Here is a 56,545-nt window from a genome sequence, read left to right on the forward strand (position 1 = left end):
GTGACGGAAGACCCGGGAGCGTGTCAGATCCGCCACGAGGCGTGTGCCGGATCCGCGCATCCCGCACGACAGCTCCGGCGCACGGCGCCCGACGGAACCCCCGGTGCGCGGCGGGTGACGGAAGACCCGGGAGCGTGTCAGATCCGCCACGAGGCGTGTGCCGGATCCGCGCATCCCGCACGACAGCTCCGGCGCACGGCGCCCGACGGAAGCCCGGGTGCGGGGCGGGGCCGACGGTATGCGCGGCTGTTCCGACCGCACGTGCGGTCGGTCCGACCACCCGAGGAGCGAGTGCGCGGCCGGGGCCGACGTTACGATGCCGGTCCGGCCGTACGAGGCCGGGCGCGCGTCCCTGAGGCGTGCGCGGGGGCGGATCGGCGGGCGCGCCGTCCTCCCCGCGGTGGTCACCCGGACGCCTCGCGGGCCCGCTCCTCGCTCTGGCGTGCTTCCTGGAGGTGGGCCTCGACCCGAGGTGCCCGCCGGGACAGCAGCGAGTCCGTGACACGCTGAAACGTCTTCGTCAGAGGGTGCTTGTCCTGTCCCGGCGCGGAGCCCCGTACAGCGGACGCCGCGTCGCGGTACTCGGCCATCTCGGCGAGTGCCGCGTGGGCGAGTTCGGTCGCCTCGCGGTACAGGTCGCGGGACTTGGTCATGGCGTCGAGGGCCTCGGAATACGAGGCCACCAGGGTCCGCGCGTGGGCGAGTTCCTCTTCGAGGGTCAGCAGACTCCAGTCCTCGCGGAGCGAGGTGACAGCCGCCGCGGCGTCGTCCGGCAGCGGCCAGGGCAGCGCGGCGAACTCCAGGACCTTGTCCAGGAGTTCGGTCGGCTCGGTACCGTCGAGGAAGACACTGCGCACCCGGAAGGCCTGCTCGTCGAACCCGACCCGGGAGGGTGTGCCGGACAGGATGACGGCCCCGCCACGCGGCACGGACGTCCCGAGGTCCCCCAGCGCCCAGTTGACCGCGTGGAACTGCTCGGGCGTGGCGCGGTGTTCGACGACCCGGTGCCGCAGGGCCGGCGGCAGCAGCCGGGCCAGCGGGAGGCGGCCCTCGACGTCGGGCGTCATGGCCTCGTGCACGACGACGTTGATGCTCCAGCTGTGCCGGGCGGAGTCCTTGATCAGGCGGCGCAGTACCGCGTCGTCCTTCGGCAGCGGGTTGATGTCCTGGAGCCGCAGCCCGGCCGCGGCGTCACGATCCCAGGAGAAGTCGCTCCGCTCGGGCCAGAGCAGGGCGGCGGGCGAGGGCCACGCGGAATCCCAGGGCCGTTCCGCCTCGGCCGCCAGCGTCCAGTGGCGCTCGCCGTCCACATGCTCACGGCCGTCGGTGGCGAGCCGCGCCCGTACGGTGACGTCGTCGTCGACGAACCAGCGCGCCTCGAACACGTGGCCGTCCGGCGTCTCGGCGTTCTCCTTCTCCAGGAAGTCCTGGATCCTTTCGCTGTCTTTCAGTTCCCGCAGGTGCTCCCGGAGGGCCTGCTGCGGGGCGGGGCCGGTATGGCGCCCGGAGGCCAGCCAGACTGTTTCCGGGGCGGTGGGACGGTCTGTGGAGGACTTCGGCATGAGTCACTTTGCTGGTGGGGTGTGGTGTGCCCTCCCAGTATGGTCGCCTTTGGCCACGAGTCGGGAGCCGAGGCCCCTCCGGATCACGGACCTCCGCCATCGGGTGACTATGCGTATTTCGTTGACGATTGGCCGGATTGGGGTCATTTCGAGGAGGGTGAGTGGTGCCGCCGACCGCCGGGCCGGTTCGCCGGGACGGTTCCGGCGGCCGGGTGCCTGACGCGTGTGTCGCGAGCGGCGACCGCGAGCGTCCCGCCCGGTGAAGGGCGCGGACCTGCGAGGACGCGGAGTGGGTCACGCCCGGCCGGGACCTCCGGGACACGGAGGGCGCCGGTAGGGTGGCGGTCGGAGAAGGGGCGGACGCGGATGCGGCAGCGGGTGACCATGAGTGAGGTGGCGCGGGCCGCCGGAGTCTCGTCCGCGACCGTCTCGTATGTGCTGAGCGGAAAACGCCCGGTCACCGAGGAAACGCGCAAGGCGGTCGAATCCGCCATCGAGCGGCTCGGTTTCAGTCTCAACCCCGTCGCCCGCAGTCTTCGTACGGGCAAGTCCACGATGGTCGCCCTCGTCGTGCCCGACATCGCCAACCCGTTCTACGCGCTGCTCGCCCGCTCGATCCAGGACGAACTGCGCGGCCGCGGCTACCACGTCCTGGTGAGCAGTACGGGGGCGCGGCGGGACGAGGAGGAGGCGCTGCTGGACGAGGCGGTGCAGCAGCGGTTCGCCGGTGTGGTGATGACGCCGTTCCGGCTGGCCACCGACGCCTTCGACGTGCTGCGTGCCGCCGGGATTCCGGCGGTGGTCAGCGCGGACGTCTGCTTCGGCGATGTCGACCTGGTGACTCCCGATGCCGATGCCGCGGTCCGTGAGGCGCTCGCGCATGTGGCGGCCACCGGCCGGCGGCGCATCGGTGTGATCGCGGGGCCGCTGGACGCCGCGGGCGGCGATCCGCGCCTGGAGCGCGTCCGGGAGCACGCGGCCGAGGCGGGGCTGCGTATCGCGGAGGAGCACATCGTCCACGGCGAACACACGCGCGAGGCGGGAGCGGAGGGGTTCGAACGCCTGATGCGTGCCCGGCACCGGCCCGAAGCGGTGCTGTGCGGCAACGACATCACGGCTGTCGGCGCGATGGACACGGCCGAACGCCTCGGGCTCGACATCCCCGGCGATGTGTCTCTGATGGGGCACGACGACATCGAGTTCGCCTCGCTGGTCCGGCCGCGGCTGACGACCATCCGGTACCCGGCGCGTGAGGTCGGCCGGGTCGCCGCCGAGCTCCTCCTGGAGCAGATCGACGGCCGGACGCTGCGCAGGACCGTGCGGGTCGCAGCGGGCTTCGTGGCGCGCGCGTCGGTCTGACGGCCGCGGCCTTCTTGACCGCGCGCGGCCCTCCGACGGCCGCGAACCGCCGTCCCTGGCGCGCCTGTTGCCTTGCGCGCCTTTGCCGGATCGATAGTCGAAGGGCCGTGGCGTAATCGATTACGCTGCGCGAGACTGAGTGGCGGACGAACGCCGACCGGGGGTCCGTGGCCCCCCGACCCGTCATCAGTCTGCCGCATTTGGCAGGGAATGGTCCCCTCGCCGATTTGCGCTGCCTGTAAACAAATTCAACCAGTGACTGTTTGCTTTTGGGTGGCTGCGTCGCAAAAGCCAACATCTTTGATCTGGTCGATCAGTCCGCCGCGTGCGGGTTCGCGCACCGGGCGAGGCGATGGGCCCGACGGCCGCGCTGGTCGCACCCGCTCCTTTGCCGAGGCCCATGTGGGTAGTCCGTGACATGTCGGTCACGTTTCGGGTAAGGCGAGTGCGAGGTCTTGACGCGGTGACGACATACGGCTGTCATTACGCCCACGTTGTTCGGTCGAGTTGGTTTCTGATCGATTTCCGGCCTCCCCGCCGTCCAACTCGACCGAACCCTGCCCTCAGGAGCCGTCATGCACCTTCCCCTCTCGGGTCTGTCCGCCCCAACGCCCAGCCGTCGCACCCTCATCCGTGGAATCGGCGGCGCGGTCGCCCTCGGCGCGGGCGTGCCCCTGTTGAGCGCCTGCGGCGGCAGCGGCACCGCGTCGGACCCCAAGACGGTCACCGTCGGCTCCAACGCGTCCGACGCCGTGCCGAAGAAGGCCTTCGCCGACGTCTACGCGGACTTCAAGAAGCAGTCCGGCATCACGGTCGACGTCAACACGAAGGACCACAACACCTTCCAGGAGCAGATCAACTCGTATCTGCAGGGCACGCCGGACGACGTCTTCAACTGGTTCGCCGGGTACCGCATGCAGTTCTTCGCGGCCAAGAAGCTCGCCACGCCCATCGACGACGTGTGGGCGAAGATCGGGGACAACTTCCCCGAGGCGATGAAGAAGCTCAGCAAGGGCGAGGACGGCAAGTACTACTTCGTTCCGATGACGACGTACCCGTGGGCGGTCTTCTACCGCAAGAGCGTGTTCCAGCAGTACGGTTACAAGGTCCCCACCACATGGGACGAACTCGTCGCCCTGTGCAAGCAGATGAAGAAGGACAAGCTCGTCCCCATCGCCTTCGGCGACAAGGACGCCTGGCCCGCGATGGGCACCTTCGACCAGATCAACTTCCGCCTGAACGGCTACGACTTCCACGTCCAGCTCATGGCCGGCAAGGCCTCCTGGACCGACGCCAAGGTCAAGGCCGCCTTCGATCACTGGGCCGAACTCCTCCCGTACCACCAGGACGGCTTCATGGGCCGCACCTGGCAGGACGCCGCGCAGACGCTGGTGGCCAAGAAGGCCGGCATGTACCTCCTCGGCACCTTCGTGGCCCAGCAGTTCACCAACAAGGCCGACCTGGACGACCTCGACTTCTTCCCCTTCCCGGAGATCAACTCCGCGTACGGCCAGGACACCGTGGAGGCCCCCACCGACGGCCTCATGGTCAGCAAGGCCCCCAAGAACCACTCCGGCGTCCTCAAGCTCCTTGAGTACATGGGCAGCCCGGCCGCGGAGGAGCTCTACCTCAAGGGCGACCCGAGCGTGGTGGCCGCCTCCAGCAAGGCGGACACCTCCGCGTACTCGGCGCTCCAGAAGAAGGCGTTCGACATGATCGGCAACGCCAAGACCCTGACTCAGTTCATGGACCGCGACTCCCGGCCGGACTTCACCTCGACGGTGATGCAGCCCGGACTCCAGAAGTTCCTCCAGAACCCCAAGGGCGTGGACAGCTTGCTGTCCTCGATCGAGCGCCAGAAGAAGCAGATCTTCGCGACCGCGTGAACGAGATCATGACCACCGACACCACGACGAAGTCCCCGGAGGCGGCCAGTGTGCCGCCTCCGGGCGCTGCCTCCGCGCCGAAGCGGGCCGCACGCGGCCACCGCCGCCTGCTGACCCGCCGTGACCGGTTCACGCTCGCCCTCATGGCGGGCGTACCCACGGTCCTGCACGTGGCCCTGGTCTGGGTCACCGCCCTCGCCTCCATCGCCCTCGCCTTCACCACCTGGGACGGCATCGGGTTCGACTCGATCAAGTGGGTGGGCCTCCAGAACTTCCATCAACTCTTCTCCGACAACCCGCAGTTCTGGCCCGCCGTCCAGCACAACGTCATCTGGTTCGTCGTCCTCATCCTGATCCCGACACCGCTCGGCCTCTTCCTGGCCACCCAGCTCGACAAGAACATCCGCTTCAGCCGCTTCTACCAGACGGCGTTCTTCCTGCCGGTGGTCATCTCGATGGCCTGCATCGGTTTCGTCTGGCAGCTCGTCTACAACCCGGACACGGGCCTGATCAACAGCCTCATCGGCGCCAACAAGCCGGGCCACTACATCGACTGGATCGGCGATCCCCATCTCAACCTGTGGGCCGTTCTCGTCGCGGCCTCCTGGCGCCACACCGGCTACATGATGATCCTCTACCTGGCCGGCCTCAAGGGGATCGATCCCTCCCTCAGGGAGGCCTCCGCGCTGGACGGCGCCAGCGAGTGGCAGACGTTCAAGAACGTCATCTTCCCGACGCTGCGCCCCACCAACACGGTCGTGCTGGTCGTCACCATCATCGAGGCGCTGCGCGCCTTCGACCTGGTCTTCGTCTTCAACAAGGGAGCCCAGGGGACCGAGTTGCTCTCGATCCTTGTCACCAACAACATCATCGGCGAGTCCAGCCGCATCGGGTACGGCTCCGCGATCGCGGTGGTCCTGCTCGTCATCTCGCTCGTCGTGATCATCCCGTATCTGGTGGCCACCTTCCGGAAGGAGCGGCGATCGTGAGCGCCCCCACCCTCGCGGCCGGCGGGCGGGCTCGGCGCGCGCCCGTCCGTCCCGCCCGCGTGCTGCTGCACGTCTTCCTCGCCGGTACCGCCCTGGCCTGGCTCGCCCCGCTGCTGTGGGCGATGTTCTCGGCCCTGCGCCCGTACGGCGAGACCAGCGCCAAGGGCTATGTGTCCTGGCCGGACACACTGAACTTCGACAACTTCAAGAACGCGTTCGAACAGTCGGACATGACGCACTACTTCGTCAACACACTGCTGATCGCGGTGCCGGCCGTCCTGCTGACGCTGTTCCTGTCGTCGATGGTCGCCTTCTACGTCAGCCGCTTCGACTTCCGCCTCAATCTCGCGCTGCTGCTGGTCTTCACGGCGGGCAACCTGCTCCCGCAGCAGGTCATCATCACCCCGCTGTACCGGATGTACCTGCTCACCGATCTGCCGGGCATCACGGCGAGCGGCAAGCTGTACGACTCCGCACTCGGCCTGGTGCTGATCCACGTGGCGTTCCAGTCCGGGTTCTGCGCGTTCGTGCTGAGCAACTACATGCGCTCGCTGCCGCACGAGCTGACCGAGGCCGCCCTCGTGGACGGGGCGTCGGTGTGGCGGCTGTACTGGCAGATCACCCTGCCGCTGTGCAAGCCCGCGATGGCGGCCCTGGCGACCCTGCTGTCGATCTGGATCTACAACGACTTCTTCTGGGCCCTCGTCCTGATCTCGACCGGCGAGAACATGCCGATCACCTCCGCGCTGAACAACCTCTCCGGCCAGTACTTCACGGACCCCAACCTCGTCGCCTCCGGCGCCCTGCTCACCGCGATCCCCACGCTCGTCGTGTACTTCGTACTCCAGCGGCAGTTCGTCAGCGGTCTGACCCTCGGCGCCAACAAGGGCTGAGACGGCTCCACTTGAGAGACTCAGGCGGCTTCACGTGAAAGAGAACGACGTGCCTCAATCCTTCACCCCCGTAGGCTCCGTGCCCGTGGACCCGCGCACCGCACGGGTCCACGAGGAGGGCTGGCAGTCCTGGAGCCCCAGCGGCTCCTACGCCCTCGACGACACCCCGCACCGCCCGGCCGACGCCAACTGGGCGACGGTCTGCTACCGGCCCGGCCGCACCGTGCCGCCCGCCACCTTCCAGGGCGAGGGACTGCTCGCGCTGGACGCGGGCGACGGCTCCCCGGTCCGGCTGTGGGCGGCGACGGACCCGGCCACCTCGGTCCCCTCGATCCGGCTGACCGTCCGGGACGGCCGTGCCGAGGTCGGCGCCGACGGCCCCGTCACCGAATCGGCCCACCCCGGACCGGACGGAATCCAGGGAGCGCTCGCCGCCTGGGCCGACTCACTCGCACTGCCCGCCCCGCGGCCCGCACCGACCGTGTGGTGCTCCTGGTACGAGTACTTCACCGCCGTCACCGAGGACGACATCCACGAGAACCTCGGCGCGATGGACACCCTCGACCTGCCCGTCGACGTCGTCCAGATCGACGACGGCTACCAGAGCGCGCTCGGCGACTGGCTCACCCTGTCGGGCCGCTTCCGCTCCCGCGCCGCCCTCGCCGACGCCATCCGCGCGCGCGGCCGGCGGGCGGGCATCTGGACGGCGCCGTTCCTGGTGGCCCCGCACAGCGAACTCGCCGCCCGGCACCCGGACTGGCTGGTCCACGACTCCGAGGGCGCGCCCGTGCACGCGGGCCACAACTGGGACCACGACCTGTACACCCTCGATGCCACGCACCCCGACGCCGGGGCCTATCTGACCGACGTCTTCGCCACCCTGCGCGCCGAGGGATACGACTACTTCAAGACCGACTTCCTCTACGCGGGCGCCCTGGAGGGCGTACGGCACTCGGGCGCCGACGCGCTGACCGCCTACCGTGCCGGTATCGCCCTGATCCGTGAAGCCATCGGCGCCGACGCCTACCTGCTCGGCTGCGGCGCCCCGATCCTCCCGTCCACCGGCCTGTTCGACGCGATGCGGGTCAGCCCCGACACGGCACCGCACCGGCGCCCCGAGGCCGGTGACTACAGCCAACCCGGCCAGGACGCGGCCGAGTTCACCGGCACGGGCCGCCAATGGCAGCACCGGCGGCTATGGATCAACGACCCCGACTGCCTGATGGCCCGCCCCGCCGTGGAGACCCGCGAACGCTGGGCCGCCCATGTCGAGGCCACCGGCGGCCTGATGGCCTCCAGCGACCGCCTGCTGTCCCTCGACGGGTGGGGCGTGGCCACCACCCGCCGCCTGCTGTCCTCGGGAGGGACCGCATGACCCCCGAACGCACCCTCTCGATCCCCGGCATCCTCTACGGCGGCGACTACAACCCCGAGCAGTGGCCGGAGGAGATCTGGGCCGAGGACATGCGCCTCATGCGCGAGGCCGGCGTCACCATGGTCAGCGTCGGCATCTTCTCCTGGGCGCTCCTGGAGCCCTCGGAGGGGACCTACGACTTCACCCGCACGGACCGACTCCTGGACCTCCTCCACGAGAACGGCATCGCCGCGGACCTGGCCACTCCGACCGCCGCGCCGCCCGCGTGGTTCTTCCGGGCGCACCCCGAGGCGCTGCCGGTGGACCGGGACGGCCGCCCGCTGTCGTACGGCAGCCGGCAGACGTTCTGCCCGAGCAGCCCCGCCTACCGCGAGGCCGCGCTGCGCATCACGGGCGCCCTCGCCGAGCGGTACGCGACGCACCCGGCCGTGGTGATGTGGCACATCCACAACGAGTACGGCTGCCACAACGCGGCCTGCTACTGCGACACCAGCGCCCACTCCTTCCGGCGCTGGCTGCGCCAGCGCTACGAGGACCTGGCCGCCCTCAACCACGCCTGGGGCACCACCTTCTGGAGCCAGTGGTACTACGACTGGGACGAGATCCTGCCGCCCCGCGCCACCGGCGCCGTCCCCAACCCCACGCACCAGCTCGACTGGCGCCGCTTCTGCTCCGACGAACTCCTGTCGCTGTACACGGCGGAGCGTGACGTCCTGCGCACGGCCGCTCCGTCGACACCGGCCACCACCAACTTCATGGTGATGGACACCTTCGACGCGCTGGACTACTGGCGGTGGGCCCCGGAACTGGACGTCGTCTCCAACGACCACTACCTCATGTCCGCCGACCCGGCCTCGGAGATCGACGTCGCCCTGTGCGGCGACCTGACACGGTCGCTGGCGGGCGGACCGTGGCTGCTCATGGAGCACTCCACCGGCGCCGTGAACTGGCAGCCCGTCAACCGCGCCAAGCGTCCCGGGGAGATGCGCCGCAACGCCCTGTCCCATGTGGCCCACGGCGCCGACGGCATCGCCTACTTCCAGTGGCGGGCCGCCAAGGCGGGCGCCGAGCAGTGGCATTCGGCGATGCTCCCGCACGCGGGCACGGACAGCCGCATCTGGCAGGACGTGGTCCGCCTCGGCGCCGACCTGAGAGCCCTGGCCGAGGTGCGCGGCAGCACCGGCACGGCGGAAGTCGCCATCGTCTGGGACTGGAACGCCCGTTGGGCGCTGGAACTGCCCTCCCAGCCGAGCGGTGAACTCCGCTACCAGGACCTCGTCCGTGCCTGGTACGAGCCGCTGTGGCGCTCCGGCGTGGCCGTCGACTTCGTACGCCCCGACGCGGACCTCTCCGCCTACCGCCTGGTCCTCGCCCCGAGTCTCTACCTCGTCGACGAGGCGGGCGCGGCGAACCTGGCCGGCCACGTCCAGCGCGGCGGCACCCTCGCGATCGGCTTCCACAGCGGCGCCGTGGACGAGAACTGCCATATAAGACTGGGCGGTTACCCGGGAGCCTTCCGGGAGGTCCTCGGCATCCGCAGCGACGAGCTCTTCCCGCTCCTCCCCGGCGAGTCGGCCGGCCTGACCGGGCAGGTGCCCCCGGGCGCCACGTCCACCCTGTGGTCGGAACGGGTGCGTCTGAACGGCGCGGAGCCGGTCGCCACGTACACGGACGGACCCCTGGCCGGTGTCCCGGCCGTGACGAGAAACAGCCACGGGCCGGGCACCGCCTGGTACTTGGCGACCCTTCCCGACCCGGCCACCCTCACCGCCCTGCTGGCCCGCATCCGTGCGGACGCCGGAGTCACCGACGCCGGAGAGGTGCCCCCGGGCGTGGAAACCGTCCGCCGACGTGGCCGGGACGCCGACTACGTCTTCTGCATCGACCACGCGGGAGAGGGAGCGGAGATGCCCGTCCCGCCCGGATGCACCGAACTCCTCACGGGCAAGCCCCTGTCGGGCTCGGTCAGGGTGGAGCCCGGGGAGATCGCGGTGGTGAGGGAACCGCACGCGGCTGGGTCGTAGTCCGCCGGGCACGGGCCGGCGTCCCGCACCTGCCGGGGCGGGACGCCGGCGCCCGGATCAGTGGAGTATCCGGTAGCGGTGCTCGGGGCGGCCGGTCGCGCCGTAGCGGAGTTCCAGGCGGACCATGCCCTCCCGTACGAGGTACGAGAGGTACCGCTGGGCCGTGGCCCGGGACACGCCGGTGAGCTCGGCGGCCTGGGCCGCGGACAGGTCGTCGCGGGCGGTTCGCAGGATCTGGTGCAGGAGGGCGAGGGTCGGCGCCGAGTGCCCCTTGGCCGGTACCCGCGGGACGGCCGGTGGCCGGACGGCGCTGAACAGGGCGTCCACGTCGGCCTGATCGGTGCGGGGAGCCTGGCCGAGGGCGTCCACGCGGTGCTGGAGCTCCCGGTAGGCGGTGAGGCGTTCGGCCAGGTCGGCCGAGCCGAACGGCTTGACCAGGTAGCCCACGGCGCCGAGCTTCATGGCGGTCCGCACCGAGGTGATGTCCCGGTCGGCGGTGATCATGATGGCGTCGGGGCGGGCGCCGCCCTCGTCTCCGCTGAGCTGCCGCAGCACGTCGAGCCCGCTGCCGTCCGGCAGGAAGACGTCGAGCAGCAGCAGGTCGGGACGGAGGGTGCGCACCGCCTCCAGCGTCCCGGCCACGGTCGCCGCCCGTCCGACCACCTCGAAGTCCTCGACGCGGGACGCGTAGTCGCAGTGGATGTGGCTGACCCGGAAGTCGTCGTCCACCACCAGGATCCGGATCATCAGCGGTCACCTCCCGCCGGTGAGGCCGTCGTGAACTGTGCGTCCCGTGGCTCGGGGGTGACGTCCGGCAACGGCAGGACGACCGTGAAGACCGCGCCCGGCCCCTCGCTGACCGTGATCGTGCCGCCGTGACGCTGTGTCAGCCGGTGGACGAGGGGCAGCCCCAGCCCGCGCCGGGCGGTGCCACGGGCCGGCCGGGTCGACCAGCCGTCCTCGAAGATCGACTCGGCGGCGCCCGGCGGAATTCCCGGGCCGCTGTCCGCGACCCGCACCATCACCCGGTCGACCGCCTCGACCAGCGAGAGCAGCACCTTCCGGCCACCCGCCGGGGGCGGTCCGCCGGACGCCGCGTCGATCGCGTTGTCCAGCAGATTGCCGACGATGGTCAGCAGCCGGCGCAGATGCGGCGGATCCTCGCCGAGAGCGGAGTCGTCACTGAGCACGATCCGCACCCCGCGCTCCGCCGCCACCGTGGTCTTGGCGACGATCAGCCCCACGAGCAGTGTGTTGCCGATCAGTTCGCGTACGGACTCGGTCAGCGCCTGGTCGGCGCCGGCCGACTCGACGGCGTACTCGTAGGCGGCGTCGCGGTCGCCGATGTCCAGCAGACCGGCCACGGTGTGCATCCGGTTGGTGAACTCGTGCTGCTGGGCGCGCAGGGCGTCGGTCAGCCCGCGCACCGAGTCCAGTTCGCGCAGCAGCCCGATCAGCTCGGTGCGGTCGCGTACGGTCACCACCGCGCCCAGTTCACGGCCGTGCAGCGTCACCGGCATCCGGTTGACGACCAGGCAGTGGTCGTCGGTCAGCACACTGAGGTCGGTGCCGGTCAGGGTGCCGTCCAGGGCGCGGCGCAGCCGCCCTTCCGGCAACACCTCGTCGAGCCTGCTGCTGAGCGCCGTGCCGAGACCGAGCAGGGTGCGGGCCTCGTCGTTGACCACCGTGATCCGGTCGTCGGGATCGAAGGCGATCACGCCCTCCCGGATGCCGTGGAGCATGGCCTCGCGATCCTGGAGCAGTCCGGCGATCTCCTCCAGTTCCAGTCCGAAGGTCGACCGCTTCAGCCGCCTGGCCAGCAGGAACGCCGCCGCCGAGCCGAGCGCGAAGGCGATCGCGGCATAGAGGCCGAAGGTGGGCAGTTCCCGCCACAGCTCGCCCAGCACGTCGTGCTCGGGGAGGCCGGCCGAAACCTCGCCGACCAGCGCGCCCGTGGGCCCGTACAGCGGAACCTTGCCGTTGGCGGACCGCCCGGTGGCGCCCTGGTCGGAGCCCATGTGGGAACGGCCGTCCAGCACCACGATCGGGTCGCCCACCGGCTCGCCGATCAGCCCCGGGACGGGGTGCGAGTGGCGGATGCCCTTCAGGTCGATCACCACCACGTACGACGCCCCCGACGCCCCGCGGATCCGTTCGGCGACGGTCTGCACGACGTCGCCGCCACCGCCGTACTGCATGGCCCGCCGGATCTGCGGATCGGCGGCCGTGGTCCGAGCGATGGCCACGGCCCGTTGCTCGTAGGCACGGTCGATCTGGTCCCGCTGGGCGAACGCGAACAGGACGAAGCCGATGGCTCCGGTGAGGGTCAGGATGGCCAGCTGGTTGGCCAGAATCCGCGCGGAGAGCCTCCCCTTCCCGCCGCGACCGATCATCCGTATACGGATGGGCATCACAGGTGCCTCAGCCCTTGTCGTGCTGCCGGGCCCGGCCCCTTCGCCGTACCCGTGGTGGCGTGATTGTGACCCACCGAGGTCGTACTGCCTACCCCCGCCCCGCTGAGCAGAACGAGCAGAACCCCTGCTAACACGACTAACGCGGGATACGTCTGAAACCGCGACGTAACACCGGGCGATCTCTAGCGTCTGCCTTCCTCGACCACCGAGGTCAGGAAGGGAGACCGCATCAGATGGCTTCGCGACACGATGTCGCGCCGAGCCCCGACGCCGAGAAGACCGGCCGGGACAGTGCGCGCGTCGAGATCTCAGGACTCACCAAACGATTTCTGACTCCTGCCGGCGAGGTGTTCACAGCGCTGCAGGACGTGTCGTTCACCGTGGAGCCGGGCCAGTTCTGCGCGGTGGTGGGCCCGACCGGCTGCGGCAAGTCGACGACACTGAGCATGGTGTCCGGGCTCGACCGGCCCAGCGAGGGCTCGGTGAAAGTCGGCGGCCGCGAGGTGGACGGCGTCACCGACGGCGTCAGTTTCATGTTCCAGACCGACGCGCTGCTGCCCTGGAAGACGGTTCTCGGCAACGTCCTGATGGGCCCGGTCTTCCGCCGGGTGCCCAAGCAGAAGGCCCGGGCCTCGGCACGCGACTGGCTGCGCCGGGTGGGCCTGACGGGCTTCGAGGACCGCTACCCGCACCAGCTCTCGGGCGGGATGCGCAAGCGCGTGGCGATGGCCGCGGCACTGATCAACGAACCCGAGATCCTCATCATGGACGAACCGTTCGGCGCCCTGGACGTACAGACCAAGGCGATCATGTCGACCGAACTCCTGGGCCTGTGGGAGCAGATACGCCCGTCGGTCATCTTCATCACCCACGACCTCGACGAGGCCGTGGCACTCGCCGACCGGGTCGTCGTCATGACGTCCGGCCCCGGCTCGGTCAAGGCGGTCTTCGACATCGACCTGCCCCGGCCGCGCGGCGCGGTCCAGGAGATCCGCTTCCAGCCCCGCTTCATCGAACTCCAGCACCAGATCTGGGACTGCCTGCGCGAGGAGGTGGAGCGCGCCTACGCACGCACCGCAGGAGGTACGGCATGAGTACGACGTCCACCGTCTCCACCGCCCGGGTCGAGGACGGCCCACAGGCCTCCGCCAGGACCGCCGCCAAACGCGCCGTCCGGCGGCGCGCCCTGCTGGTGTGGGCCGGCCGCATCGGTCTCGCCGCCTTCGTCATCGGCGGCTGGCAGGCCTTCACCACCTGGGGGATCGTCGACAAGTTCTTCTTCGGGCAGCCGTCCGGGATCGCCCGACGGCTCGTCGAACTCTTCCGGAACGGCACCGAGTTCGGGTCCTTCTACGCCAACATCTGGACCACGATCCAGGAAGCGCTCGTCGGCTTCGCCCTCGGGGCCGTCACCGGAGTGATCGTCGGCGTCGCGCTCGGCCAGAGCCGCTTCCTCGCCGACGTGCTCGGCCCCTACATCAAGATGGTCAACGCGATCCCGCGGATCGTCCTCGGCTCGATCTTCATCGTCGCGTTCGGCATCGGCACGCTGCCGAAGATCCTGCTCGCCGCGGTGCTGGTGTTCTTCATCGTCTTCTTCAACGCCTTCCAGGGCGTCCGTGAGGTCGACCGCAACATCCTCGCCAACACGAAGGTCCTCGGCGCCTCGCAGTTGCAGATCATCCGGCACGTCACCGTGCCCTCGGCACTCACCTGGATCATCGCCAGCCTGCACAGCGCCTTCGGCTTCGCCATCGTCGGCGCGCTGGTGGGCGAGGTACTCGGCGCGCAGAGCGGTCTCGGCCTGGTCATCAAGACCGCGCAGAACAACTTCGACCCCGACGGCGTCTTCGCCACGATGCTCGTCATCTCGGTCATCGTGCTCGGCGCCGAGTGGCTGATCGGCAAGTTGGAGCACCGGCTGCTGTCCTGGCGCCCGCCGGCCCCGTCCGAGGCCGCCGGCACCATCTGACCGCCGTCGCCGCCTGTTCCACCCCTTCCCGCTCCACCCCGCCTGTTCCGCCCCTCGGCGCTCAAACCTGCCCGTCCCACCCCGCAGTCCGTACCTCCCTGCTCGTCCTCAGAAAAAGGAAAGTGACCAGCCATGTCCAGACGACCCGTCGCTGTCGCCGCGTCCCTGCTCACCGTTCTCGCCCTCGGTGCGGTCAGCGCCTGCTCCGGCAACTCCGCTAGCACCACCGCGGGCAGCGGCTCCGGCGGTACGCCGACCGTCAAGATGATGGTCGGCGGCATCGACAAGCAGATCTACCTGCCGTACCAGCTCGCCAAGAGCCTCGGCTACTACAAGAAGTACGGCGTCGACGTCCAGCTCAGCACCGAGCAGGACGGCGGTGTCGGCGCCGAGGCGGCCATGGCCTCGGGGCAGGTGGACATGGCCGGCGCCTGGTACAACCACACGATCGAGTTCCAGGCGAAGGGCAAGGCCGTCGAGGACGTCGTCCAGCTCTCCGGCGCGCCGGGCGAGCGCGAGATGTGCAGCGCGAAATCGGGGGTCCACTCGGCCGCCGACTTCAAGGGGAAGACCCTCGGCGTCACCGACCTGGGTTCCGGCACCGACACCCTGACCCAGTTCCTGGCCGCCAAGAAGGGCGTGAAGACCAGCCAGTACCACCGGATCGGGGTCGGCGCGGGCTCCACCGCCATCGCCGCGCTGCAGAACGGCAAGGTCGACTGCGTCATGACGACCCAGCCGACCGTGGCGGCGATCCAGAAGAAGGGTGTCGGTGCGTCCGCGGTGGACCTGGCCACCACCGACGGTGCCACGGCGGCGATGGGCGGGGCCTTTCCCGCCGCCGGCGTGCTCGCCCGTACCGAGTGGGTCGACGCGCACAAGGACACGGTGCAGAAGGTCGTCGACGCGCTCGTCGCCACGATGCACTGGATCAACACCCACAGCGCGGCCGACATCGCGGACAAGCTGCCGCAGACGTTCGTGTCGAACCAGTTGGTGACGAAGGCCGACTACATCGCGGCCCTCAACGAGGACAAGGGCCAGTTCCTTCCGGACGGTCTCATGCCCGCGGGCGGTCCGAGGACCTCTCTGGCGACGGAGAAGCTGGTCGGCAACGTGAAGGGTGCGGTGGACCTCGGCAAGACGTTCACCAACGAGTTCGCCGTCCAGGCCAACAGGACCGAGGGCTTCAAGACGACCACGACCCCGGCCGGCCCGAACGGCTGACCCCGCTCCGCGCACGAGGCCGCCCGGGTGACTGTCACCCGGGCGGCCCCCTGTCCGGCTGCGACCGTCGGTCAGCGGACGGGCAGTACGGCGGTGTGCTCCTCGCGCACGGCCTCCAGCGAGCGGGGGTCGAGACCGAGCAGGCTCAGGATCGTGGGCGCGATCTGCGTGGTCCGCACGCTCGCGGAGTCGCGCACGCCGTCCGGAACCGAGGCGCCGGACACGACCAGCGGGACGTCGAGGTCGTCGGAGTGGGAGCCGCCGTGCTCGGCGATCTTCTTGGTGCCGCCGGTGTACACGACGCCGTACTGCGCGAGGCCGAGGAGGTCCGGGACGCGGGCGTCGCCGGTCTCGACGTGGAAGTAACGCGCCGCGGCGCTCCCGGCGTAGACCTTGCTGAGCCCGCCGTGGGTGAAGGCCTTGGGCGCGGCGTTGATGTCGGTGCCGGTGCCGCTCTGTGCCAGCAGGTACGACTTGGCGAACTCCGCCGCGGCCTGGGAGCGGTCGGTCAGCCAGAGGAGCATCGCGTCGTCGTCCACGCTGTGCGCGACCAGGTCGCCGGCGGCCGGGTGGAGCTTCTTCCAGGCGGCGTTGAGGCCGTCGAGCAGCGGGCCGTCGCCGATCCGGGTGAGCGCGGCGGGGTCCGTGGGCGACTGGCCGTGCTTGGCGGACAGGACGATCGTGGTGCTGCCTGCCAGGTGGCGCTCGGCGATCTCCGAAGTCAGGGCGCCGATCTGGGCGTTGACGAAGTCCAGGTTCTTCGCCAGCAGCGGTCCGGGCACGTTCTTGGCGGTGTAACCGCCCTTCAGGCCGTCGGAGGTGGGCAGCTTCTGCGCGGTGGAGACCGACTGGAAGTTGAGACCGAAGACCGCCGGAGTGCCGACCTTGTGGGTGCGGCTGTGGTCGTAGCCGTCGATCTCGTTGAGGACGGCCTTCACCTTGTAGCCGTCGTACTGCTCGGTGGCCCGGTTGTCCGTGGTCCAGTCGTTGCCGGCCGCGTAGCCGAGGGCGGCGCTGTTGATCTCTGGCGTGAAGAGGTCCTGGATGCCGGTGCCCGAGGGCCCGTTGAGGATCTCGTACGCCGCGTGCTTGTCCGACCACGCGGTGCGCAGACCTGCCTTGCGGGCCACCTCGAAGATGGTGTTCACCTTGAGGTACGCGTGCGGGTAGACCGGCTCGCAGGTCCTGGGGCTGACCGGCAGCTTCGCGGAGTTGATCAGGCTCGCCGGGTTGCCGGTCATCGTCAGGACGCTGTCCGGCAGACCGGTGAGGCCCTGCCCGGCGTCGATGGAGGCCTGGTTCTTGTCCAGGTCCTCCGTGAGGTCCACCTCGACGCCGGGCTTGGCGCCCTTGCAGGTGGTGGTTCCGGCCGGGAGCAGCGCGGCGTTGTAGGTGTCGTCGTAGTAGACGCCGGTGGTGCCGGGGCCGCCGCCGGTCGCCTGGGCCACCATCCCGGGGAAGGAGTCGGACGGCGTGGTGGTCTTGGCGTGGGTGTACTCCACGCCACCGCCCACCAGTCGCGCCAGCGCGGACTCCGGGTGCCGGGCGACGTACCAGGCGAGATCCGACTGGTGCAGTCCGTCGACGGAGATCAGCAGCACGTGCCGGGTGTCGGACCGCCGGTGGGAGTCGGCGAAGGCGGCGGGCTGGGCGGCCGTCACGCCGGTCAGGACTCCGGTGGCGGTGAGAAGGGCTGCTGCTGACCTGACGTAGCGTCTGGACATGGACGTCTCCCGGGAGTTCAGGGTGAGGTGCGAGTGCCGGACTCATCACAGTCACACCGTGTGTACCGGAAACGGCGCATGTGTGAACGCACCCGGAATGGGCGGTCGGGTCTTCGTCAAGCGGGTCGGTTTCAGCCAGGGGCGGGCCGTCCTCCCCGGCACGGGAATCCCGTGCCGGGGAGGACGGCGGGTGAGGCAGCTAGCGGCGCGGGGGCGGATCACCGTCCTGGCCGGGGGACGTCGTACCCCGATCCGTCGGAGCGGCGGGGCCGTTGGCGCGGACCCAGGCCGTGAAGTCCTCGACCGCGTCGGTGACCGCGTGGAAGCGCAGCGAGGGAAAGAGGTCGAAGGCATGCTGGGTGCCCGGGAGTTCGGCATAGGCCACCGGCCGGGTGGAGACCCGTCCGAGCTCGGACGCGAACTGGCGGGCGTCCTCGACCAGGACGAGTGTGTCCAGCGTGCCGTGGACGATGAGGAACGGCGGGGCGTCGGGGCGCAGGTGTGCCAGCGGGGTGGAGTCGGCGCGGCTGTCGGCCTGCCCGTAGTAGCCGTAGAAACCGATCACCCCCGCCACCGCGGTGTCGCGCTCCTCGCCGTCCGGCGGATCCGGGACACTCGGCGCGGTGAGCGCGGTCATGGAGGCCAGATGAGCTCCGGCGGAGCCGCCTGCCAGGAACACCGCCGTCGGGTCGGCTCCGTAGGCGGCGGCGTTCTCGCGCACCCACCGCAGGACCTGCCGCGCGTCGGCGAGCCGGTCGGCGTGGTCGAGGCCGCGGCCGAGGCGGTAGTTGGCGCTCACGCACACCCAGCCGCGGCCGGCGAGCCGGTAGAACAGGGGGCGTGCGCCGATCATCTTGCTGCCGAAGCGGAATCCTCCGCCGTGCAGGTAGACCAGCACCGGCGCGCTCCGCGTTCCTGACCGGGGAAGGTACACGTCCAGCAGATGACCGCGGCCCCCGTCGCCGTAACGCACGTCGGCCGCACGCCGCACCGTGAACCGGTAGGAGATCAGCGGAAGCACCAGCAGACGCACCAGCCGCCGCAGGCCGTGTCGCCGACGCTGCGGCACGGCCTGCGGTCCGAGGGCCCGCCGCAGCGCGGCGGTCAGCCGAGGCCGGGCGGTGCGGGTCCGCACCGCGAGCCACAGCACTCCGGCCGCGGTGCCCGCGGCTACGCCCGCGCCCAGCCACCATGACCGCGTTCCCGTCTCTCCGGCCAGCAGAGGGGGCACCGCTCCGGCCGCCAGCACGTACAGGGCGAGGAACGGCTGCTCGTTGATCAGGAACGTCAGAAAGAAGCTCAGGGTGAAAGGGGTCGAGCGCCGCGGCCGCGGCGGACGCAGCGCCAGCAGGGTCATGAGCATGACCGCCCCGCAACCGCTGATCACCTGGGTGACCGGCACGGTGACTCCCCCCGTCGGCCCCACGGGACGCGCGACACCGGCCCGTCAGCCGGTGAACACAGCCGCTTCCTGTGTACAAGGCACGGGACAAACGTAGCACCGGGCCTCACCCGGGCCGGCGAATTCCTTTTCAGGCTGACGTTGCTCCGTCAACTGAAGGTGTACGCGGGGAGCGGACCGTCGAGCCGGAAGTCGAAGCCCTCGCCCATCTGGTGGGCGAGGCTCAACTCCGTTGCGAGGAACAGCTCGTCGTGCTCCTCGTCCACCAGGAAAGCGACGCTGAGGAAGTCCGTTCCGTCCGGCTGCGCGGAGTCGATCTCCCGGGCGAACGGGCGGAGCGCCTCGACCACTCCCGAGGCCAGGGCCTCCTGCCGTGCCCGTGTTTCCGCGGTGACCAGTTCGCCGAGACGCGGAGCCACGTCGGGGTCCGCCGTGCCGGCCCGGATCCGGTCGTCGAGCCGTCGGGCCGCCTCCGACTCCGACAGGATCTCCCGCATCAGCATCTCCTCGTCCTGCGACGCCTCGAGACGGTATTCGACGCAGCCCTCCAACCGGCCGAGCCGGTCGGCGTAGTCGTCCGCGCGCTCCTCCAGCGCGAGCCGGACCGCCTCGTCGTCCGGGGCGGTGTGACCGAACCTCACGGGGATGATGGTGCCGTCGGCCATCAGACGCTGCTGGACTCTTCTATGGGCGTCGATGTCCCGTTCTCCGAGGGGGAGTTCCCCGGGCGCGTCACTCACCACCGCGCAGAGGGGACCGGCGGTCACCGTACGCAGCCGGGCCGGCGACGGTCCGACGCCGTCGAGATCGTCGAGGCGCAGTGGATGGTCCTTGAAGCCGATCGCGTAGACGAACACGGTCATGATCAGTCCTCCGCGTGAGACACGCTTGTCTCCCGCTGGGACGAGCGCCGGGCCTCTCGCCGACCTCGCACGACCGTCTCCTCCCGCTCCCCGCCCAGCCTCTGGCCGGCCTTTCGCCGCACTCCCGGTCCGTCGCCCCGGGCTGGGCCGTCCCGCAACCCCGGTGCGAGACCGCTTCCAGACCGCGACACCACCGTCACGGTGTCTCCCTTCACCGGCTGTGATGGCTCAGTGCCGGTCGATCCGCTCCCACGGGGGAGCGAGGCCCGTCGTCACCGGTCTGATGATCGTTCGGCGGGCTCCGCTGTCGCAGAGCGCCACCGGTGTCGCACCGGACGCCGACTTCGGGCGAAAATGTCTCATACCATCATAGAGGCGCTATGTGTAGTACCAGGTAAGGCGGTCATCTCATGAGGCCGCCCGTCGGATCACACGGCCCGGGGGAGTCGCGGGCCGTGTGCTCCGACGGCAGCGGAATGCGAAGAAGGCCGGCGAGCCGGTGAACCTCGCCCCTGACTCGGCGAGCCCCTCGAACGGCCGCGTTGGCCGCCACCGCGGTCGCCCGTTCGCCGTCACCGCGGTCGGCGGGGATGCCGAAGAGCCGATCTCAGTGCTTGACCCACCCGCGCACGCGTGCCGTGGTCTTCTCCGTCATCTCCTGGGCCTTGCCGTGCAGTTGATCACGACGCCCCGCCCTCTGCACCGAGCTGTCGCCCAGCACCTTTCCCACGGACTCCTTCACCTTGCCCTTGATCTGTTTCGCCTTCGCGTTGCCCTTGAACATGATCGTCGCCGTCCTCTCGGGGTGTTCCGTACCGCGGCGCGGAGCGCCAGGTCACCCTTCCTCACCGTGTGGCCTGCCGGAGGCCTCCGCAAACCGGCCCGTCCGGCCGCGTACGACACCGGGTGCCCGCGGCCGGTTTCCCCGCGCGACCGAGGGGGACCCGATCCGGACAGCCCGGAGCCGCACCGGAGGCCGGGCCCGACGGGGCCCGAACGGAGCAGGAACCGGGACCGAGCGGAGAAGGAAGAGGAAGCGCCGTGACCGCGGACATCAGTACCAGGACCACAGCACGCCCCGAAACGGGATGGGCCATGGCGCGCCGTCGGCGCCGCAGCGGTCCGCGGACCTGCGTTCCGGCGACGGCCGACCGAACGGCCCGCACGGACCGTTCCGCGCCCGAGTGGAACATCGTCAGGGGCGAGGACTGACCGGCCGTCATCTCGGATCCGTACGGACGCGTCAGCGCCGTACGACCACTTCGATACCGTACGACCGCTCCGGCGCCGTACGGTCACTTCGGCGCCGTACGGCCATGTCGGCGCCGTGCGAAATCGGGGAACGCGCGTGCTCGCTGCCCGCGTCCCGACACGCGCCGCCGATCGGCCGCCCCTTCACCGGCACCTGACGCAGCACTACTGGGGCGCGATGTCCGTCTCGGAGCGCAGCCGGCGGATCTCGCCCTCCGGGACGCGGCGCCCGTCCTCGTCCGGCAGCCGCTCCGGCATGTCGTCGGCCAGCAGGTGGACGGCCGCCTCCTCGGCGGAGTCGGTGCCCTCGTCGCTGTCGGCATCCTCGGCGATCATGTCGTGCTCGGCATCCTGGTGGGCGCCCTCGTCCAGGGCCAGGATCCGTTCCGCGCGGTCCGCGCCCACCTCGTCGTCCGGGAGCCCGCCCTCCTCGTCCGCCAGGTCGCCCGACTCGTCGTCCTCGTCGGGCTCCTCCAGCGCCGGATCCTTCCGTTCCTCGGCCAGCTTCTCGTCCAGGCTCTCCCCCTCACGCTGCTCACGCGCGGTGGTGCCTCGATGCTCCACGGCGAGCGGGCGCTCGGGCGGCGACCACCCTTCGTCGAAGGGATCCGAGCCCCGGTCCTCAAGGGTGTCCTCAGGGTCGAGGATGCCTTCGTCCTCGCGGACATCGGGGCCTCCCGGCTGGTAGACCTCATCACCCATGACGTCGTCCTCGCTCTGGCTGCCCAGGACGGGCGTGATCCTCCGGACGGATCGAAGGATCATCTGCCCATGTATCCAGGCTGGCCCAGCCCGCCCATTCCGGCACGCCGGAGCCGTCCGTGACCACGGAGGGTCACCGACTGGCCGGGTACTGATCCTCGATCAGTGCGTTTGACGCGGCCGACGCGGGTCACCCGTTGCTTCGACACCCGAAGTCGATCGTGATGGGGAAGTGAGACATCGTGGGTGGCGAGCAGAAGGCCAAGGCCAAGATGGAGCAGGCCAAGGGCAAGACCAAGGAAGCGGCCGGGCGTGCCGTGGGCAACGAGCGGATGACCGCCGAGGGCCGGGCCGAGAAGGCGAAGGGCGACGCGCGGCAGGCCAAGGAGAAGACGAAGGACGTCTTCAAGGGCTGACCCGCTCACGTCCGGGGATTCGGCGCGGTCGTCTGCCGACCGCGGCACTGTGGGGCCCGTTCCGGAGAACGGGCCCCACAGCCATGTGCCCGTCCGGACGCCCGCCCGCCGCTCGGGGCGAGCCGCACCGTGCACTCCGCCCCCTCGCCGTGAGCCGCTCGGGATCCCGTGTTGCCGGATGCCCGCACGGGCCCAAGATGGTGGGGGAGCGGCGGAGAGGAGCCCCCGGCGTGGGACGGGACACGCAGGCACACGGACGCGGGGACGGGACGCGAGGGGCGGCCGAAGGCGCCGATCCGCGGCGGTGGCGCGCCCTGTGGGTCACCCTCGTGGCCGGGTTCATGAGTCTGCTCGACGTCACCATCGTGGCGGTGGCCCTGCCCTCGATGCAGCGCGACCTGCACGCCACCGCTCCCTCCATCCAGTGGGTCGTCTCCGGCTACGCCCTCACCTTCGCGCTGGTTCTCGTGACGGCGGGGCGGCTCGGCGACGCGCTGGGCCGACGACGTATCTTCCTGCTCGCGCTCGCCGCCTTCGTGCTCTGCAGCGCCGCGGCGGGAGCCGCCCCGACCATCACGCTGCTGATCGTGGCCCGGCTGGCACAGGGCGTGGCCGCCGGCTGCCTCGCACCGCAGAACTCGGCCCTCATCCAGCAGATGTTCAGGGGAGCCGAGCGCGGTCGGGCCTTCGGGCTCTTCGGCGCCACGGTCGGCGTCTCCAGCGCGGTGGGCCCCGTCATCGGCGGACTGATCCTGATGCTCGCCGGCGGACCCCAGGGCTGGCGCTGGATCTTCTATGTGAACGTACCGGTCGGGGCGGTCGCCTTCCTGCTGGGGGTGCGCCTGCTGCCCAAGGTCGCTCCGGGGCGCCGTGAGCGACTGGACCTGCGGGGCGTCCTGCTGCTCGGCTGCGGAGTCCTCGCGGTGATGCTTCCCCTGGTCCTCGCCGAGGCCGGCGGCATACGAAGGCTGTGGTGGCTCTTCCCGGTCGGGTTCGGCCTCCTCTGGGCCTTCGCGCGCTGGGAGCGGCGGCTGGCCGCCGACGGCGGCCAGCCGCTCCTGCATCCCCGCCTGGTGACGAGCACGCGCGGCTATGCCGCCGGAGCGGCCATCGCCGCCCTGTACTTCGTGGGGTTCAGCGGGGTGTGGCTGGTGTTCGCCCTTTACTACCAGAACGGCCAGGGCTACTCCCCGTTGCGCTCGGGACTCGCGGTGACCCCCTTCGCCATCGGTTCGGCCGCGGCGGCCGTGGTGGCCGGGCGGCTGGTGGAGCGGCTGGGCCGGCTGCTGACCGTCTGCGGTCTCGCCGCCGTCGCCCTCGGACTGGGCGCAGCGCTGCTGGTACTGCGCCTCGCTCCCGGCGGGACCGCACTGTGGTTCGCGGCTCCCGCGCTGTTCATCGGCGGTCTGGGCAGTGGCTGCGTGATCTCGCCCAACGTCACGATGACCCTGCGGGACGTGCCGGTGCGGATGGCGGGAGCGGCCGGCGGCGCCTTGCAGACGGCCCAGCGGCTCGGCGGCGCCGTCGGTACGGCCGCGCTGCCGGGACTGTTCTACGTCGTGCTCGGCACCAGGGGGCACGACTACCGCTCCGCCTTGGTGATCGCCATCGGCTCGGGGATCGTCTTCATCCTCGGCGCCTTCGGGCTCGCCGTTCACGACTGGCTGCGCGACCGCAAACCCCAGAGTCCGCCCGGACCACCCGAACTGCCCCACAGTCACACCCACGCGGGTCAGCTCTGAGGGCCGATCCTCCGAGCGCGTCGGCGTTCCTTTCCGACCGCCATGCCCCGCCCACAGAGCCCACCCTTATCCGCCAGGAGGCGTCCGGGCCCCGGAGCGCACGAGTCAGCGGTGACGGTCGAGTTCACAGCCACCTCACAGCGAACGGACAGGTCTGACCGGGCCTGACCGGAAAGCGGCCGGGGGGATGAACCCGCCGTAGGCAATGGTCAGTTCAAGCCGATCTTTTGTCGCCTCCATGACAAGACCGTCGGCGAGATGTCACTCTGCTGTCGAACGTTCACGTTTCGTTCACAGCCCCCTCACGCCCCGCGCCCCTCATCACCGACCAGCGCACCCTCAACCTCACCCTCACCCTCACTCCCGCGGTCCGCATCCCTACGATCCGCACCCGCACGCTTCGCACGGTCACGATCCGCCCCCTCAGGATCCACGCGCCGCCGAGTCCGCGAGCGTCTTCGTGCGGTACTTCCTGCGGCGCTCCTTCCCGCCCGGCCCTCCGTGGACCGGCCGACCCCCTCGGTCCGGTTCGCCCAGGGTTCCATCCGGGCCAACCCCCCCGCAGAAGGAGACGACTTGAACCGGCAACACCTCTCCGTCCGCCGGCGCGGACGCGCCGCTGCCCTCGCCCTCACCACCGCGAGCTCGTTACTGGCCCTCGCCGTCCAGCCGGGCTCCGCGTCCGCCGCCGCTGACCCGGTTCCCGCCAGGAGCGCCGCGAAGATCGTCGCCCAGCCCCGGGCCGGTGCCGCCCAGGTCCCGCTGTCGCCCGCCAGGCGCACCGCCCTCGTCCGGAGCGCCGCGGCGGCGGTGGGTGCCACCGCGAAGCGGCTCGGCCTCGGCACGCGGGAGAAACTCGTCGTCAAGGACGTCGTCCAGGACGCGGACGGTACGACCCACACGCGGTACGAGCGCACCTTCGCGGGACTTCCGGTGGTCGGCGGCGACCTGGTCGAGCATCTGAGGAACGGCCGCAGCACGGTGTCCGAGGCCAGTCGGTCCACCATCACCGTGCCGAGCGTGAAGCCGAGGATCACCGCCGCCGACGCCTCGGCGAAGGCCCTCACGGTGGGCAGGAAGGCGGCCGTCGGGCGATCCCGGGCCGACGGGTCACCCCGGCTCGTCGTCTGGGCCGCTGGCGCCCACCCGGTCCTGGCCTGGGAGTCGGTCGTCGAGGGATTCCAGCGCGACGGCACACCGAGCGAGCTGCACGTCATCACCGACGCGGCCACCGGCAAGGTCGCCTCCCAGTACGAGGGTGTGGACACCGGCACGGGCACCGGCCAGTACGTGGGCACGGTGCCGCTCTCCACCACGCCGTCCGGATCGGCGTACCAACTGGTCGACGCGGACCGCGCCGGCCACCGCACCTACGACCTCAACCAGGGAACCTCCGGCACCGGAACCCTCTATTCGGATGACAACGATGTCTGGGGCGACGGCACCCAGGCCGACCGGCAGACCGCCGGCGTCGACGTCGCCTACGGAGCGGCGGCGACCTGGGACTACTACAAGGACGTCTTCGGCCGTAACGGCATCCGCAACGACGGTGTGGCCGCCTACAGTCGGGCCCACTACGGAAACAACTACGTCAACGCCTTCTGGTCCGACAGCTGCTTCTGCATGACCTACGGCGACGGCTCCGGCAACGCCAAGCCGCTGACGGCGCTGGACGTGGCGGCCCACGAGATGAGCCACGGCGTCACCAGCGCCACCGCGAACCTGACGTACTCGGGAGAGTCCGGCGGCCTCAACGAGGCGACGTCCGACATCTTCGCCGCGGCGGTGGAGTTCCACGCGAACCTGGCCTCCGACGTCCCCGACTACCTCGTCGGCGAGAAGATCGACATCCGCGGCAACGGCACACCGCTGCGCTACATGGACCAGCCCTCCAAGGACGGCTCCTCCCGCGACTACTGGGACTCGTCGCTGGGCGGCATCGACGTCCACTACTCCTCGGGACCGGCGAACCACTTCTTCTACCTGCTCTCCGAGGGGAGCGGTCCGAAGACCGTCAACGGCGTCTCGTACGACAGCCCGACCCACGACGGCCTCCCCGTGACCGGCATCGGCATCGAGAACGCGGCCCGGATCTGGTACCGCGCGCTGACGACGTACATGACGTCGACGACCGACTACGCCGGTGCGAGGGTCGCCACCCTCCAGGCCGCGGCCGATCTCTTCGGGGCCTACAGCGACACCTATCTCGCCGTGGCGGACGCCTGGGCGGGCATCAACGTCGGCGACCGCATCGCCCTGGGGGTCAACATCGCCCCGGTGGCCGACCAGACCTCCGGGGTCGGCCAGGAGGTGTCCCTCCAGGTGAACGCGTACACCACCAACACCGGCGCGAGCCTGACCTACGCGGCCACCGGCCTTCCTGATGGTCTGGTCATCAGTGACACCGGGCTGATCTCCGGGGTCCCGACCACCACGGGGACCAGCGACACGACGGTCACGGTGACCGACAGCACCGGCGCGGCCGTGTCCGTGGCCTTCCAGTGGCGGATCGCGTACATCTACGCCAACGGCACCCGTGTGGACATCCCCGACCTGGGTGCGGCGGTCGAGTCGCCCATCACGATCACCGGCCGGCCCGGCAACGCCTCGGCCACCACCGAGGTCTACGTCAACATCATCCACACCTACCGCGGTGATCTGAAGGTCGATCTGGTCGGCCCCGACGGCACCGTGTACTCGCTGCTGAACCGCAGCGGGGGTTCGGCCGACAACGTGGACCAGACGTTCACGGTGGACGCCTCGGCGCAGCCGGTCGAGGGTACTTGGAAGCTGCGCGTCCAGGACCTCGCGTCGATCGACGTGGGCTACATCCAGCAGTGGCGGATCACGCCCTGATCCAGCAGTGACCCGTGCCCGTCCGGCCCGCTTGCGCGGACCGGACGGGCTTGCTGTGCGCCGAGTGTCCGCGGGTGTCCGGCCGTTCCGACGGCCGGCGCCCCCGGACGCTCGGCTTCCGTGTTTCCGCGAACGCGGTTTGTGTCTTTCCGTGAACGTCGTTCGCGAGCCGGGCCGCCCGGGTGTCCCGCCCCCGTCGCCTCCTCGCGTGCCCTCCCGCGTCTTCAAGCCTTGACGGATCCGAGTGCCTTCCGGCCTGTCCGCGATCCTCTCCGTCCAGGTCAAACCCCCTGAAGCAGCCCATCAACGGGGCCCCCGCGCACACGAGTTGAAGAAACTCATGTCACGGGACTTGCCACCTTGATGGTTCATTACTTAAATCAAATCGTGAACTAAGAGCGCCGGAAGGCCAGTTCACAGTCATCCCCTCGAAAGCAGCTGTTTCCTCAGCTCCTGACCCAGTGTGTCCGCTCCGCTCGTCACCCCACCCGCATGGAGTCACGGCATGAAACTCAGAACCCTGGGTGTCGCGCTGGCCGCAATGGCCGCGCTCATCACCCTGCCCCTGCAGAGACCGGCCGCCGCGGCCGATCTCCCGCTGTCCCAGGGCAAGACGGCCACGTCCTCCTCGGACGAGAACGGCGGCACTCCCGCCGCCTACGCCGTCGACGGCGACACCGCCACCCGGTGGTCCTCGGCCGCCACGGACACCCAGTGGCTCCAGGTCGACCTCGGCGCCTCGGCCACGATCACCAAGGTCGTCCTCAACTGGGAGACCGCGTACGGCAGTGACTACCGCGTCCAGACCTCCCCGGACGGCAGTACCTGGACCGACATCAAGACGGTGACCGGCGGCGACGGGGGCACCGACAGCCTCGACGTCGCGGGGCAGGGCCGCTACGTACGGATGTACGGCGTCCACCGCGCGACCCAGTACGGCTACTCCCTCTGGGAGTTCCAGGTGTTCGGTACGAGCGGCGGCACCACGCCCACGACCTGCGACACGGCCAACGCGGCGCAGGGCAAGACGGCCACCGCCTCCTCCACCGAGAACGCGGCGAGCCCGGCCTCGGCCGCCTTCGACGGCAACACCGGAACGCGCTGGTCCAGCGCCTTCTCCGACCCGCAGTGGGTCCAGGTCGACCTGGGAGCCACCAGCGACCTGTGCCGGATCGACCTCAACTGGGAGGCGGCGTACGGCAAGGCCTTCCAGATCCAGGCCTCCACGGACGGTCAGAACTGGACCACCCTCAAGACCGTCACCGACGGCACCGGGGGCACGGCCTCCTACGACGTCTCCGGCCAGGGCCGCTACGTACGGATCTACGGGACGACCCGCGGCACCGCGTACGGGTACTCCCTGTGGGAGGTCGCCGTCCACACCGGTACGGGAAGCGGCGTCCCGCCCGTGCAGGGCGGCGGTGATCTCGGGCCCAACGTCATCGTCGTCGACCCCTCGACGCCCGATCTGCAGGCCAAGTTCGACCAGGTCTTCGCGCAGCAGGAGTCGAACCAGTTCGGCGCCGGCCGCTACCAGTTCCTGATGAAGCCCGGCACCTACAACGGCATCAACGCCCAACTCGGCTTCTACACCTCGGTGTCGGGCCTTGGTCTCAACCCCGACGACACCCACATCAACGGCGACATCACCGTCGACGCGGGCTGGTTCAACGGCAACGCCACCCAGAACTTCTGGCGTTCGGCGGAGAACCTGTCGATCACTCCCTCCAACGGCACCGACCGCTGGGCCGTGGCGCAGGCCGCCCCCTTCCGTCGCATCCACGTACAGGGCGGCCTCAACCTCTCCCCGAACGGCTACGGTTGGGCGTCCGGCGGCTACATCGCCGACTCCAAGATCGACGGCACGGTCGGCCCGTACTCGCAGCAGCAGTGGTACACCCGTGACAGTTCCGTCGGAGGCTGGACCAACGGCGTCTGGAACATGACGTTCACCGGAGTCCAGGGGGCGCCGGCGACGAACTTCGACTCCGGCCCGTACACCACCCTGGACACCACCCCGGTCTCCCGCGAGAAGCCCTTCCTCTACATGGACGGCAGCGCCTACAAGGTGTTCGTGCCCTCCAAGCGCACCAACGCCCGCGGCGTCTCGTGGCCCAACACGGCCGGTACGTCGATCCCGCTCGACCAGTTCTACGTCGTCAAGTCCGGCGCGACCGCGGCCACCATCAACGCGGCCCTCGCCCAGGGCCTCAACCTGCTGTTCACCCCGGGTGTCTACCACCTCGACCAGACCATCAACGTGACCCGGGCCAACACCGTCGTCCTCGGTCTCGGACTGGCGACCATCGTGCCGGACAACGGCATCGACGCCATGCACGTCGCGGACGTCGACGGAGTCAGGCTCGCCGGTTTCCTCATCGACGCCGGCCGCTCCAACTCCGACACCCTGCTCCAGATCGGTCCGGCGGGCTCCTCGGTGGACCACTCCGCCAACCCCACCACCATGCAGGACGTGTTCGTGCGGATCGGCGGTGCGGGCCCCGGCCTCGCCACCAACTCGGTCGTGGTCAACAGCGACGACGTCGTGATCGACCACACCTGGCTCTGGCGCGCCGACCACGGAGACGGGGTCGGCTGGGACACCAACCGCGCCGACTACGGCCTCGTGGTCAACGGTGACGACGTCCTGGCGACCGGCCTGTTCGTCGAACACTTCAACAAGTACGACGTGTTGTGGAACGGCGAGAACGGACGCACGATCTTCTTCCAGAACGAGAAGGCGTACGACGTGCCCAACGCCGCCGCCATCACCCATGACGGCATCGTCGGATACGCGGCCTACAAGGTCGCCGACTCCGTCGCCGTGCACGAGGCATGGGGTCTGGGAAGCTACTGCAACTTCACCACGGACCCGACGATCGTCCAGGCACACGGCTTCCAGGTCCCGGTGAAGACAGGGGTCAAGCTGCACGACATCCTGGTCATCTCCCTGGGTGGCAAGGGACAGTACGCCCACGTCGTCAACAACACCGGCGCGCCCACCTCGGGGACGGACACCGTTCCGTCGAAGGTCACGCAGTTCCCGTGATCCTGAACGGCGCCGACTGACATGAGTGCGGGTGCCGGCCTCCCCCTCGTCCGGGGGAGACCGGCACCCGTGCGTCGTTCGCGCCGGAGCACGCCTGCCCGGTGCCGGTCGTCCGGTCGTCCGCTCAGGCGGAGCGGTGTCCCGAGCGGGAGCCCGTCACGGACCCCATCGGGGTCTCCGCCGCGTCGAGCGGCATGTCGTGGTTCCGGGGCGTTTCCCGGTCGGGCGGCCCCGCCGGCTCCACGAGGGCGGCGTGGGCGAGGAGGCGACGCGCCAGTTCACGTGCCTCGGCGGGGGTGAGGGAGGCCCACACCCCGTGCTCGTCGCCCTGGTCGGGGCCCACGTCCAGCGTGACGCGGCCGATCAGCCGGCCCGGCGTGGCCAGCCGCAGCTCCTTCACGGAGATCCTGCGGCCGCAAGAGGTCACCAGGGGCAACTCACCCGTCCCGGTCCCCCGCACTCGCCGCTGTCCGGACGCCATCATCGCTCTCACGCCTTCCCACTGACAGAGCCGCCGGCCGGTCCACCGCACCCGGTTGGACTCCGCGCCCCGGCACCCACCGGGGTATTGAGGTCAGCGTCGAGTCGTACGGGTTTGTTCCCGGCCCGCGATCGTCGTGCGGCCGCGCAACCGCTCGCGCCGAGCCGCCCGTCGGGCCCGTGCTCCTCCAACGCGCGGTGCCGTACCCGCGTTTGACGGGACCAGGTGTCGCACACCGGTGCCGCGGGGGAATCCCAACGGGCTGATCGGCCGGGTCAGCGGTGAGTGGAACCCTTGGTGCGCAGGGCCCCGAGGCGCTCCAGGAGCAGACCTTCCCGGGTGGACCAGGGGGAGATCTCCACGCTGGTGGCCCGGCAGGCCTCCAGCAGGGCTTCCGCGACCAGCGCCCCGGCCAGGGACTGCCCGGCCCGGTGACGCGAGATGCCGGGCAGAAGACCGCGGTCGGCGGACCCGTTCTTGGCCAGCACGCCCACCGCGGCCCGCACCTCGTCCAGGGTCAGCCGCTGCGGCGCCCGGGAACGGCCGCGCCCGGCGGTGGTGTAGCGGGCGAGCTGGGTGAAGGTCTTGGAACAGGCCAGCACGCGCCCGTCCGGCTCGGCCCGCGGCAGGTCGGCCACCTCGGCCAGGCGGTCGCTCAGGTGGTCGCGCACCTCGGCGAGCCGTCGCTTCGAGGACACGGCCTCGTCCAGTCTCCAGGCGCGGGTGACCGTCCGGGCACCCAGCGGCAGGGAGAGGGCCGTTCGGGGCTGTTCGGACGTGCCGGACGCGATCTCCACGGTCCCGCCGCCGATGTCGAGCACCAGCAGGGAACCGGCCCGGGCGCCCGCCCAATGGCGTGCGGCCACATAGGCCAGCCGGGCCTCCTCCTCACCGGACAGCACCCGCAACCGGGTTCCGGTGGCGCGGGCCACCTGCGCGAGGACCTCCTCGCGATTGGGCGCGTCGCGGATCACCGACGTGGCGAACGCGTACACCTCCGGCAGGGACTCCCGGTCCTCGGCGAGTGTCTCGGCCACGGCCCGCTGCACACTGCGTACGCCCGACTTGCCCAGACGTCCCGTCGCGTCCAGCGTCTCGTGCAGTTGGAGCCGTACCTTTCGAGACAGCACCGGCTCCATGTCGACCCCGGCGCGTCGCCGCGCCACGGTGAGCAGAGCGCTGTGACATCCGACGTCTAGTACACCTGCCTGCCGCACTGTGTTAACCACCCGTTTCCCTGCCGAAAGAGAGCTGCGAACTCGTCATTGTCCCGCAAGCCGGCCGCAATGACGCGACACGATTTCGTTTCGGCTCTTCAGGCGCACTTCAGGGTGCCATGGCGACGCGGCGGGGCCGCCGCGGAGACTTCGCGCGCACCGGCGCGTTCCCCACTGTTGCCGGGGAGACGGAGCTCGGCGTCAGGTGACGGAGTGGCTCACATCACTGTTCGGCGTGTCGGCCAAGGTGACCACGGCGGTGATTCGTTTGCCGACGGGTTCCCGGTGCATCTCGAAGGCGTGACACACGGCCATGACGATTTCCAGCCCGTGCTGGCCGACCCGGCCCGCCTCGGCGGCCCTCGCCACCGGCAGGGTCGGCTCGGAATCCCACACGGTCGCCTTCACGGCGCCCTGGTCGACCTCCAGCGACAACAGGCAGGGCCCGGCCGCGTACTTCACCGCGTTGGTCACCAGTTCGCTGACGACCAGGGGCACCATGCCCATCACCCGTCCGGAGACGGGCAGTCCGGCGACCGCCTGCACCCGCGTCAGGAAGTCACGGGTGAACGCCCGCGCCTGGGCGATGCACGCGGAATCACCGTCGTACGCGACGGACGCCTCGATGAGTGCACCCCGCTGTTCCTGCTGTCCCGCTTCGCTCATCGGTTGGCCCATACGATCCGTCCCGCATCCACCCTCTTCGACGTTCGGCGTCTGCCCCGGAAACGCCGCTTCACTCCACCCGGTCCGTGTCTTCGTTCACCGGGCCGGGTGGACCGGTCCCGGCGCGGTCAGCCGTCGGCGATCGTCACGGTGACGGGAGTACCGGCCTCGACCGTGCGGCTGACCGTGCAGAGCCGGTCGTGGGAGGTCTTCACGGCCCGGGGGAGGATGGCGCGGGCACGGTCGCCGGGCTCGCCGTCCGGGAACGTCACGGAGAAGGTGACCGCGAGGTCGGTCAGCCGGTTTCCGGACTCGTCGGCGATCTTGTCGCCGGTCACGGTCAGGGTGAACCGCGAGGGCTCCACGTGGCGGCCGGTCGCGACATCGACATCGGCCGCGGTGCAGCCCCCGATGGCGGCCAGCAGCAACTCGACCGGGGTGAACGCGTTCTCCCCTTCGGGATCGGAGCCGGTGCCGAAGGCGATGGTCCCGCCGCGGGCGTTCGTCGCGGTGAAGCGCCCGGTGCCGGTCCGCTCCACGGTGACGAGACGCAGGTTGTTGTCGGTCATACCGCCGACCCTAAGGCGGCGCCGCACGCCGCGCCTCGCTCGCGGAGGTCAGTCGGGCGGGTTCGGGCGGACGACGCCGAGGTCGTAGGCGAGGATGACCGCCTGGACGCGGTCGCGGGCTCCGACCTTCGACAGGACGCGGCCGACATGGGTCTTGACGGTGGATTCCGCCACCACCAGGCGCTCGGCGATCTCGCTGTTGCTCCAGCCCTCGCCGATGGCGACGAAGATCTCGTACTCCCGCTCGGTGAGGGCGCGTACGCGGGTGTCGTCCTGCGGTTTTCCCGTCACCGGATCGTGGGGGAGGTGCTTGGCGTACGTGTCCAGGAGGCGGCGGGTCAGGGCGGGGGCGATCACCGCGTCGCCCGCGGCGACCGCGCGGATGCCGGCGAGCAGTTCCTCCGGATGGGCGTCCTTGAGGAGGAAACCGCTGGCTCCCGCGCGCAGAGCGGCGTAGGCGTACTCGTCCAGGTCGAACGTGGTCAGGATCAGGACGCGAGACCGGCCGCCGGACGCGACGACCCGGCGGGTGGCCTCGATGCCGTCCATGCCGGGCATCCGTACGTCCATGAGGATGACGTCCGGGCGGAGTTCGGCCGCCCTGCGGACGGCGTCGCCGCCGTGTGACGCCTCCCCGACGACATCGGTGTCCGGCGTGCTCTCCAGGAGCATGCGAAATCCGAGGCGCTGCAGCGGCTGGTCGTCGACGATGAGCACACTGGTCACGCCGCACCGCCCGCGGCGGCCGACGGAGCGAGGTCCGTCCCGTCCAGAGGGGTGAGGTCGAGGGTGGCCCGCAGCGTCCATCCGCCGTCGGGAGCGGGTCCCGCGACGACTGTCCCGTTGTAGAGGGCCGCGCGTTCTCTCATGCCGGGGATTCCGTGTCCTTCGTCGTCGTGCGGCCGGGAACGGGCGGTGCCGGTACCCGGGCCGGTGTCGTGGACGTCGATGTGCAGCAGGGTGTCCTCGACGCTCACCTTGAGATCGACGCGTGTCTCGGGGCCTCCGTGCTTGAGGGCGTTGGTGAGAGCCTCCTGGACGATGCGGTAGACGGCGAGCTGGACGCCTCGGTCCAGGGTGCCCAGTTCGCCACTGCTGCGGTGGACGACGCGCGGGCCGGCGGCCCGTATCCGCTCGCACAGGCCGTCGATGTCCCCGATGCCCGGCTGGGGGCTCAGCTCGGGTGTGGCGGGAGTCTGGGTCTGCTCGCGCAGGACGCCGAGCAGGCGGCGGAGTTCGCCGAGCGCCTGCCGCCCGGTGTCACCGATGAGCAGCAGGGCCTGCTTGCCGCGTTCCGGCGCGACGTCGGCCGCGTACGCGCCGCCGTCGGCGAGCGTGATGATGACGGAGAGGTTGTGACCGACGATGTCGTGCATCTCGCGGGCCACGCGGGTGCGTTCGGCGGCGGCGGCCAGCTTGCTGCGCTGGTCGCGTTCGACCTCCAGGCGGGTCGCGCGGTCCCGCAGGACGGCGAGCTGGCCGCGCCGGATCCGTACCGCCAGTCCGAGCGCGACGGCCGCCGTTATCGTGCTGAACAGGAAGAACAGCGCGTCCAGGACATGCACGTCGGACGGCAGGCGTACGGCGACCAGCCCCAGCGCGCCCGCCGTGACCGCGCAGGCCACGGGCAGCCGTCGCAGCTCCCCGTGGAGCACCAGGCTGTAGAGGGCGATCAGCACGGCGACGTCGGCGCGCAGCCACACGCCCAGCGCGAGCTGGAGGATGAACACCGCGGTGATCACGGCGAAGGCGAGGGAGGGCCTTCTGCGGCGCCACAGCAGAGGAAGGACCAGTCCGGCCTGCAGCGCGAGCGTCCCCGGCCAGGGCAGGTGGGTGAACCGAGTGTCGAACCCATGGTGTCCGCCGTCGTGGTCGTGCACCAGGTCGGGCAGGCAGAACAGCAGCGCCACGACGGCCGTCACCGCCGCGTCGAGGATCCACGGACGCTTCCGGTCGCCCTGCTTGAGCCGGCGGCCGAGTCGGGACAGCGCACGGGCCAGCGGGTGGTTCCACGGCAGGTCCGCCTCGGCGAACGGCCGGTCGTCCGTCTGGTCGAGCGGGGCGGTGTCGTCGATGTTCATGGGATTCACTGGTCCGCGCTCATGGGTCTCACCTGTCCATTGTGGGTCCGGCCGCGTCCTCGTACGCGCCTCCCCGTGTCCTCGTACGGGCGTCACCGCGTGGGTCCGTCGAGCTGTCCGGCCCCCGGTGCCCGGACGGCACGACACCGGACCGGGTGATCCGGTCGGGTGCCGTGCCGGTCGTGCGGGGCGGTGCGCGGTGCGTCAGGCGTCCGAGCGGACGAGACGGTAGGCGGCACCCGCGAGGGCGAGCACGGTCCAGCCGAGGAAGACCACGAGGCCGGCGGTGGGCGACAGGGTGGTCGAGTCGTGGGTCAGCGCGAACATCGACTCGCCCGCGTTGCTGGGCAGGTACGGGCTGATGTTGTCCTGCCACGAGCTGGGCAGCAGCGAGATCAGACCGGGCACCAGCATCAGCGAGGCGACCAGGACCGAGATGCCACCGGCGACCGAGCGGAGCAGGGCGCCCAGAGCGGTGCCGATCACGCCGACCAGACCGAGGTAGAGGCCCGCGCCCAGCAGGCTCCGGACCACGCCGGAGTGGGACATGGTGAGCGCCGCGGGCGTACCGGAGACGATGCCGCTGTCGATCGTGAACGCGACGAAGACACCGATGGTGGCGACGACGAGGGCGACCAGGCCGAACACCGAGGCCTTGGACCACAGCACCGGCAGGCGGCGCGGCACGGCGGCCAGCGTGGAACGGATCATGCCGGTCGAGTACTCACCCGCGGTGATCAGCACACCCAGCACGCCGAGGGCGAGCTGCGCGAAGTTCGTGCCGAACACGGAGAGGCTGAGCGCGGTGGCCGCGACGTCGTCGCGGTGCAGGGGGCGGCCGGAGTTCAGCTCGGACTTGTAGTGCGCGGCGGCGATCACGCCGAACGCGACGAGGAACAGCAGTCCGAGGCCGAGGGTGATCCACGTGGAGCGCAGCGACCACAGCTTCGCCCACTCGGAGCGCAGCACACGGCGGCCGGTGACCTTGTACGTCGGACGGGCCTCCCGCACCGGTGCGGGCGCGGGGCTGTCGGTGACGGTGACGGTGCTCATGCGGCCCTCCCGGAGGACTCGACGGTGGCGCTGGCGTGGTACTCGACAGCGTCGCGGGTCAGATCCATGAACGCCTCTTCGAGAGAGACGGTCCGGGAGCTGAGCTCGAACAGCGGGATGCCGTGCTCGGCGGCCTTGAGACCGATCGCGCGCGGGGTGAGGCCCGTCACCTGGAGCTCTTCGGATCCGGCCGAACCGGAGATCTCGACGCCGGGGCCGGCCAGGACCTCGCGCAGGCGGGCGGCCTGGTCGGTCGCCACGGTGACCGTGTCACCGCCGGCCTGCTGGATGAGCTCCCGCACGGTGGTGTCCGCCAGCAGCCGTCCTCGTCCGACGACGATCAGGTGGTCGGCGACCAGGGCCATCTCGCTCATCAGGTGCGAGGAGACGAAGACCGTACGACCGTCCGCCGCCAGCCCGGTGAGCAGGTTGCGGATCCACAGCACGCCCTCGGGGTCCAGTCCGTTGACCGGTTCGTCGAGCATGATGGTGGCCGGGTCGCCGAGCAGAGCCGCGGCGATGCCGAGGCGCTGGCCCATGCCGAGGGAGAAGGCGCCCGCGCGCTTCTTGGCCACCGTCTGGAGGCCGGTCAGCTCGATGACCTCCTCCACCCGGCGGCGCGGAATGCCGTGGGTGTAGGCCTGGGCCATGAGGTGGTCGAACGCGGACCGGCCCGGGTGGATCGACTTGGCCTCGAGCAGCGCGCCGACTTCCTGGAGGGGCGCGGTGTGCTGGGCGTAGTGCTTGCCGTTGACCGTGACGCTGCCACTGGACGGCGCGTCCAGGCCGACGATCATGCGCATGGTCGTGGACTTGCCTGCGCCGTTCGGGCCCAGGAAGCCGGTGACGGTACCGGGCTTCACGACGAAGTCCAGCTGGTCCACCGCCGTCTTCTCCCCGTACCGCTTCGTCAGCTGATGTGCCTCGATCATCGATGTTCCCTTACGTTCGGGGGCAGGCCCCCCACCTGACTGCTCACCCTCAACGCTAAGAGTCCATTTCCCCGGATCCGTGGCACCTGAGAGCTGGGTTGTCAGGAGGCCCGTAGTACTCCGGTATCACTCGGGTCGGGCGCTCGGATGACAGGCCGGGGAGAGCGGGCCGGGGAACCCGCGGAGCCACCGCCGCGCGCGACCGTCTGATACGGGACCACACGGGCGGGCGCGGCCCCAGGTAACCGCGTCCGCCCGGCGCCGGCGGCCGTGGGCGGCCGATGTCGGGTCCTGTCGACCAGGTGGCTATCATCCGATAGAGATGTGTTCTTAACATTTCCTTCATTTTGAGGCTTTCCTCCCGGGGTGGTCGATGTCCCGCAAGGCCCCGACGGGCGACGACGACGAGCTGCTGGCCAGGCTCGGGTCGCTGACCGCCCAGGCGCGTGAACGCGCGGAGTTCCAGCGCTCGCAGGTCGAACTGGCCATCGCGCTGCAACGCGGCATGCTCCCGGGGGACATGCCGTCCGCCCCGGGATTCGACGTGGCCGTCCAGTACGCGCCCGCCTGCTACGGGCTCAACGTGGGCGGGGACTGGTACGACGCCTTCAAACTGCCCGACGATCGCATCGGCCTGTCCATAGGCGACGTACAGGGCCACAACATCGAGGCCGCCGCGTTCATGGGGCAGGTCAGGGTCGGTCTGCGGGCGCTCGCCTCGGTCACCGGCGACCCGGGAGAACTCCTCGCCCGGACCAACGACCTCATCCTGTCGATCGGCACCGACCTCTTCGCGACCTGCACGTTCATCCGGCTCGACCCGGCCACCGGCGTGATGGAGAGCGCGCGCGCCGGACACATACCCTGCGTCTGGGCGACGGCGGACGGGAAATCCGGCATCACCGAGGACGAGGGAGGACCACCGCTCGGCATCGAGGCGGGCGTGCGGTACCCCGTGACACGGCACCGCCTCACCACCGGGGGAGTCTTCGTGCTGCTGACCGACGGCGTCGTGGAGGGACCTTCGATGAACGTCGACGAGGGCCTGGACCAGGTCGTCCGGCTCGCCGGCATCGCCGCCGTCGCCGGCCTGTCGGCCGGTTCGCTGGCCGCCGCGGTGATCAGGGGCGCCGAGCGGGTGGGACACGAGGACGACGCGGCCGTACTCGTGGTCGGCCACGGCGCGCCCACCCTCCGGCCCCCCGGGTAGGCACCCACGGCCAGGGCCTCGGCTACGCACACCTTCCGGGCCCCCCGGGACCCGAACACCTTCAGGGCCCAGTCCGGCTCCAGGACAGGATGCCGCTCGCCTCGCCGAGCGGGCCCCGGCGGTGTCTGATGGCTCTGTGGTGGCTACACACGAGCTGCGCCGACCAGCCGTCGTCGCTCTTGAGACGCTGGTGATCGCCGCCTGCTACTACGGGGCAGGGCGGCTGGGACTCCTGCGGCGGCTCTCCGTCGAGGGAGCGGTGTTCACACCCATCTGGCCGCCCACCGGCGTGGCCGTCGCCGCCCTGCTGTTCCTGGGGATCAGATCGTGGCTCGGGATCGCGATCGGAGCCCTGCTCGTCGTCCTGTCCCTCTCCTCGTTCTCCACGTTCCAGCCCTCCACGATAGGCATCGTCGCGGGCAACACCGTCGCCCCGATCTGCGCCTATTTCCTGCTGCGCGGGGTGCGTTTCCGCTCCGATCTCAGCCGATTGCGCGACGGTCTCGCCCTGGTGTTCCTGGCGGCCCTGGGCAGCATGATGATCAGCGCGACGGCGGACGTCGGCCTGCTGGTGATCACGGACAAACTCGACCCGGACGGCTTCTGGGCGGTCTGGCTCGCGTGGTGGGTGGGTGACGCGATGGGAGTCCTGCTCGTCACCCCGGTCCTTCTGATGCTGTACGCCGTACGGCCCCCGGTGAGCCTGGCGCGATGGAAGGAGGCCGTCGTACTCCTGGTCGCGGTCTGCGTCCTGGTGCCGCTCGCCACGCGCAGCTCCATCAGCCTGCTGTTCCTCATCTACCCGCTGCTGATCTGGGCGGCACTGCGTTTCGAGCTCCCGGGCAGCCTGGCGTGCGCCCTCTTCGCCTCCGTCATGGCCACGGTGGCGGCCACGGAGGAGGTCGGCCCGTTCGACCGGATGAGCCATACCGAGATCATGATCAAGCTGCAGGCCTTCAACGGAACCATGGCCCTGACCGCGCTGCTCCTGTCCGCCGTGATCACCGAACAGCGCAACACCAGACGCTCCGTGGAACTGGCCTGCCAGGAGCTGGTGCAGGTCCTTGAACACCTGACCGCCGGGAAGCCCACGACCAGGCCGCCGCCCGTGGACGAGGACGGCCTGAGCTGACGGCAGGGGAGGGCCGAGGGGTGGATTCCGGCGTCCCGGGGCGTTCACGTCGTCGGCCACGTCGTCGTCCACGTCCGCATCGCCCTCCATGTCGCCTGCGCCTGCGCCTGCGCCTGCGCCTGCACCTGCGCCGGCGTGGTCGTGGTCGTGGGGGGGCCCCGGCCCCCCCCCCCCCCCGGGGGGCGGGGGGGACCACCCCCCGCGCACCACCCCAGTGGTGGGGGGGGCCCCTTCCCCACCCGCGGGCGGGGCGGGCGGGCGGGCCCGCGGGCCCCGTGGGGGGGGGGGGGGGGGGGGGGGGGGGGGGGGGGGGGGGGGGGGGGGGGGGGGGGCCGGGGGGGGGGGGGGGGGGGGGGGGGGGGGCCCCCCCCCCCCCCCCCACGCCCGGTGGGGAAGGATGAGACCACCAGCGAAGAACCACCGATGTGGAGGTGCGGGCACATGCAGCACGAGCGAGCGGGCCGGCCGGCCGGCCCCGAGGACCTCGTCGACGTAGCCCGGTTGGTCACCGCGTACTACGCGCTCCACCCCGACCCGGCCGAGCCCGGCCAGCGCGTCGCCTTCGGTACGTCCGGACACCGCGGTTCGTCCCTGGCGACCGCGTTCAACGAGGACCACATCGCCGCGACGAGCCAGGCCATCTGCGAGTACCGCGACGGTCAGGGCATCGACGGCCCGCTCTTCCTGGGCGCCGACAGCCACGCGCTCTCGGAGCCGGCGAAGGTCACCGCCCTGGAGGTGTTCGCGGCCAACGACGTGACGGTGCTCCTCGACAGCGCGGACGGCTACACGCCCACTCCGGCGGTCTCGCACGCCATCCTCACCTACAACCGCGGACGGTCCTCGGGCCTGGCGGACGGTGTGGTGGTCACGCCCTCCCACAACCCGCCGGCCGACGGCGGCTTCAAGTACAACCCGCCGAACGGCGGTCCGGCGGGCTCCGAGGCGACCTCCTGGATCCAGGACCGGGCCAACGAACTCATCAGGGACGGCCTCAAGGACGTACGACGCGTCACCTACGCCAGGGCGCTCGCCGCTCCCGGCACCGGCCGCTACGACTTCCTCGGCACCTATGTGGCCGATCTGCCGCAGGTGCTGGATCTGGACGCGATCCGCGCGGCCGGTGTGCGTATCGGCGCCGACCCCCTGGGCGGGGCCTCGGTCGCCTACTGGGGGCGCATCGCCGAGCAGCACGCGCTCGACCTGACCGTGGTCAACCCGCTCACCGATCCCACCTGGCGGTTCATGACGCTGGACTGGGACGGCAAGATCCGGATGGACTGCTCCTCGCCCTACGCGATGGCCTCGCTCATCGAGCGGCGCGACCGTTTCCAGATCTCCACGGGCAACGACGCCGACGCCGACCGCCACGGGATCGTCACCCCGGACGCCGGACTCATGAACCCCAACCACTATCTCGCCGTCGCCATCGCCTACCTCTACTCCCACCGGGACCGGTGGCCGGCGGACACCGGGATCGGCAAGACCCTGGTGTCGTCCGGCATGATCGACCGGGTCGCCGCCGACCTCGGTCGTCGGCTGGTCGAGGTGCCCGTCGGGTTCAAGTGGTTCGTGGACGGGCTGGTCGACGGCTCCCTCGGGTTCGGCGGGGAGGAGTCGGCGGGCGCCTCGTTCCTGCGTCGCGACGGCTCGGTCTGGACCACCGACAAGGACGGCATCATCCTGGCCCTGCTCGCCTCCGAGATCACGGGGGTGACCGGGAAGACGCCCTCCGAGCACTACGCCGGGCTCACCGCGCGCTTCGGCGAACCCGCCTACGAGCGCATCGACGCCCCGGCGTCCCGCGACGAGAAAGCCCTCCTCGCCAAGCTTTCGCCCGCCCAGATCACCACGGACACCCTCGCCGGGGAAGCGGTCACCGCGGTCCTCACCGAGGCCCCGGGCAACGGCGCGCCCATCGGCGGCATCAAGGTGACCACGGAGAGCGCCTGGTTCGCGGCCCGGCCGTCCGGTACCGAGGACGTCTACAAGATCTACGCGGAGTCCTTCCGCGGAACCGATCACCTTCGCCAGGTGCAGGACGAGGCGAAGGCGGTGGTCTCGGCGGCACTGTCCGGCTGAGACCGGGCCACCGGCGCCGAGGTCCCCGCGACCCGGCGCCGGCACCCTTCGGCGGCGGGGCACCCGGCGTCCGCCGCCTGGCTCCGGCGTGTTCGGCGTCGAGTTCTCGGGTGTTCGGCGCCGAGCTCCGGGGTCCCCGGTGTGGTGTCTGTGGCGCGGCGCTCGATGGGTGGGCGCGTCCCGAGGATCTCGCCGCCGGGCGGTTCGGCGGCATGATGGCCCGCATGCGCATCCGTATCGACGCCACTGACCTGCCCGGCCTCACGTGCCCGGCCCCCGAGGGCCGCACCGTCTCGGCGTACGACAACATCCACGTGGCGGTGCAACGCCGCGACCGCCCGGCCGAACTGCTCGATCCCCAGCCGGGAGACGGAGCGTCCGCGACCTGGACCCTCGAATGCACGGCGACTTCCTCGCCCACGGGTGTCGAGGTGAAGGGTCCCTACGTGCAGGACCGCCTGGGCCACCGGTTCATCTATCTGTCCTGGGGCACCGTCGACGATACGGGCGTCTTCAGCATGTTCCGCCGGGCCAAGCTCATGATCGACGCCGTCCCCACCGACGTACTCGCCGAGGCCGCGCGCGAGGGACTCCTCGTCGGGCGTCTGGGGCTGACCGACGCGGGCGGCAACCCGCGGTGCGCCCGTGTCGTGCCGCCGGAGATCGAGTGGACCGCCGAATCCGTCGCGTAGGCCCCGCCTCACCGCCGGCAAGGCGACGGCGCGCTCGTCCGGCCCCTCGACGCTCGTCGTAGTTAGAACCTATAACGAAAACTCTTGACGTTCACGCCCGCGAGTTATAGCTTCTAACTAAAGCGATAGTAGATAACTCGCGCGGAGTGCAGTGGAGGTCGTCATGAACGCCGAAGGACTCGTCGAGATCGTCCTGCCGGGCAAGGTGGAGCCGGAAGGGCTGGAGATCCGGCACGGCGCGGTCCCCGTCGCCGGCCCCGGCCAGGTCGTGATCCGGATGGAGGCGACCGGCGTCTCCTTCGCCGAGCAGCAGATGCGCCGCGGGCGGTACTACGACCAGCCGCCGTTCCCCTTCGTGCCCGGCTACGACCTGGTCGGTACGGTTCTCACCACCGGCCGGGGCGTCGACCCGGGGCTGGCCGGCAGCCGGGTGGCCGCACTGGTCAAGGTCGGCGGCTGGGCCAGTCACGTGTGCGTGGACGCGGCGGACGTGGTGAAGGTGCCGGACGGCATCGGGGCGGCGGAGGCGGAGACCGTGGTCGTCAACGGCATCACCGCCTGGCAGATGCTGCACCGCAAGGCGCGGGTCCGGGCCGGGCAGACCGTCCTCGTGCACGGTGCCAACGGCGGAGTCGGCTCGGTCCTCGTCCAGCTCGCGCACGCCGCGGGCGCGAAGGTGATCGGTACGGCCTCCGCACGGCACCACGACGCCCTGCGGGCCCGGGGCGTCACCCCCGTCGACTATCGCACCGAGGACGTCCCGGCACGTGTGCGAGAACTCGCCCCCCGTGGGGTCGACGCCGTCTTCGACCACGTCGGAGGCCCCAGCGCCGTCGACTCCTGGCGCCTGCTCGCCCCCGGGGGCACCCTCGTCGCCTACGGCAGCGCCTCCACCCGCGACGACGCGGGGTCCAAGCAGGGGCCCGTACTCAAGCTCCTCGGCCGGGTGTGGCTGTGGAACGCCCTGCCCAACGGCCGCCACGCCTACTTCTTCAATGTCTGGGCGGGCCGGGCCCTGTCCAAGAACCGCTTCCGGGCCCGGCTGCGCGCCGATCTCGCGCAGGTCTTCACCGCCCTCCAGCGCGGTGACGTCACCGCCCAGATCGCCGCCCGACTGCCGCTGACCCAGGCCGCCGAGGCCCTGCGGCTGGCCGAGTCCGGCACCGTCGCCGGAAAGGTCGTCCTCCATCCGTAGGCCCGGACCACGACACCCCTGGCCGCGGTCATCCCCCTTCGCATCCCTCCCTTCACATCCCTTCCTCCTCCTCCCCGAAACGCGAGGACCTGCCATGACCGACACCCGCACCATGCCGCCGCGCCGCCGGATGCTCCTGCTCGTCCCCGCCGCGCTCACCGCCGTCGGCCTCACCGCGGCGACGGCCGCGGCGGACACCTCGACGACCCACCCGTCCGCGGGGACGGCCTCGGGCGCGGGCCGTCGAAGGACCGCCCGCAAGCCGAGGGCCCTGCTCGACGCGTGGCTGCGCCTCTGGAACGGCGCCTACGCCCAGGCTCCCGGCATCATCGCGCCCGACTTCCGCGTCCATGCGGCCCTCCTCGACGGCGGTGACGGCAGCGCCATCAGGGGTGCCGAGGGCCTCGTGTCCTGGATCGGGCAGACCCGTGCCGCGTTCCCGGACCTGCGCTTCGCGATACAGGTCCCTCCGCTGGTGGACGGCCGGTACATGTCCGTGCGGTGGACGGCCACCGGCACCTACGCCGGCGGCTTCCCGGGTGCCGAGGCGGCCACAGGCACCGAGGTCGATTTCACCGGCACCGACACCCTCCGCGTCCGCGACGGCAGGTTCGTCGAGTACTGGGTCAATTCCGACACCTCGCGGCTGCTCGCCCAGCTCAAGGTCCGCTGAACGACGCCCCCTGTCCGCGGTGCTCGTGCACGGGCCCCACGGCTTGGCCGCGCGGGCCCGGCACCCGCGTGTCAGTGTGGATTCAGGGCCGCGTGGCCGCGAGATCACCAGGACTTCGGGCGCCAGGCCCTCAGACCGCCGAGCCGTCGGACCGACGAGGCAGAAAAGGAGACAGCGCGTGGAGGAGAGGGAATTCATCCAAGCGGTGTCGGAGCGCACGGGCCTGTCGCGACAGGAGTCGGCCGATCTGACCCGTGCCACGCTGGAGACGCTCGCCCACCGGCTGAGCGGGAGCAAGGACCGCGCCTTGGCGCTGGAACTCCCGGCGGGCCTGGCCGAAGCGGTCCAGCGAGGTGCCACCTCGGCCATCGAGGTCTTCGGCTACGACGAGACCGTACGGCGTGTCGCCGAACGGAACATGCTCAAGAAGGACGAGGCCGACAGCGGCGTCCGGGCCGTGCTCGTGACGCTGCGCGAGGCGATCAGCGAGAAGGAGTTCGGCAACATGATGTCGCAGCTCGGAGCCGAGTTCTCCAACCCGGTCGAGGAATTCGTCGGCTGACTCGCCGGCTCTGCCCGCGGGGACAGGATCCAGGGAACTCCGATCCAGCGTCCGGCAAAGGCGAACTCTTTCCCGCTTCGACCCTCTTTCCCGCTTCGAGACGGACGGCCTCTCGGGCCCGCGTCTCGATTCCCCGGCGTCTTCCGTCCCACCAGGGTGTCACCGTGTCCCTCGACACCCTGGTGGGACCGCTCTCGTCCTGCGGTCTCGATCAACTGGCCCGCCCGTGCGCCGTGTTGGGGGAGCGCGATCGTTTCGCGGCCGTCGACCCGGGGTGCGCGAGACGTGACTCGGCCTCTAGGGCTGCTCCTCGACGGCCATCTCGCCCAGGAGGGACCAGTCGTCCTGAGGGATCTTCACGTTCACGATGCGCGGAGTCGCGACCAGGTGGCCGGGCAGGCTCTGCTGGGCGGCCTTGAAGTGCGCGGACTGGACGTGTGACGCACCGGCCTCGTCGTCCCGGAAGGCCTCGACGAGGACGTACTCCGTCGGATCGTCGAGACTCCGCGACCAGTCGAACCAGAGACAGCCGGGCTCGGCGCGGGTGGCGGCGGTGAAGTCGGCGGTGATCTCCGGCCACTTCTCCGCGTCTTCGGGGCGGACGCTGAACTTGACGGTAATGAAGATCATGAAAGCTCCTCCGGGTCTGTGTCGAGCCATTCTCTGCCGTCCACGCCGGTTGAACACCATGGGCCCGTAGGCCGACCGGGGGACCTCCACGAGGGCATGTCCGGTCGACGCGATGTCCACGGTCGATCGGTGTTGCCGACGCCCGCCTCGCTCTGTATCGTTTTTCGATAACATCGATAATCGATACGGGGGACGTCATGGCAACGGTACGCAATCCGCTGGAGCCGATGTCGAGCGCGGTCCGGGGCATCGTGACGCTGCTCGCGGTGCTGATGCTCGCGAGCGTGCTCGGCATGTTCGTGGACGGTCTGGGCGTGCACGTCCTCGGCATCGGCGACAAGCCCGTCTGCGTGACGGACGCGTCCTCGACGACGAGCGGCGATGCGTCTCCCATGGAGTTCAAGGCCGCACCGGGGGCCTTGGCAGGCCTGGACGCCCACACGAGATACTGCACCGACGACCCCACCACGGCGCAGAGTCTGCTCCACACCGCGAACCTGGTTCCCTCCTTCGTCTTCACCCTCGGAGCGCTCCTGCTCGTTCTCCGGCTGATCCGGGGTGCGGAGCGCGAGGGCCTGTACACCGCACGGACAGCCGGGCGACTGCGCGGGCTGGGCTGGTGGCTGCTGGCCGGGAGCGTGCTCGCCGCGATCGCGGAGTCGGTGACCGAGAAGGCTCTCGTCGATTCTCTGAGCAGGGGCGGCGACGTCAGCGCTCTCACCGGGCTGATCTCGTGGAACGGTCCCTACATGGCGATACTCACCGGCCTCGGCGTCCTCTCCTTCGCGCGGGTCATGCGCGTCGGCATCACCATGCGCGAAGACCTCGACGGAACGGTCTGATGCCAGTGGACAAGGACGGAACGCTCTGATGCCCGAGGACAAGGAGGAGCACGCGATCGAGGTCCATCTCGACCGCCTGCTCGAAGAACGCGGGATGACCTTGGCCGAACTCGCCGATCGGGTCGGTGTCACTCATGTGAACCTGTCGATCCTGAAGAACGGCCGGGCGAGAGCCGTACGGTTCACCACGCTGACCCGGCTCTGCGAGGTGCTGGAGTGCCAGCCGGGCGATCTCCTCAGTCATCGCCAGCACTGAGCGCGGGGGCCCCGCGAGGGCCCCGTCCGGTGGGGGAGTTCCCTAATCGCGATCGACCGCCGTGCAGACACAGACCCTGTTTCCCTCCGGGTCGGCGAGCACGATGTACGACGGGGAGTGGGAGTCGTCGACCACTGTGCCCCCGGCGGCGAGGGCGGCCCCGATGCGCGTCAGCGCCGCCTCGGGGGCCAGCCACAGATCCAGGTGCCAGCGCTGGCGCGGGGTCCTGTGGGCATCGGTCCCTTGGAACCACACGCTGGGGACACGGTTCGTCGGGTCGAAGGCCGTGTCGTACACCGTGTTGTCGGCGTCTCCAGTGAGCAGCGCCGCCCAGAAGGGGCCTGCCACCGTGTCGTCCGCGGTGTCCAGGGCGATTTCCAGCTGGGCCACCTCGTCAGGGGCAGCCGTCAGCCCGTGTTCGCGTGCGAGCGCCGAGATGACGCGAGCCAGCTCCAGATCCTTCGGGGTGACCCAGCGGGCACCCTTTTCGTCGACGCTGAACAGGCTCACGTCGACGAGACCGGGCCCGAGCCTGATCTCCGGTACGTCATGTCCGGCGGTGACCGACGCCTGTGCGACCGCGCCCACGAAAGCGGCCCCCGAGACCGTATCGGTGGCCCGGTAGCGGGCGGCGAGGGGCTGAGCGAGCTTGCGCCAGTCGTTCAACCCCTGAGCGATCGATTCAAGAATGTCGCGGTTGCTGACCTTGTCCATGCGCCCAGGATTCCAGGCCGTCCCGGTGCCGAGAACCAAGGCGCCCGAGCGAACCGTCATGTGATGGGCCGTTCGCGTTCCCCTTGTCCGCCGGATGCCCCGGGTTCGGGCCGTTCGTCGGTGAGTTCGGGCTCCAGGCCTTCGCCGACGGCGGCAGGGGGCCTCCCCGCGTCGGCCCGCCAGGCTTCGAACGCCCAGGCGGTGAGGGCGACGACGGCCAGGCCGAGCAGCCAGCCGCCCAGCACATCGCTGAACCAGTGAACGCCCAGCGCGACGCGGGTGAAGCCGACCCCGACGACGGAGAGCACCGCGGCGTACCAGCAGAGCACTCGCCGGGAGCGCGGCACCATGGGCAGCAGGACCAGCAAGAGGATGGCGAACGAGGTGGTGGCGGTCATCGCGTGGCCCGACGGGAAGGAGAACCCGGGGGCCCGTGCCACCGGATCCTCCAGCGACGGACGTGCCCGCTCGACGACCGTCTTGACCAGGAGCCCGATGAACCCGCCGGCCACGGCTGTCACCGCGGACCAGGCGGCCAGACGCCATGCCCGGCGGTACAGCAGCCAGACGGTCAGCAGCGCGACAGCCACGCGCAAGGTGAGCGGATCCCAGACCCGGTCGGAGAGGAAGCGCAGCGCACTCGTCCAGGCGGGATGCTCCAGGGCGATCCCGTGCAGCCGCCCGGCAGCGCCCGCGTCCAGCCGGCGCAGGGGCCGCCACTGTCCTTCGACGAGGACGAGGAGCAGACCGAAGGGCACCGCGGCGATCGCCGCCACCACGGCCGAGCCGAGCAGCCGGGCGCCGAATCGGCGGTCGGCCGCCCGACGACGACGGTCCAGCAGACTCCGGACCGCGACGCGCGCCGCCACTCAGACTCCCGGATCAGAGCGGATCGGACCGGGGCGCCGGGCGCGTGAAGCCTCCAACTGCGCAGCGAAGGACAGTCCCAGGAACAGGGCGATCGAGGTCAAGTAGGCCCAGAGCAGCAGCGACATGAAGGCGCTGAGGGGGCCGTAGACCGTGTCGAAGGAACCGCTGATCCCGAGGTAGAGGCTCAACAGCCAGGTCAGCGCCGTCCAGAGCACCAGATACACGGCGGCGCCGAAGGCCAGCCAGGTGTATCCAGGTTGCCGGCGGCGGGGCGAACGACGGAAGATCGCGCTGGCCGAGATGAGGGCCAGGAGCAGCCCGGAGGGCCAACGCAGCATGTCCCAGGCGGTCTTGGCGCCTCCGTCGAGGTGGTAGACGGTCACGACCGCGGACGCCAGGTCGCCGCCGGCCACCATCAGGACGAATCCGAGGCCGAGCGGGATTCCCGCGCTGACGGCCATCACCAGGCCGCGCAGATACTTCCGGTGGAAGACGCGGTCGCGCTCGTTACCGTAGATCCGGTTGGCACCGCGCTCTATCTGGCACATCGCGGTGGTCACGTTGACCAGGGAGAAGGCCAGACCGAACCACAGGGCGACCTGTGCCCCGTCGCCCGCCGTGTGCCGGCTGCGGCGCAGCGCGTCGTCGACGACGTCGGCGCTCGGGCCCGCGGCTATCCGGCGGATCGTCAGTTCGGCGACTCTGCCGATGTCCTCGGTGTGCAGGGCCGAGGAGAGACCCACGAACGCGATGGCGAGCGGGATCAGGGCCAGGACGGTCTGCAGGGCGAGCGCACGGGAGTGGCTGAACCCGTCGGCGTAGCGGAACCGGATGAACGCGTCGCGCAGCAGGGGCCAGCCGCCGTAGCGGCGCAGGGACGCCAGTGCCTCGTCGGCGGAGAGCTCGTCTCCCGTCATGGCGCGGGTCTCGGGGACCTTCGTCGCGGTACCCATTCACTTCTCCCGGGAGGGCAGCAGGACGGTCAGCGCGCCGGGCTCGACCTCGGCGGTGAGGCGCCGGCCGGGGCCCACCGGATCCCCGTCGAGTTCCCGGGACTGCGGGGTGGCGAAGGTGAGTTCGGCACGCCGGAAGGTGAAGAACTCGACGGGGACCTTGTTCTGGTCGTCGCCCTCGGTCGCGAGGGTGTGCAGGGTGGACGGCCGGGGCGCCTCGGAGCGGCCGCGCAGGAGTGTCCGCACGGCGCGCAGCCAGCCGACGGGGCCGCGGGGATCGAGGACCAGGAGGTCGAGCAGCCCGTCGTCGGGACGGGCGGCGGGCAGGAGGGTCATCCCGCCCTGTACGGTTCCGACGTTGCCGACGAGCACCATACGGGCCGTGCGGCGCATGGCGGGGGAGCCGTCCAGCCGGATCGTCACCCGCATACGGGGTATGCGCAGCGTCCCGATCCCGGCCAGGGCGTAGGCCGGCCAGCCCAGGTGGGCCTTGGCGCGCGGGTCGGTGTGCTCCATCATCGCGGCGTCGAGGCCGGCCCCGGCCATCGCGGCGAACCGGGTGGCGGTCAGGCCGTCGCCCTCGATGCTTCCGAGGTCGAGCCGGTGCGGACTCCCTCCCAGCGCGGCGTCGAGCGCGGCGGTGGGGGAGAGCGGCAGGCCGAGGTTGCGAGCGAGCAGGTTGCCGGTGCCGCAGGGGACGATGGCCAGGGGAACACCGCTGTCGACCAGGGCGTCGGCGACCGTGCGGACGGTCCCGTCCCCTCCGCAGACCACGACGAGCGTCGCGCCCTCGCGGACCGCGCGGGCCGTCTGTCCAGCCCCGGGGTCGTCCGCGGTGGTCTCCAGGAACACGGGGCCGCGGTGGCCGTGGCGTTCAAGGATGCGCCGCAGATCGTCCCGCGTGGCCTCGTCGGTCACCGTGGGATTGAGGATCACGGCGGTGGTGCCGGGCCGGCGCTCATCGACGGTCCGTGCGGCGGGGATGCCGCCCGCGGACGGCGCGGCGGCCACGGACCGGTCGACGAGCAGCGCGCGGCCCACGATCAGCAGGGACAGCCCGCCGTTGGCGAGGCCCCCCAGGACGTCCGTGGGGTGATGCATGCCACGGTAGAGCCGGGCGGCGCCCACGATCAGCGGCAGGAGCAGCAGCAGTCCGGCCACGACCCTGCGCCACGGCCCGCGCGTCCGGGACAGCGCGACCACCGCCAGACCGGCGTAGAGCGCGGTGGCAGCCCCGGTGTGTCCGGAGGTGTAACTGGAGGTGGGCGGCGAGGCGTCGAGGCGGTCCACGTCCGGCCGGTTCCGGTCCACCGACTCGGTGATGGCCAGGAAGACCAGCGACTGGAGCGACACGGCGACGGCGAGGAAGATCGCCTGGCGCCACATCGGCAGACGGGGCAGCAGGAGCAGGCCCAGGCAGGTCAGAAGCGTGACGGCGATGACCGTGAGGGTGTTGCCGGCTTCCGAGGCGATGGACGACAACGTGGTGAGCGTGCCGGTGCGGGCTCGTTCGAGGGACTCATTCACGCTGTCCTCGGCCGTCAGCGGCCATAGCCCGCGGGCGGGACCGGTGATCAGGAGTCCGATGCCCACCAGGAACGCCGCCTGGCACGCGGTCAGCGCAGCGATGCGCGCGGTGGTCCGGCCGGTGCCCCGGGGCAGTGCGAACGAGCGGGCGGAGCCCATGGCTTCGGTTCGCCTGCCGGACGTTCCGGCGGTTCTGTCCGGTACGGCGGTCGGCATCGGTGACTCCAGGGGCAGCGCGGTGCGGTCGGCTTGCGCCCGGGCCGCGCTTCCTCCCGGGTCCACTGCCGGTTGCCCCGGAACGCCTCGGACAGGCCTGTCACGGTGTGGAATTGGGCGACAGCCCCGCTACGAGCGGATGCGCCGCTGCCGGCCGCTGATCCGGGTGAGCGGCTCTGCGCCCCCGGCGACGGGAGTCCGACCGGGTCGCACGCCCTACGGGAGAGGCTGATGTGTGGACCGGGCCGGCCCCAGGCGGGGCACCCGCGCGCCGCCGCGCGCCGGTGCGCCCGCACCTGGGGCGGTCCCTCCGAGCGAGCGGAGCCCGGCACCCGTCCGAAGACGGTCAACGGGCTCCGACGTTCGGCTCAGCCGTGATAGGTGATGTAGCCGTTGCCGTCACGGTCGTTGGCCGACTTGGTGTACGAGTGGACATCGGCGCGGGCGCCGGACGACTTGTACAGGTAGATGCTGTCCTTGTCGTTGTTCCAGATGAAGTTGCAGTTCTGGCGGTAGACGACGTTGCCGGCGTCGGAGTCCGTGCCGTGGCCGCCGCGGAGCTTGATGTAGTCCCCGGGCTCGAGGTAGTGGTTCGCGGGGAAGGTGAACTTGTTGCCCGTGGCGTCCTTGACGACGTAGCCCTTCAGGTTCACGGTCGTGCTGGACGAGTAGTTCTTGATCGTCAGGTACTCGTCTCTGGTGTTGCCGCTGGCGCAGCTGTTGGAGTCCCGGCCGGGCGCGTCGTACTGGACGCCCTTGATCTTCAGCGCGGACGAGTACTCCGTGGCCTGGGCCGGGGCCGTGGCGATGGCGGCGAGCGTGCCGGCAGCGGCGGCGGTGACAGCCAGGGCGTTGCGCATACGCATGAGGAATCCCCCCTCGGTGGTGCGGATGAAGCTCCAGGAGCATACCGATGATGTGATCGAAAGATGGCGGAAATGTGTCAGATGCGTAAACGCCCTCCCGTCGTGAACGTCCGGTGCGGCCCGGCGGACGGACCTGTCCATCCGTCGTGGGACCCGTCTTCGTGCCGTCGTGGGACGCGCCTTCGTGGCCGCCGACCTGCTGTGACTTCTCCCACCTCCTCTTGTCCCGACAAGGAAGGCATACCTAAGTTCTGTCCCATGGCCCCACAGAATCCCCCGCTCTCCCAAGGCCCCGACGACGCCGACGCCCCGCGCCCCGCGGGTGCCGGCCGACCGGACGGCCCGGCGCTCGTCGAGTTCGCCATCGACCTCACCGCTCAGGAGGTCCAGCGGCAGGCCCAGATCCTGGCCGCCCTCGGCCCCGACTGGGACCCGATGGAGGTCATGCGCGGAGAGGAAGCCGCGTACGCCCTCCTCTACTCCGGCCTCGACGAGGAGCAGCAGCGGGTGTACGACGACCTGGTCGCGTCCGGCGTGCTTCCCCGACGTGGAGACGACAGTGCTGCCGCTTGACCCTCAGGCGGACATCGGGCGCCGCGCCTGGGTGACGTGTCCGAACTGCGCCGACAGTCACGGGTGCGCGTCCTGCGAGCAGCGGCGGTCGTGCTCCGACCACTGGCGCTACCTGCTCTCCACCACCGGAAGCCTGCTGCACCTGCAGTGCCCGTCGTGCACCCATGTCCGGGTCCACGAGACCGGATTCGGTGCCACCCGCTCCCTGTGGGACCGCATCGCGGGCGGCCGTCGCAAACGCTGACCGGCGGCCAGGCGACGCGAGGCCCATTCTTTGCCCACCCCCAGGGAACCGCATGTCACGGCGGGGATATCCTCAAGGGCCCCAGGCGGGTCGAACGTGTCCGACGCGCCGCTGTGGGAAGATCGCAACCCCGCACGACAGCAGTCCGGGCCCGCGCACGCCATCGCTCGTAGATTCGAGGACGCTCGCGGCCCACCGGTGGATGACGGACCGGCCCGCGCGGGTAAAGAAACTATGCGCACCAGCGCGAACATCCCACTGCCGAAGGACTGCCGGTCTTGGACCTCCCACACTCCGAATCTGCTGCCGCGCGACGTCCGGGACGTACGTGGACCGTTCGCATCTCCGGTCACAGCGACCGCACCGCGTCGGTCACCTGCTCCTCTCCCTGTGCCATGCCGCCGCGGTCCCGTGACCTCGCCTCGCTGCGCCGCTTCGCCGAGGCCCACGTCGGGGCGCATGCCCGCGCGGCCACCGTGCACGCGGATGCCGCCTGCGCCTGCCGACAGGCGCAGTGCGCCTCCCACGAGGGCAGCCAGGTGCACTGCATGGGCAGTGTGCTGCTGGTGCTGCGCCATGATCCGGCCATTGCCCAGGTGTGGACCCTGATGGAAGTCTGCGCCGCCTGTGCCCCGTTGATGACGCACACCCGTGTCGTGGGCCGTGCCGTGCCCCGCACCCGCACACCCTCCGCGCCCTCCGAGCCGGCGGCCACCGCCGGTGCCCCCGTTGTGGCTCCCGTGGTCCCCGGCGGATTCAGCGCCCCGAGCGGGCCCGGTTTCAACAGCGCGGACGCACCCCCGGCACCGTCACGTCGCCGCGCCGCCGGCCGTGGCCGCCCCCAGCCCCGACAGGGCCGACGGGATCAGGGCAGATCGCGCGGCTGAGCATGTCCGTAGTCCGCTGACCCAGTCCCCTCCCGCACCCGGCGATCACGGCCTCAGCCGTGCCGATCGCGGCTTCAGCGGTCCGCGGACCACGGTCCATCACGGTCGGCCGCGGTCTCACCGCGGCCACTCGCCATGCCGTCGCCGGTCGTCGACCGGCGGTCGACGCGACCCGCGTGGCCGGCGAACCGTCATGGGCGCATGTCGCGCCGGAGGCGGGCACTGGACCCGGATCCGGGCATCTTCATGAACGGCACCGCTTCGGTTGAGAGTTCATCATCGACTGAAAGTCGTTGCATGGCTTTGCGCAATTCTTGCAGGCGTTGCAGGGTGGCACCGCGCAGAGGCTCCAAGGCCGCTGCTTCGCCGACACGAAGGACACCACCATGTTCTCCGCCCGCCGCTTCGTATCCCCGCTCCGGCTCGGGACGGTCCTGGGTCTGTCCGCCGCGGTTCTGGGCCTTCTGGGTGTGACCGGCGCACCCGTCACCGCGCGAGACGCCGGCCGGCTCGCCCTCGCCGACGATGTCGTCAAGGTCGCCGACGCGACCCCCGTTCCGGACTGCGTCCACTACTACAGCGACTGGCGCTACACGACCGTCGTCAACGACTGCGACACCACCGTGAACGTCACCGTCGCGTACACCGACGGCCAGGGCGCCCCGTGCCGCACCCTGCTTCCTCAGGCCATCGCCACCTTCGCGGGCTACGGCCCCCAGCTCAACTACGTCACGGGTCTGAACGCCTGCACACCGACGAGCGGGTGAAGCCGGCACACACCGTGCCGACCCGGGCGTGGGTTCTCCCCCCGCCCGGGTCTCCGGTCCGCGCGGGCCGGCCGGGCGCGTCACGCGGCCGGGCTGTCCAGGGGCCGGAGTTCGTCGGCGTACGAGACCGAGACGCGGCGCATCAGGCCGTCCTCGGCGATGTCGTACTGTCCCAGGCGCCACAGCGGCGGCGAGTAGGCGTGCAGGGAGACCGCGTCGTCGGTGGCACCGGTGAGGCGGTGGATGTGGTCGGGGCCGAAGCAGAACGAGTCGCCCGCGCCGACGCCGACGGACAGATGGCGGCCGCCGATACGGGGGTTGGACTCGGTCAGAGCGCCCTGGACCACCCGGACGGCACCCGAGGAGATGTCGTGGTCGTGCCAGCCGGTGTCGTTCCGCCGGGTCCAGCAGAGCAGCCAGACGTCGACGTACTCGTCGCGGTGCAGCGAGGCGTAGTGCCGCTCCTCGTGGGAGAAGGCGATCCGGTCGCGCCAGAGTTCGGGGCGGGCGGCGAGGTCGTCGACGAGCCGCCGGAGTTCGTGCTTGTCGAGCGTGCGGTCCGGCAGGGACGAGTACGTCACGGTGAGGTTCCCTTCCAGAAGTGGTCCGCCGGGCGGCTCAGGTTGGGCCGCGCAGCAGACGGGCGGGGTTGACGGTGCGCAGGGCGTGGACGGCGGCGTCCGCCCCCAGGTCGGGGATGACGGGCGGTGCGTACGGCCGGTCGCTGCCGCTGACGACGACATCGATGCCGACGGCCCGGACGAGAGCGTCCACCGCCCGCGTGCCGTACGAGGAGGTGTCGTAGAAGACGTCGAAGTCGACCTCACCGCGGCCGCCGCCCCGGGCCGCGAGCCGTTCGCCGTGCAGGGGCGCCAGTCCGGCGAGTGCGGCGAAACAGACACGCAGTCCCGGATGACGGGCGCGGCCGAAGGCCCGGAACGCGAACCACGCACCGTGCAACTGCTGTTGGTAGGGGACAAGGGCTGCCCACCAGGGCGGGGCCCGGTGAACGGTCGGAGCCTGGCCCGGATGGACGAACAAGGGTTTGTCGAGGCGGGTGAGGAGATCCAGGAACGGGGCTAGGTCACGCCAGCCGTCGGCGTCCAGCGCTGCCGTGGCGGGGACTTGGAGGCCCACGCAGCCCCGGCGCAGGTCGCGTTCCACCGCCGCGGGGTCCGGCTCGCTCAGACAGGGGGAGGCCCAGACGCCGAAGGGTGCCGGGAGAGCGAGCGCCCCCTCGTGGAAAGCGCTCAGCAGCGGCAGCGCTTCCTCCGCCGGCAGGTACTCGATGCCCAGCGGGCTGGAGAGGGAGACCAGGGCGAGGCCGAGTCCGTCCGCGGCGGCCAGTCGGGTGCGGGCGTCGATGTCGTGGTCGGCAGGGTCCACGGTGTAGGGCGGCTCGCCCTCCAGGTGCAGCGTCCAGCCGTCGAGGTGCGGCGGCGCGGTCCGCGCACGCAGCAGATCGACGAAGTGGGGCGGCCAGAAGTGCTGGTGGACGTCGATGGGCACCCTGAAGTCCTTGAGGAGTCCGCGCGGTGACCGCGCGGGAGTGTCATGGGTTAAGCGCTTCAGTGATGCGCTTAACTTAAGCGGTTAACAACGAAGCGTGTCAAGCACGTGCCCGCGACAAGGGGCGTTGCCCGGTAGGCTTCCGGGCATGGTCAGGCCTCAGAAGCGCACCACCCTCAGGGAGGTGGCCGAGGCCACCGGCCTCTCCACCGCCGCTGTCTCCTACGCCCTGCGCGGCAAGCACGTCTCCAAGGAGACCGAGGAACGCGTACGCAAGGCCGCGGCCGAACTCGGCTACGAGGCCGATCCCATCGCCCGGGCCCTCGCCAGTGGCCGCACCAGCATGGTCGGCGTGCTCGCCGGCGACCTCCAGGACCTGTGGCAGCAGCAGCTCATGGCGGCCATCGGCCGCGAACTCCTCGCGGGGGACCGCTACGCGCTGATCCTGGACGCGGGCGGCGACCCCGACCGGGAACTCGTCCTCGCCAAGCAGCTGCGCGATCAGCGGGTCGACGCGCTCGTGGTGTCCCCGGTGAACCCGGCGGCGGAGGCATGGGCGGCGATCGCGGACGCGCTGCCGGTCGTGGCCGTCGGCGACTCGCTGAGCCGGGCGCGTACCGCCGGGCAGGTCATCTTCGACAACCGGGCCGGGATCGACGCCGTACTGGAGTACCTGCACGGTCTCGGCCACCGCCGGGTGACCGTCCTGACCCCGACCAGACCGAGCACACCCGACCGGCCCGCCGACGTGTACGTGCGCGAGGCGGCGGACCGGATAGGGCTGCGAGCCGAACTCGTGCCCTGTCCACAGGAGTTGGGTGCGGCGACCGTGGTCGCTCGGCGGGTCCTCGACGGGGAGCGGCGCGCCACGGCCGTCTTCTGCTTCTCGGACTCCCTGGCGTACGGGGTGTACGCGGCGGCGGCGGAGGCGTCACTCGTCGTGGGGCGTGACGTGTCGGTGGTCGGCTTCGACGACCACCCCGTCTCCCGGGTCCTCACACCGCCGCTGACCACGGTGGGCTGGGGGCTGACGCAGATCGCCGCGGAGGCAGCCCGGTTGACCGCCTCCGCGATCGAGGGGAAGCGGGCGCGCAGAAAGCGGATCCTGTGCGCTCCGATGATGTGCGCGCGGGGATCCGCGGTGGCCCTCTGAAGGTCACCGCGGTGCCGCGGGGCCGACCTTGACGGCTCGGCACTGTCGCCCCGTCGCCCCGTCGCTCTGTCGTCCCGTCATGGGCACTGGTACGTGAGCCCCGCCGAGACAGTACGGCGCACGGGTGAGATCAGATGCAGCTCGGCGCTCGCCTCGTAGTGGCCGTTGCCCTGGAACGTCCACAACAGGTGGAGCCGGGCCTGCTTCTGACCGCGCGTCATGTCCTCGTGCAGGACGGCGGAGAAGGTGCCGTCGCTGCGGACCCAGCGGTACGCGAGGGTGCCGGG

52 protein-coding genes (1 of these 52 cut by a window edge) are annotated in these 56,545 nt (G+C 70.8%); 27 read left to right on the top strand and 25 right to left on the bottom strand.

All coding sequences use genetic code 11. The annotated features are described in order from the left end of the window. Positions 1-404 precede the first annotated feature (404 nt). Entirely contained in the window at positions 405-1,562 is a 1,158-nt protein-coding gene (locus ACIQRL_RS26590; protein WP_401336016.1) for a hypothetical protein, read from the bottom strand. A gap of 384 nt (positions 1,563-1,946) precedes the next feature. Between ACIQRL_RS26590 and ACIQRL_RS26595 the strand changes: the two genes are divergently transcribed. The 6 genes from ACIQRL_RS26595 (at position 1,947) to ACIQRL_RS26620 (ending at position 10,088) form a co-directional block, all read left to right on the top strand. Then, positions 1,947-2,921 (top strand): LacI family DNA-binding transcriptional regulator, encoded by a 975-nt coding sequence (locus ACIQRL_RS26595; RefSeq protein WP_401336018.1) that lies wholly within the window; start codon positions 1,947-1,949, stop codon positions 2,919-2,921. Positions 2,922-3,496: 575 nt separating this feature from the next. Beyond that, a complete protein-coding gene (locus ACIQRL_RS26600) occupies positions 3,497-4,807 on the top strand; it encodes an ABC transporter substrate-binding protein (protein ID WP_401336021.1) in 1,311 nt (436 codons plus the stop codon). Positions 4,808-4,815: 8 nt separating this feature from the next. After that, positions 4,816-5,796 (top strand): carbohydrate ABC transporter permease, encoded by a 981-nt coding sequence (locus ACIQRL_RS26605; protein WP_401336472.1) that lies wholly within the window; start codon positions 4,816-4,818, stop codon positions 5,794-5,796. Next, complete coding sequence (locus tag ACIQRL_RS26610; RefSeq protein ID WP_401336024.1) at positions 5,793-6,689, top strand: carbohydrate ABC transporter permease; 897 nt, start codon at positions 5,793-5,795, stop codon at positions 6,687-6,689. The genes ACIQRL_RS26605 and ACIQRL_RS26610 overlap by 4 nt, the downstream gene beginning before the upstream one ends. A gap of 49 nt (positions 6,690-6,738) precedes the next feature. Beyond that, positions 6,739-8,064, top strand: coding sequence for a glycoside hydrolase family 36 protein (locus ACIQRL_RS26615; protein ID WP_401336027.1), 1,326 nt, complete (start codon positions 6,739-6,741; stop codon positions 8,062-8,064). After that, positions 8,061-10,088: a beta-galactosidase gene (locus ACIQRL_RS26620; protein WP_401336029.1), complete on the top strand. Its 2,028-nt coding sequence runs from the start codon at positions 8,061-8,063 to the stop codon at positions 10,086-10,088. The genes ACIQRL_RS26615 and ACIQRL_RS26620 overlap by 4 nt, the downstream gene beginning before the upstream one ends. Before the next feature lie 57 nt (positions 10,089-10,145). Here the strand turns inward: ACIQRL_RS26620 and ACIQRL_RS26625 are convergent, their stop codons facing one another. Together ACIQRL_RS26625 and ACIQRL_RS26630 are read right to left on the bottom strand one after the other, a co-directional pair. Then, positions 10,146-10,835 carry a response regulator gene (locus ACIQRL_RS26625; protein WP_401336032.1) on the bottom strand — a complete coding sequence of 230 codons (690 nt, stop codon included), beginning with the start codon at positions 10,833-10,835 and terminating at the stop codon, positions 10,146-10,148. Continuing rightward, positions 10,835-12,499: an ATP-binding protein gene (locus ACIQRL_RS26630; protein WP_401336035.1), complete on the bottom strand. Its 1,665-nt coding sequence runs from the start codon at positions 12,497-12,499 to the stop codon at positions 10,835-10,837. The genes ACIQRL_RS26625 and ACIQRL_RS26630 overlap by 1 nt, the downstream gene beginning before the upstream one ends. Before the next feature lie 236 nt (positions 12,500-12,735). Here ACIQRL_RS26630 and ACIQRL_RS26635 point away from each other — a divergent pair, with 236 nt between their 5' ends. The 3 genes from ACIQRL_RS26635 (at position 12,736) to ACIQRL_RS26645 (ending at position 15,701) form a co-directional block, all read left to right on the top strand. Beyond that, the gene (locus ACIQRL_RS26635) at positions 12,736-13,596 is read left to right on the top strand and encodes an ABC transporter ATP-binding protein (protein ID WP_401336038.1); all 861 of its coding nucleotides are present in this window, start codon (positions 12,736-12,738) and stop codon (positions 13,594-13,596) included. Then, complete coding sequence (locus ACIQRL_RS26640) at positions 13,593-14,474, top strand: ABC transporter permease (RefSeq protein WP_401336041.1); 882 nt, start codon at positions 13,593-13,595, stop codon at positions 14,472-14,474. Before ACIQRL_RS26635 ends, ACIQRL_RS26640 begins: the two co-directional genes overlap by 4 nt. A 132-nt stretch (positions 14,475-14,606) precedes the next feature. Beyond that, the gene (locus ACIQRL_RS26645; RefSeq protein WP_401336043.1) at positions 14,607-15,701 is read left to right on the top strand and encodes an ABC transporter substrate-binding protein; all 1,095 of its coding nucleotides are present in this window, start codon (positions 14,607-14,609) and stop codon (positions 15,699-15,701) included. A gap of 71 nt (positions 15,702-15,772) precedes the next feature. Here the strand turns inward: ACIQRL_RS26645 and ACIQRL_RS26650 are convergent, their stop codons facing one another. The 5 genes from ACIQRL_RS26650 to ACIQRL_RS26670 all read right to left on the bottom strand — a co-directional run bounded on the left by ACIQRL_RS26650 (position 15,773) and on the right by ACIQRL_RS26670 (position 21,706). Beyond that, complete coding sequence (locus ACIQRL_RS26650; protein WP_401336046.1) at positions 15,773-17,425, bottom strand: alkaline phosphatase family protein; 1,653 nt, start codon at positions 17,423-17,425, stop codon at positions 15,773-15,775. 199 nt (positions 17,426-17,624) lie between these two features. Beyond that, complete coding sequence (locus ACIQRL_RS26655) at positions 17,625-18,827, bottom strand: alpha/beta hydrolase (protein ID WP_401336049.1); 1,203 nt, start codon at positions 18,825-18,827, stop codon at positions 17,625-17,627. Positions 18,828-18,976: 149 nt separating this feature from the next. Next, entirely contained in the window at positions 18,977-19,690 is a 714-nt protein-coding gene (locus tag ACIQRL_RS26660; protein WP_401336052.1) for a GvpL/GvpF family gas vesicle protein, read from the bottom strand. Between the two features lie 607 nt (positions 19,691-20,297). Then, positions 20,298-20,474 carry a CsbD family protein gene (locus ACIQRL_RS26665; protein ID WP_401336055.1) on the bottom strand — a complete coding sequence of 59 codons (177 nt, stop codon included), beginning with the start codon at positions 20,472-20,474 and terminating at the stop codon, positions 20,298-20,300. Between the two features lie 632 nt (positions 20,475-21,106). Further along, positions 21,107-21,706 (bottom strand): DUF5709 domain-containing protein, encoded by a 600-nt coding sequence (locus ACIQRL_RS26670; protein ID WP_401336057.1) that lies wholly within the window; start codon positions 21,704-21,706, stop codon positions 21,107-21,109. 179 nt (positions 21,707-21,885) lie between these two features. Between ACIQRL_RS26670 and ACIQRL_RS26675 the strand changes: the two genes are divergently transcribed. The 4 genes from ACIQRL_RS26675 (at position 21,886) to ACIQRL_RS26690 (ending at position 29,706) form a co-directional block, all read left to right on the top strand. Continuing rightward, entirely contained in the window at positions 21,886-22,059 is a 174-nt protein-coding gene (locus tag ACIQRL_RS26675) for a CsbD family protein (protein ID WP_261706029.1), read from the top strand. A gap of 197 nt (positions 22,060-22,256) precedes the next feature. Further along, positions 22,257-23,801, top strand: a complete 1,545-nt coding sequence (locus ACIQRL_RS26680; protein WP_401336060.1) for an MFS transporter — start codon at positions 22,257-22,259, stop codon at positions 23,799-23,801. 576 nt (positions 23,802-24,377) lie between these two features. Continuing rightward, positions 24,378-26,657, top strand: a complete 2,280-nt coding sequence (locus ACIQRL_RS26685) for a M4 family metallopeptidase (RefSeq protein WP_401336063.1) — start codon at positions 24,378-24,380, stop codon at positions 26,655-26,657. A gap of 505 nt (positions 26,658-27,162) precedes the next feature. Beyond that, the gene (locus tag ACIQRL_RS26690) at positions 27,163-29,706 is read left to right on the top strand and encodes a discoidin domain-containing protein (protein ID WP_401336066.1); all 2,544 of its coding nucleotides are present in this window, start codon (positions 27,163-27,165) and stop codon (positions 29,704-29,706) included. Between the two features lie 124 nt (positions 29,707-29,830). On the opposite strand, the gene ACIQRL_RS26695 is transcribed toward ACIQRL_RS26690, so the two are convergent. From ACIQRL_RS26695 to ACIQRL_RS26730, 8 genes are all read right to left on the bottom strand, one after another. Continuing rightward, the gene (locus tag ACIQRL_RS26695; protein ID WP_401336068.1) at positions 29,831-30,106 is read right to left on the bottom strand and encodes a hypothetical protein; all 276 of its coding nucleotides are present in this window, start codon (positions 30,104-30,106) and stop codon (positions 29,831-29,833) included. Between the two features lie 356 nt (positions 30,107-30,462). Further along, positions 30,463-31,326 carry a Ppx/GppA phosphatase family protein gene (locus ACIQRL_RS26700; protein ID WP_401336474.1) on the bottom strand — a complete coding sequence of 288 codons (864 nt, stop codon included), beginning with the start codon at positions 31,324-31,326 and terminating at the stop codon, positions 30,463-30,465. Between the two features lie 279 nt (positions 31,327-31,605). Then, positions 31,606-32,070 (bottom strand): ATP-binding protein, encoded by a 465-nt coding sequence (locus tag ACIQRL_RS26705; protein ID WP_401336071.1) that lies wholly within the window; start codon positions 32,068-32,070, stop codon positions 31,606-31,608. A 128-nt stretch (positions 32,071-32,198) separates the two neighbouring features. Next, positions 32,199-32,639 carry an OsmC family protein gene (locus tag ACIQRL_RS26710; protein ID WP_401336074.1) on the bottom strand — a complete coding sequence of 147 codons (441 nt, stop codon included), beginning with the start codon at positions 32,637-32,639 and terminating at the stop codon, positions 32,199-32,201. Positions 32,640-32,687: 48 nt separating this feature from the next. Then, on the bottom strand, positions 32,688-33,365 hold the full coding sequence (locus tag ACIQRL_RS26715; RefSeq protein WP_401336077.1) for a response regulator: 678 nt from the start codon (positions 33,363-33,365) through the stop codon (positions 32,688-32,690). After that, complete coding sequence (locus ACIQRL_RS26720; RefSeq protein ID WP_401336079.1) at positions 33,362-34,720, bottom strand: sensor histidine kinase; 1,359 nt, start codon at positions 34,718-34,720, stop codon at positions 33,362-33,364. The genes ACIQRL_RS26715 and ACIQRL_RS26720 overlap by 4 nt, the downstream gene beginning before the upstream one ends. A 204-nt stretch (positions 34,721-34,924) precedes the next feature. Beyond that, positions 34,925-35,773 carry an ABC transporter permease gene (locus tag ACIQRL_RS26725; RefSeq protein WP_401336082.1) on the bottom strand — a complete coding sequence of 283 codons (849 nt, stop codon included), beginning with the start codon at positions 35,771-35,773 and terminating at the stop codon, positions 34,925-34,927. Then, positions 35,770-36,705: an ATP-binding cassette domain-containing protein gene (locus tag ACIQRL_RS26730; protein WP_401336085.1), complete on the bottom strand. Its 936-nt coding sequence runs from the start codon at positions 36,703-36,705 to the stop codon at positions 35,770-35,772. The genes ACIQRL_RS26725 and ACIQRL_RS26730 overlap by 4 nt, the downstream gene beginning before the upstream one ends. A 373-nt stretch (positions 36,706-37,078) precedes the next feature. On the opposite strand from ACIQRL_RS26730, the gene ACIQRL_RS26735 reads away from it, so the two are divergent. From ACIQRL_RS26735 to ACIQRL_RS26765, 7 genes are all read left to right on the top strand, one after another. Next, positions 37,079-37,915: a PP2C family protein-serine/threonine phosphatase gene (locus ACIQRL_RS26735; RefSeq protein WP_401336087.1), complete on the top strand. Its 837-nt coding sequence runs from the start codon at positions 37,079-37,081 to the stop codon at positions 37,913-37,915. Between the two features lie 136 nt (positions 37,916-38,051). Beyond that, on the top strand, positions 38,052-39,047 hold the full coding sequence (locus ACIQRL_RS26740) for an MASE1 domain-containing protein (protein ID WP_401336089.1): 996 nt from the start codon (positions 38,052-38,054) through the stop codon (positions 39,045-39,047). Positions 39,048-39,488: 441 nt separating this feature from the next. Continuing rightward, a complete protein-coding gene (gene pgm / locus ACIQRL_RS26745) occupies positions 39,489-41,129 on the top strand; it encodes a phosphoglucomutase (alpha-D-glucose-1,6-bisphosphate-dependent) (RefSeq protein ID WP_401336092.1) in 1,641 nt (546 codons plus the stop codon). 224 nt (positions 41,130-41,353) lie between these two features. Beyond that, positions 41,354-41,821: a DUF5990 family protein gene (locus ACIQRL_RS26750; RefSeq protein WP_401336095.1), complete on the top strand. Its 468-nt coding sequence runs from the start codon at positions 41,354-41,356 to the stop codon at positions 41,819-41,821. A 163-nt stretch (positions 41,822-41,984) separates the two neighbouring features. Next, positions 41,985-43,016: a medium chain dehydrogenase/reductase family protein gene (locus ACIQRL_RS26755; RefSeq protein ID WP_401336098.1), complete on the top strand. Its 1,032-nt coding sequence runs from the start codon at positions 41,985-41,987 to the stop codon at positions 43,014-43,016. A 94-nt stretch (positions 43,017-43,110) separates the two neighbouring features. Continuing rightward, positions 43,111-43,689 (top strand): ester cyclase, encoded by a 579-nt coding sequence (locus ACIQRL_RS26760; RefSeq protein ID WP_401336100.1) that lies wholly within the window; start codon positions 43,111-43,113, stop codon positions 43,687-43,689. A 178-nt stretch (positions 43,690-43,867) separates the two neighbouring features. Further along, a complete protein-coding gene (locus tag ACIQRL_RS26765; RefSeq protein ID WP_401336102.1) occupies positions 43,868-44,251 on the top strand; it encodes a DUF2267 domain-containing protein in 384 nt (127 codons plus the stop codon). A gap of 297 nt (positions 44,252-44,548) precedes the next feature. Here the strand turns inward: ACIQRL_RS26765 and ACIQRL_RS26770 are convergent, their stop codons facing one another. Further along, the gene (locus ACIQRL_RS26770; protein ID WP_401336105.1) at positions 44,549-44,881 is read right to left on the bottom strand and encodes a putative quinol monooxygenase; all 333 of its coding nucleotides are present in this window, start codon (positions 44,879-44,881) and stop codon (positions 44,549-44,551) included. 197 nt (positions 44,882-45,078) lie between these two features. On the opposite strand from ACIQRL_RS26770, the gene ACIQRL_RS26775 reads away from it, so the two are divergent. Together ACIQRL_RS26775 and ACIQRL_RS26780 are read left to right on the top strand one after the other, a co-directional pair. Beyond that, entirely contained in the window at positions 45,079-45,723 is a 645-nt protein-coding gene (locus ACIQRL_RS26775; protein ID WP_401336108.1) for a DUF2975 domain-containing protein, read from the top strand. Positions 45,724-45,751: 28 nt separating this feature from the next. Continuing rightward, the gene (locus ACIQRL_RS26780) at positions 45,752-45,979 is read left to right on the top strand and encodes a helix-turn-helix domain-containing protein (RefSeq protein ID WP_401336111.1); all 228 of its coding nucleotides are present in this window, start codon (positions 45,752-45,754) and stop codon (positions 45,977-45,979) included. A 42-nt stretch (positions 45,980-46,021) separates the two neighbouring features. On the opposite strand, the gene ACIQRL_RS26785 is transcribed toward ACIQRL_RS26780, so the two are convergent. The 5 genes from ACIQRL_RS26785 to ACIQRL_RS26805 form a co-directional block, all read right to left on the bottom strand. After that, entirely contained in the window at positions 46,022-46,693 is a 672-nt protein-coding gene (locus ACIQRL_RS26785) for a VOC family protein (protein WP_401336114.1), read from the bottom strand. 56 nt (positions 46,694-46,749) lie between these two features. Then, entirely contained in the window at positions 46,750-47,562 is an 813-nt protein-coding gene (locus tag ACIQRL_RS26790) for a phosphatase PAP2 family protein (protein WP_401336116.1), read from the bottom strand. Then, entirely contained in the window at positions 47,563-48,516 is a 954-nt protein-coding gene (locus tag ACIQRL_RS26795; protein WP_401336117.1) for a YihY/virulence factor BrkB family protein, read from the bottom strand. Further along, positions 48,517-50,259: a diacylglycerol kinase family protein gene (locus ACIQRL_RS26800; RefSeq protein ID WP_401336120.1), complete on the bottom strand. Its 1,743-nt coding sequence runs from the start codon at positions 50,257-50,259 to the stop codon at positions 48,517-48,519. Between the two features lie 368 nt (positions 50,260-50,627). Then, positions 50,628-51,125: a lamin tail domain-containing protein gene (locus tag ACIQRL_RS26805; RefSeq protein ID WP_401336122.1), complete on the bottom strand. Its 498-nt coding sequence runs from the start codon at positions 51,123-51,125 to the stop codon at positions 50,628-50,630. 258 nt (positions 51,126-51,383) lie between these two features. On the opposite strand from ACIQRL_RS26805, the gene ACIQRL_RS26810 reads away from it, so the two are divergent. The 4 genes from ACIQRL_RS26810 (at position 51,384) to ACIQRL_RS26825 (ending at position 53,596) form a co-directional block, all read left to right on the top strand. Next, on the top strand, positions 51,384-51,698 hold the full coding sequence (locus ACIQRL_RS26810; protein WP_401336125.1) for a DUF6400 family protein: 315 nt from the start codon (positions 51,384-51,386) through the stop codon (positions 51,696-51,698). Continuing rightward, positions 51,685-51,942, top strand: a complete 258-nt coding sequence (locus tag ACIQRL_RS26815) for a hypothetical protein (protein ID WP_401336127.1) — start codon at positions 51,685-51,687, stop codon at positions 51,940-51,942. Before ACIQRL_RS26810 ends, ACIQRL_RS26815 begins: the two co-directional genes overlap by 14 nt. A 395-nt stretch (positions 51,943-52,337) precedes the next feature. Then, positions 52,338-52,829 (top strand): hypothetical protein, encoded by a 492-nt coding sequence (locus ACIQRL_RS26820; RefSeq protein ID WP_401336129.1) that lies wholly within the window; start codon positions 52,338-52,340, stop codon positions 52,827-52,829. A gap of 386 nt (positions 52,830-53,215) precedes the next feature. Then, positions 53,216-53,596, top strand: a complete 381-nt coding sequence (locus tag ACIQRL_RS26825; RefSeq protein ID WP_401336132.1) for an alpha-amylase — start codon at positions 53,216-53,218, stop codon at positions 53,594-53,596. A gap of 80 nt (positions 53,597-53,676) precedes the next feature. On the opposite strand, the gene ACIQRL_RS26830 is transcribed toward ACIQRL_RS26825, so the two are convergent. Together ACIQRL_RS26830 and ACIQRL_RS26835 are read right to left on the bottom strand one after the other, a co-directional pair. Further along, positions 53,677-54,177, bottom strand: a complete 501-nt coding sequence (locus ACIQRL_RS26830; protein WP_401336134.1) for a cysteine dioxygenase — start codon at positions 54,175-54,177, stop codon at positions 53,677-53,679. 37 nt (positions 54,178-54,214) lie between these two features. Beyond that, entirely contained in the window at positions 54,215-55,105 is an 891-nt protein-coding gene (locus ACIQRL_RS26835) for an amidohydrolase (RefSeq protein ID WP_401336137.1), read from the bottom strand. A 148-nt stretch (positions 55,106-55,253) separates the two neighbouring features. On the opposite strand from ACIQRL_RS26835, the gene ACIQRL_RS26840 reads away from it, so the two are divergent. Beyond that, positions 55,254-56,258: a LacI family DNA-binding transcriptional regulator gene (locus tag ACIQRL_RS26840; protein ID WP_401336140.1), complete on the top strand. Its 1,005-nt coding sequence runs from the start codon at positions 55,254-55,256 to the stop codon at positions 56,256-56,258. A 77-nt stretch (positions 56,259-56,335) separates the two neighbouring features. Here ACIQRL_RS26840 and ACIQRL_RS26845 read toward each other — a convergent pair whose 3' ends face one another. Further along, a protein-coding gene (locus tag ACIQRL_RS26845; RefSeq protein WP_401336142.1) for a hypothetical protein crosses the window boundary here: on the bottom strand, positions 56,336-56,545 show its end. The gene runs 477 nt beyond the window's last position; the window shows 210 of its 687 coding nt (coding positions 478-687); its start codon lies beyond the right edge, outside the window; its stop codon occupies positions 56,336-56,338.

The sequence above is a fragment of the Streptomyces sp. NPDC091209 genome (assembly GCF_044757755.1).
Classification (GTDB): domain Bacteria; phylum Actinomycetota; class Actinomycetes; order Streptomycetales; family Streptomycetaceae; genus Streptomyces.

Bases quoted from the DNA above. Each gene is read 5' to 3' on its own strand.
- ACIQRL_RS26700 (WP_401336474.1), bottom strand. From the start codon at position 31,326: ATGGAGCCGGTGCTGTCTCGAAAGGTACGGCTCCAACTGCACGAGACG.
- ACIQRL_RS26630 (WP_401336035.1), bottom strand. From the start codon at position 12,499: ATGCCCATCCGTATACGGATGATCGGTCGCGGCGGGAAGGGGAGGCTC.
- ACIQRL_RS26720 (WP_401336079.1), bottom strand. From the start codon at position 34,720: ATGAACATCGACGACACCGCCCCGCTCGACCAGACGGACGACCGGCCG.
- ACIQRL_RS26620 (WP_401336029.1), top strand. From the start codon at position 8,061: ATGACCCCCGAACGCACCCTCTCGATCCCCGGCATCCTCTACGGCGGC.
- ACIQRL_RS26820 (WP_401336129.1), top strand. From the start codon at position 52,338: ATGCCGCCGCGGTCCCGTGACCTCGCCTCGCTGCGCCGCTTCGCCGAG.
- ACIQRL_RS26710 (WP_401336074.1), bottom strand. From the start codon at position 32,639: ATGACCGACAACAACCTGCGTCTCGTCACCGTGGAGCGGACCGGCACC.
- ACIQRL_RS26660 (WP_401336052.1), bottom strand. From the start codon at position 19,690: ATGACCGTGTTCGTCTACGCGATCGGCTTCAAGGACCATCCACTGCGC.
- ACIQRL_RS26650 (WP_401336046.1), bottom strand. From the start codon at position 17,425: ATGTCCAGACGCTACGTCAGGTCAGCAGCAGCCCTTCTCACCGCCACC.
- ACIQRL_RS26780 (WP_401336111.1), top strand. From the start codon at position 45,752: ATGCCCGAGGACAAGGAGGAGCACGCGATCGAGGTCCATCTCGACCGC.
- ACIQRL_RS26640 (WP_401336041.1), top strand. From the start codon at position 13,593: ATGAGTACGACGTCCACCGTCTCCACCGCCCGGGTCGAGGACGGCCCA.
- ACIQRL_RS26775 (WP_401336108.1), top strand. From the start codon at position 45,079: ATGGCAACGGTACGCAATCCGCTGGAGCCGATGTCGAGCGCGGTCCGG.
- ACIQRL_RS26770 (WP_401336105.1), bottom strand. From the start codon at position 44,881: ATGATCTTCATTACCGTCAAGTTCAGCGTCCGCCCCGAAGACGCGGAG.
- ACIQRL_RS26750 (WP_401336095.1), top strand. From the start codon at position 41,354: ATGCGCATCCGTATCGACGCCACTGACCTGCCCGGCCTCACGTGCCCG.
- ACIQRL_RS26755 (WP_401336098.1), top strand. From the start codon at position 41,985: ATGAACGCCGAAGGACTCGTCGAGATCGTCCTGCCGGGCAAGGTGGAG.
- pgm (WP_401336092.1), top strand. From the start codon at position 39,489: ATGCAGCACGAGCGAGCGGGCCGGCCGGCCGGCCCCGAGGACCTCGTC.
- ACIQRL_RS26600 (WP_401336021.1), top strand. From the start codon at position 3,497: ATGCACCTTCCCCTCTCGGGTCTGTCCGCCCCAACGCCCAGCCGTCGC.
- ACIQRL_RS26725 (WP_401336082.1), bottom strand. From the start codon at position 35,773: ATGAGCACCGTCACCGTCACCGACAGCCCCGCGCCCGCACCGGTGCGG.
- ACIQRL_RS26590 (WP_401336016.1), bottom strand. From the start codon at position 1,562: ATGCCGAAGTCCTCCACAGACCGTCCCACCGCCCCGGAAACAGTCTGG.
- ACIQRL_RS26760 (WP_401336100.1), top strand. From the start codon at position 43,111: ATGACCGACACCCGCACCATGCCGCCGCGCCGCCGGATGCTCCTGCTC.
- ACIQRL_RS26840 (WP_401336140.1), top strand. From the start codon at position 55,254: ATGGTCAGGCCTCAGAAGCGCACCACCCTCAGGGAGGTGGCCGAGGCC.
- ACIQRL_RS26785 (WP_401336114.1), bottom strand. From the start codon at position 46,693: ATGGACAAGGTCAGCAACCGCGACATTCTTGAATCGATCGCTCAGGGG.
- ACIQRL_RS26800 (WP_401336120.1), bottom strand. From the start codon at position 50,259: ATGCCGACCGCCGTACCGGACAGAACCGCCGGAACGTCCGGCAGGCGA.
- ACIQRL_RS26595 (WP_401336018.1), top strand. From the start codon at position 1,947: ATGAGTGAGGTGGCGCGGGCCGCCGGAGTCTCGTCCGCGACCGTCTCG.
- ACIQRL_RS26705 (WP_401336071.1), bottom strand. From the start codon at position 32,070: ATGAGCGAAGCGGGACAGCAGGAACAGCGGGGTGCACTCATCGAGGCG.
- ACIQRL_RS26605 (WP_401336472.1), top strand. From the start codon at position 4,816: ATGACCACCGACACCACGACGAAGTCCCCGGAGGCGGCCAGTGTGCCG.
- ACIQRL_RS26805 (WP_401336122.1), bottom strand. From the start codon at position 51,125: ATGCGTATGCGCAACGCCCTGGCTGTCACCGCCGCCGCTGCCGGCACG.
- ACIQRL_RS26670 (WP_401336057.1), bottom strand. From the start codon at position 21,706: ATGATCCTTCGATCCGTCCGGAGGATCACGCCCGTCCTGGGCAGCCAG.
- ACIQRL_RS26665 (WP_401336055.1), bottom strand. From the start codon at position 20,474: ATGTTCAAGGGCAACGCGAAGGCGAAACAGATCAAGGGCAAGGTGAAG.
- ACIQRL_RS26645 (WP_401336043.1), top strand. From the start codon at position 14,607: ATGTCCAGACGACCCGTCGCTGTCGCCGCGTCCCTGCTCACCGTTCTC.
- ACIQRL_RS26690 (WP_401336066.1), top strand. From the start codon at position 27,163: ATGAAACTCAGAACCCTGGGTGTCGCGCTGGCCGCAATGGCCGCGCTC.
- ACIQRL_RS26680 (WP_401336060.1), top strand. From the start codon at position 22,257: ATGGTGGGGGAGCGGCGGAGAGGAGCCCCCGGCGTGGGACGGGACACG.
- ACIQRL_RS26735 (WP_401336087.1), top strand. From the start codon at position 37,079: ATGTCCCGCAAGGCCCCGACGGGCGACGACGACGAGCTGCTGGCCAGG.
- ACIQRL_RS26635 (WP_401336038.1), top strand. From the start codon at position 12,736: ATGGCTTCGCGACACGATGTCGCGCCGAGCCCCGACGCCGAGAAGACC.
- ACIQRL_RS26825 (WP_401336132.1), top strand. From the start codon at position 53,216: ATGTTCTCCGCCCGCCGCTTCGTATCCCCGCTCCGGCTCGGGACGGTC.
- ACIQRL_RS26730 (WP_401336085.1), bottom strand. From the start codon at position 36,705: ATGATCGAGGCACATCAGCTGACGAAGCGGTACGGGGAGAAGACGGCG.
- ACIQRL_RS26795 (WP_401336117.1), bottom strand. From the start codon at position 48,516: ATGGGTACCGCGACGAAGGTCCCCGAGACCCGCGCCATGACGGGAGAC.
- ACIQRL_RS26810 (WP_401336125.1), top strand. From the start codon at position 51,384: ATGGCCCCACAGAATCCCCCGCTCTCCCAAGGCCCCGACGACGCCGAC.
- ACIQRL_RS26625 (WP_401336032.1), bottom strand. From the start codon at position 10,835: ATGATCCGGATCCTGGTGGTGGACGACGACTTCCGGGTCAGCCACATC.